Source organism: Streptomyces sp. NPDC002032 (genome assembly GCF_042890765.1).
In the GTDB taxonomy this organism is placed as follows: Bacteria; Actinomycetota; Actinomycetes; order Streptomycetales; family Streptomycetaceae; genus Streptomyces.
Genome location: NZ_JBIASM010000003.1, coordinates 218,636 through 275,698, shown reverse-complemented (window position 1 = coordinate 275,698; position 57,063 = coordinate 218,636). Strand labels below are relative to the sequence as shown.

At 73.7% G+C, this 57,063-nt stretch carries 45 protein-coding genes (2 of these 45 only partly in view); 18 read left to right on the top strand and 27 right to left on the bottom strand.

The window, feature by feature from the left end:
• From ACFYYT_RS09360 to ACFYYT_RS09350, 3 genes are all read left to right on the top strand, one after another.
• On the top strand, window positions 1-404 hold the 3' portion of the coding sequence (locus tag ACFYYT_RS09360) for a hypothetical protein (RefSeq protein ID WP_351816547.1). It extends 346 nt beyond the left edge of the window; the window shows 404 of its 750 coding nt (coding positions 347-750); its start codon lies beyond the left edge, outside the window; it ends in the stop codon at window positions 402-404.
• 136 nt (window positions 405-540) lie between these two features.
• The gene (locus ACFYYT_RS09355) at window positions 541-909 is read left to right on the top strand and encodes a globin (RefSeq protein WP_385323101.1); all 369 of its coding nucleotides are present in this window, start codon (window positions 541-543) and stop codon (window positions 907-909) included.
• Between the two features lie 59 nt (window positions 910-968).
• Window positions 969-2,036 carry a methyltransferase domain-containing protein gene (locus ACFYYT_RS09350; RefSeq protein ID WP_351816553.1) on the top strand — a complete coding sequence of 356 codons (1,068 nt, stop codon included), beginning with the start codon at window positions 969-971 and terminating at the stop codon, window positions 2,034-2,036.
• Here the strand turns inward: ACFYYT_RS09350 and ACFYYT_RS09345 are convergent.
• The 14 genes from ACFYYT_RS09345 to ACFYYT_RS09280 form a co-directional block, all read right to left on the bottom strand.
• On the bottom strand, window positions 2,033-3,139 hold the full coding sequence (locus tag ACFYYT_RS09345) for an FHA domain-containing protein (RefSeq protein ID WP_351816779.1): 1,107 nt from the start codon (window positions 3,137-3,139) through the stop codon (window positions 2,033-2,035). The two genes, ACFYYT_RS09350 and ACFYYT_RS09345, sit on opposite strands and share 4 nt — an antisense overlap.
• Window positions 3,140-3,184: 45 nt before the next feature.
• Window positions 3,185-4,504, bottom strand: a complete 1,320-nt coding sequence (locus ACFYYT_RS09340; protein WP_351816555.1) for a VWA domain-containing protein — start codon at window positions 4,502-4,504, stop codon at window positions 3,185-3,187.
• Between the two features lie 63 nt (window positions 4,505-4,567).
• Window positions 4,568-6,265 carry a protein phosphatase 2C domain-containing protein gene (locus ACFYYT_RS09335; RefSeq protein ID WP_351816558.1) on the bottom strand — a complete coding sequence of 566 codons (1,698 nt, stop codon included), beginning with the start codon at window positions 6,263-6,265 and terminating at the stop codon, window positions 4,568-4,570.
• A 3-nt stretch (window positions 6,266-6,268) separates the two neighbouring features.
• Window positions 6,269-9,052 (bottom strand): tetratricopeptide repeat protein, encoded by a 2,784-nt coding sequence (locus ACFYYT_RS09330; protein ID WP_388607578.1) that lies wholly within the window; start codon window positions 9,050-9,052, stop codon window positions 6,269-6,271.
• A gap of 5 nt (window positions 9,053-9,057) precedes the next feature.
• Window positions 9,058-10,335, bottom strand: coding sequence for a hypothetical protein (locus ACFYYT_RS09325; protein ID WP_351816784.1), 1,278 nt, complete (start codon window positions 10,333-10,335; stop codon window positions 9,058-9,060).
• Between the two features lie 55 nt (window positions 10,336-10,390).
• Window positions 10,391-11,383: a glutamate ABC transporter substrate-binding protein gene (locus ACFYYT_RS09320; protein WP_351816561.1), complete on the bottom strand. Its 993-nt coding sequence runs from the start codon at window positions 11,381-11,383 to the stop codon at window positions 10,391-10,393.
• A 5-nt stretch (window positions 11,384-11,388) separates the two neighbouring features.
• Window positions 11,389-12,804 (bottom strand): hypothetical protein, encoded by a 1,416-nt coding sequence (locus tag ACFYYT_RS09315; protein ID WP_351816564.1) that lies wholly within the window; start codon window positions 12,802-12,804, stop codon window positions 11,389-11,391.
• A gap of 305 nt (window positions 12,805-13,109) precedes the next feature.
• A complete protein-coding gene (locus ACFYYT_RS09310; RefSeq protein WP_351816566.1) occupies window positions 13,110-14,105 on the bottom strand; it encodes a BadF/BadG/BcrA/BcrD ATPase family protein in 996 nt (331 codons plus the stop codon).
• Complete coding sequence (locus ACFYYT_RS09305; RefSeq protein WP_351816571.1) at window positions 14,096-15,361, bottom strand: 6-phospho-beta-glucosidase; 1,266 nt, start codon at window positions 15,359-15,361, stop codon at window positions 14,096-14,098. Before ACFYYT_RS09305 ends, ACFYYT_RS09310 begins: the two co-directional genes overlap by 10 nt.
• A gap of 6 nt (window positions 15,362-15,367) precedes the next feature.
• The gene (locus ACFYYT_RS09300) at window positions 15,368-16,261 is read right to left on the bottom strand and encodes a carbohydrate ABC transporter permease (protein ID WP_351816787.1); all 894 of its coding nucleotides are present in this window, start codon (window positions 16,259-16,261) and stop codon (window positions 15,368-15,370) included.
• Window position 16,262: 1 nt separating this feature from the next.
• Entirely contained in the window at window positions 16,263-17,249 is a 987-nt protein-coding gene (locus ACFYYT_RS09295; RefSeq protein WP_351816574.1) for a sugar ABC transporter permease, read from the bottom strand.
• A gap of 6 nt (window positions 17,250-17,255) precedes the next feature.
• Complete coding sequence (locus ACFYYT_RS09290) at window positions 17,256-18,590, bottom strand: ABC transporter substrate-binding protein (RefSeq protein ID WP_351816577.1); 1,335 nt, start codon at window positions 18,588-18,590, stop codon at window positions 17,256-17,258.
• Between the two features lie 104 nt (window positions 18,591-18,694).
• A complete protein-coding gene (locus ACFYYT_RS09285; protein ID WP_351816579.1) occupies window positions 18,695-19,921 on the bottom strand; it encodes an ROK family transcriptional regulator in 1,227 nt (408 codons plus the stop codon).
• A gap of 175 nt (window positions 19,922-20,096) precedes the next feature.
• Window positions 20,097-21,167: a mechanosensitive ion channel family protein gene (locus ACFYYT_RS09280; RefSeq protein ID WP_388607297.1), complete on the bottom strand. Its 1,071-nt coding sequence runs from the start codon at window positions 21,165-21,167 to the stop codon at window positions 20,097-20,099.
• A 263-nt stretch (window positions 21,168-21,430) separates the two neighbouring features.
• On the opposite strand from ACFYYT_RS09280, the gene ACFYYT_RS09275 reads away from it, so the two are divergent.
• Entirely contained in the window at window positions 21,431-21,967 is a 537-nt protein-coding gene (locus ACFYYT_RS09275) for an HNH endonuclease (protein ID WP_351816585.1), read from the top strand.
• 36 nt (window positions 21,968-22,003) lie between these two features.
• On the opposite strand, the gene ACFYYT_RS09270 is transcribed toward ACFYYT_RS09275, so the two are convergent.
• Complete coding sequence (locus tag ACFYYT_RS09270) at window positions 22,004-24,994, bottom strand: beta-N-acetylglucosaminidase domain-containing protein (RefSeq protein ID WP_351816588.1); 2,991 nt, start codon at window positions 24,992-24,994, stop codon at window positions 22,004-22,006.
• A 197-nt stretch (window positions 24,995-25,191) separates the two neighbouring features.
• On the opposite strand from ACFYYT_RS09270, the gene ACFYYT_RS09265 reads away from it, so the two are divergent.
• The 3 genes from ACFYYT_RS09265 to ACFYYT_RS09255 are packed head-to-tail and all read left to right on the top strand — an operon-like array spanning window position 25,192 to window position 27,825.
• Window positions 25,192-25,506, top strand: coding sequence for a hypothetical protein (locus tag ACFYYT_RS09265; protein WP_351816591.1), 315 nt, complete (start codon window positions 25,192-25,194; stop codon window positions 25,504-25,506).
• A gap of 40 nt (window positions 25,507-25,546) precedes the next feature.
• Entirely contained in the window at window positions 25,547-27,574 is a 2,028-nt protein-coding gene (locus tag ACFYYT_RS09260) for a 4-alpha-glucanotransferase (RefSeq protein WP_351816594.1), read from the top strand.
• A gap of 20 nt (window positions 27,575-27,594) precedes the next feature.
• Window positions 27,595-27,825 (top strand): hypothetical protein, encoded by a 231-nt coding sequence (locus tag ACFYYT_RS09255; protein WP_351816597.1) that lies wholly within the window; start codon window positions 27,595-27,597, stop codon window positions 27,823-27,825.
• Between the two features lie 132 nt (window positions 27,826-27,957).
• On the opposite strand, the gene ACFYYT_RS09250 is transcribed toward ACFYYT_RS09255, so the two are convergent.
• Window positions 27,958-28,470: a MarR family transcriptional regulator gene (locus ACFYYT_RS09250; protein ID WP_351816600.1), complete on the bottom strand. Its 513-nt coding sequence runs from the start codon at window positions 28,468-28,470 to the stop codon at window positions 27,958-27,960.
• Between the two features lie 131 nt (window positions 28,471-28,601).
• Here ACFYYT_RS09250 and ACFYYT_RS09245 point away from each other — a divergent pair, with 131 nt between their 5' ends.
• Genes ACFYYT_RS09245 through ACFYYT_RS09235 form a run of 3 tightly spaced genes read left to right on the top strand, consistent with a single transcriptional unit; the run spans window position 28,602 to window position 31,470 of the window.
• A complete protein-coding gene (locus tag ACFYYT_RS09245) occupies window positions 28,602-29,555 on the top strand; it encodes an EamA family transporter (protein WP_351816603.1) in 954 nt (317 codons plus the stop codon).
• 42 nt (window positions 29,556-29,597) lie between these two features.
• Window positions 29,598-30,554, top strand: coding sequence for a DMT family transporter (locus ACFYYT_RS09240; protein ID WP_388607290.1), 957 nt, complete (start codon window positions 29,598-29,600; stop codon window positions 30,552-30,554).
• A 10-nt stretch (window positions 30,555-30,564) separates the two neighbouring features.
• On the top strand, window positions 30,565-31,470 hold the full coding sequence (locus ACFYYT_RS09235) for a LysR family transcriptional regulator (RefSeq protein WP_351816606.1): 906 nt from the start codon (window positions 30,565-30,567) through the stop codon (window positions 31,468-31,470).
• Between the two features lie 243 nt (window positions 31,471-31,713).
• Here ACFYYT_RS09235 and pepN (ACFYYT_RS09230) read toward each other — a convergent pair whose 3' ends face one another.
• Window positions 31,714-34,290 carry an aminopeptidase N gene (gene pepN / locus ACFYYT_RS09230; RefSeq protein WP_351816609.1) on the bottom strand — a complete coding sequence of 859 codons (2,577 nt, stop codon included), beginning with the start codon at window positions 34,288-34,290 and terminating at the stop codon, window positions 31,714-31,716.
• A gap of 161 nt (window positions 34,291-34,451) precedes the next feature.
• Window positions 34,452-35,483 carry an aspartate-semialdehyde dehydrogenase gene (locus ACFYYT_RS09225; protein ID WP_351816612.1) on the bottom strand — a complete coding sequence of 344 codons (1,032 nt, stop codon included), beginning with the start codon at window positions 35,481-35,483 and terminating at the stop codon, window positions 34,452-34,454.
• A gap of 260 nt (window positions 35,484-35,743) precedes the next feature.
• On the opposite strand from ACFYYT_RS09225, the gene ACFYYT_RS09220 reads away from it, so the two are divergent.
• A complete protein-coding gene (locus ACFYYT_RS09220) occupies window positions 35,744-37,252 on the top strand; it encodes a M28 family metallopeptidase (protein ID WP_351816615.1) in 1,509 nt (502 codons plus the stop codon).
• Window positions 37,253-37,368: 116 nt separating this feature from the next.
• On the opposite strand, the gene ACFYYT_RS09215 is transcribed toward ACFYYT_RS09220, so the two are convergent.
• Both ACFYYT_RS09215 and ACFYYT_RS09210 read right to left on the bottom strand, forming a co-directional pair.
• Complete coding sequence (locus ACFYYT_RS09215; RefSeq protein ID WP_351816618.1) at window positions 37,369-40,704, bottom strand: S8 family serine peptidase; 3,336 nt, start codon at window positions 40,702-40,704, stop codon at window positions 37,369-37,371.
• Between the two features lie 274 nt (window positions 40,705-40,978).
• A complete protein-coding gene (locus ACFYYT_RS09210) occupies window positions 40,979-41,545 on the bottom strand; it encodes a CGNR zinc finger domain-containing protein (protein WP_351816793.1) in 567 nt (188 codons plus the stop codon).
• A 149-nt stretch (window positions 41,546-41,694) separates the two neighbouring features.
• On the opposite strand from ACFYYT_RS09210, the gene ACFYYT_RS09205 reads away from it, so the two are divergent.
• Window positions 41,695-42,153: a VOC family protein gene (locus tag ACFYYT_RS09205; RefSeq protein WP_351816620.1), complete on the top strand. Its 459-nt coding sequence runs from the start codon at window positions 41,695-41,697 to the stop codon at window positions 42,151-42,153.
• Between the two features lie 23 nt (window positions 42,154-42,176).
• Window positions 42,177-43,076 (top strand): pyridoxamine 5'-phosphate oxidase family protein, encoded by a 900-nt coding sequence (locus ACFYYT_RS09200; protein WP_351816623.1) that lies wholly within the window; start codon window positions 42,177-42,179, stop codon window positions 43,074-43,076.
• Here the strand turns inward: ACFYYT_RS09200 and ACFYYT_RS09195 are convergent.
• Together ACFYYT_RS09195 and pepN (ACFYYT_RS09190) are read right to left on the bottom strand one after the other, a co-directional pair.
• Window positions 43,052-44,011: a hypothetical protein gene (locus ACFYYT_RS09195; RefSeq protein ID WP_351816626.1), complete on the bottom strand. Its 960-nt coding sequence runs from the start codon at window positions 44,009-44,011 to the stop codon at window positions 43,052-43,054. The genes ACFYYT_RS09200 and ACFYYT_RS09195 overlap by 25 nt on opposite strands.
• Window positions 44,012-44,226: 215 nt before the next feature.
• Window positions 44,227-46,773 carry an aminopeptidase N gene (gene pepN, locus ACFYYT_RS09190; protein ID WP_351816628.1) on the bottom strand — a complete coding sequence of 849 codons (2,547 nt, stop codon included), beginning with the start codon at window positions 46,771-46,773 and terminating at the stop codon, window positions 44,227-44,229.
• Window positions 46,774-46,900: 127 nt separating this feature from the next.
• On the opposite strand from pepN (ACFYYT_RS09190), the gene ACFYYT_RS09185 reads away from it, so the two are divergent.
• Complete coding sequence (locus tag ACFYYT_RS09185; RefSeq protein ID WP_351816631.1) at window positions 46,901-47,548, top strand: DsbA family protein; 648 nt, start codon at window positions 46,901-46,903, stop codon at window positions 47,546-47,548.
• 124 nt (window positions 47,549-47,672) lie between these two features.
• On the opposite strand, the gene ACFYYT_RS09180 is transcribed toward ACFYYT_RS09185, so the two are convergent.
• Window positions 47,673-48,329 (bottom strand): superoxide dismutase, encoded by a 657-nt coding sequence (locus ACFYYT_RS09180; RefSeq protein ID WP_351816634.1) that lies wholly within the window; start codon window positions 48,327-48,329, stop codon window positions 47,673-47,675.
• A 204-nt stretch (window positions 48,330-48,533) separates the two neighbouring features.
• Window positions 48,534-49,946: an amino acid permease gene (locus ACFYYT_RS09175; protein WP_351816637.1), complete on the bottom strand. Its 1,413-nt coding sequence runs from the start codon at window positions 49,944-49,946 to the stop codon at window positions 48,534-48,536.
• Between the two features lie 195 nt (window positions 49,947-50,141).
• Between ACFYYT_RS09175 and ACFYYT_RS09170 the strand changes: the two genes are divergently transcribed.
• Window positions 50,142-50,924 (top strand): SDR family oxidoreductase, encoded by a 783-nt coding sequence (locus ACFYYT_RS09170; protein WP_351816640.1) that lies wholly within the window; start codon window positions 50,142-50,144, stop codon window positions 50,922-50,924.
• 78 nt (window positions 50,925-51,002) lie between these two features.
• On the opposite strand, the gene ACFYYT_RS09165 is transcribed toward ACFYYT_RS09170, so the two are convergent.
• On the bottom strand, window positions 51,003-52,412 hold the full coding sequence (locus tag ACFYYT_RS09165) for an amino acid permease (RefSeq protein WP_351816642.1): 1,410 nt from the start codon (window positions 52,410-52,412) through the stop codon (window positions 51,003-51,005).
• A gap of 283 nt (window positions 52,413-52,695) precedes the next feature.
• Here ACFYYT_RS09165 and ACFYYT_RS09160 point away from each other — a divergent pair, with 283 nt between their 5' ends.
• The gene (locus tag ACFYYT_RS09160) at window positions 52,696-53,280 is read left to right on the top strand and encodes a biotin transporter BioY (protein ID WP_351816645.1); all 585 of its coding nucleotides are present in this window, start codon (window positions 52,696-52,698) and stop codon (window positions 53,278-53,280) included.
• A 76-nt stretch (window positions 53,281-53,356) separates the two neighbouring features.
• On the opposite strand, the gene ACFYYT_RS09155 is transcribed toward ACFYYT_RS09160, so the two are convergent.
• Window positions 53,357-54,823, bottom strand: a complete 1,467-nt coding sequence (locus tag ACFYYT_RS09155; RefSeq protein WP_351816648.1) for an amino acid permease — start codon at window positions 54,821-54,823, stop codon at window positions 53,357-53,359.
• Window positions 54,824-55,041: 218 nt separating this feature from the next.
• Between ACFYYT_RS09155 and ACFYYT_RS09150 the strand changes: the two genes are divergently transcribed.
• Both ACFYYT_RS09150 and ACFYYT_RS09145 read left to right on the top strand, forming a co-directional pair.
• Window positions 55,042-55,530 carry a ribose-5-phosphate isomerase gene (locus tag ACFYYT_RS09150; RefSeq protein WP_351816651.1) on the top strand — a complete coding sequence of 163 codons (489 nt, stop codon included), beginning with the start codon at window positions 55,042-55,044 and terminating at the stop codon, window positions 55,528-55,530.
• Between the two features lie 90 nt (window positions 55,531-55,620).
• Window positions 55,621-56,427: a DNA-formamidopyrimidine glycosylase family protein gene (locus ACFYYT_RS09145; protein WP_351816654.1), complete on the top strand. Its 807-nt coding sequence runs from the start codon at window positions 55,621-55,623 to the stop codon at window positions 56,425-56,427.
• 54 nt (window positions 56,428-56,481) lie between these two features.
• On the opposite strand, the gene ACFYYT_RS09140 is transcribed toward ACFYYT_RS09145, so the two are convergent.
• Window positions 56,482-57,063, bottom strand: partial view of a GNAT family N-acetyltransferase gene (locus ACFYYT_RS09140; RefSeq protein WP_351816657.1) — the 3' portion only. The gene runs 654 nt beyond the window's last position; only the last 582 of its 1,236 coding nucleotides appear in the window; the start codon falls outside the window, past its right edge; its stop codon occupies window positions 56,482-56,484.

Below are 57,063 nucleotides of genomic sequence, written 5' to 3'. Positions count from 1 at the left end.
GGCTGCCCGCCCCCGAGGCGGTACGGGCGGCCGTGGCCGCGGCCGTCGCCGAGTTCCGGGCCCGTGACGAGGCGCTGCCCGCGCAGCACCGCACCCGCTCCGAGCGGGACCGCATCGGCCGCGAGATCTGGTCGCGCACGCTGGGCGACACCGAACTTCCGCTGCGGGCCGTGCACGCCGCGCAGTCCCTGGGCTTCCTGCGCCCGGTACGGTCCCCCGTCCCGGTGGGCGCCCCCGTCCCGGCCGGCGTCACCGGGGCCGGGCCCGGCCCCGCCGCCCCCGCTCCCGTGGCGCTGTTCGCCTCCGGCGGCTGGCTGCGGCTGAGCACCCCGTACGGATCCGTCGCCACCCGGCGCCCCGGCGGCGCGGCCGGACTCGGTGCCTTCCAGGTGCGGCCGGTCTGAGCCCCGGCCGGTCCCGGTCCGAGCCCCGGCCGGTCCGGGGTGCGGCTGGACGGCGGGTCCTAGGACCGGGGTCCTCCGTCCGGGCGTCTGAGACGATGGTCGGGTGAATGACGATCCCCAGAGCACGGTGCAGGAGATGACCTTCTACGAGCAGGTGGGCGGCGAGGAGACCTTCCGCCGTCTGGTCCACCGCTTCTACCAGGGGGTCGCCGGAGATCCGCTGCTGCGTCCGATGTACCCCGAGGAGGACCTCGGGCCCGCCGAGGAGCGGTTCACGCTGTTCCTGATCCAGTACTGGGGCGGCCCGACGACGTACAGCGACAACCGCGGCCACCCCCGCCTGCGGATGCGGCACGCGCCCTTCCAGGTGGACGCCGCCGCCCATGACGCCTGGCTGGCGCACATGCGGGTCGCGCTGGACGAGCTGGGCCTGGCGCCGGAGCACGAAGCACAGCTGTGGCGCTACCTGACCTACGCCGCCGCCTCCATGATCAACACGGCCTGACCGCCGGGTCCCGGGCACGCGCGGTCGCACCCCGGGGCTGCCCGCAGCACAGTGGAGTCATGGGCAAGGGCGGCAGGGGCGGCACGGGCGCTCACGCGTCAGGCACTCCACGCGATCCCCGCACTCCGGGCACCGCACCCGACGGGACCGCGGCGCCACGGGACCTGCGGGAGATCGCGCACGCCGCGCAGGTCCGCGAGCTCACCGCCGCCGGGGTGCTGGAGGACCCGCAGTGGCGGGCCGCCTTCGCGGCCGTCCCCCGGCACGTGTTCGTGCCGTACTTCTGGACCGGGCGCGGAGCCGGGCACGAGCGGCTCTGGGGCGAGGACCCCGACCCCGTCCGGCGGGCCCGCTGGCTGCGCGGCGTCTACACCGACGCCCCGCTCGCGACCCGGCTGCGCGACGGCGAGCTGGTCTCCTCCAGCAGTCAGCCCTCCCTGATGGCGAAGATGCTGGAGTGCCTGGAGGTGCGCGACGGGGACAACGTGCTGGAGATCGGCGCGGGCACCGGCTACAACGCGGCGCTGCTCTGCCACCGCCTCGGCGAGGACCTCGTCACCACCGTGGACCTGGACGAGGAGATCACCGAGTCGGCGCGGGCCCACCTGGCCCTGCTCGGCTACCGCCCGGCCGTGGTCACCGGGGACGGGGCGCGCGGCTGCCCCGCCCGCGCCCCCTTCGACCGGATCCTGGTGACCTGCACCCTGCCGCTGGTCCCGCACGCCTGGCTCGGCCAGTGCCGGCCGGGGGCACGGATCCTGGCCCCCCTGTCGACCGGGCTGATCGCGCTCACGGTCCGGGACGCCGATTTCGCGGAGGGCCGCTTCCTGCACACCTCCGCCTACTTCGTCCCGCTGCGCGGTGCCGGAGCCTCGGCGGTGCCCGCCGGGGCGACGGGGCTGCTGCACGGGGTCCCGTACGAGCTGGTGGAGAACGAGCGCTTCCAGTTCCTGCTGATCCTGACGGCGGGCGTGCTGCACGCCCGGGAGGCGCTGGACCTGTGGCGGCGCGAGGACCGGCCAGCGCGCGAGCGGTTCGGCGTCACCGTCACCGCCGAGGGGCAGTGGTCCTGGCTCGACGATCCCCAGGGGCCCTACGTGTGGCCCCTGGGGGAGCGGACGGCCTAGCCGAGGCGGACGGTGATGGTGGTCCAGGCCCCCACGTGGACCCGGTCGCCGTCGGCGAGCGGGACCGGGACGTAGGGCTGGATCGGCTCCTCGCCGCCGTTGATGGTGGTGCCGTTGGTGGAGTTCTGGTCCACCACGGCCCAGCTGCCGTCGGGCTGCTGCACCAGTACCGCGTGCTGGTGCGAGACGCCCGGGTCCTCCGGGGGCACCGACAGGTCGACGTCCGGGGACTCGCCCGTCGAGGCGCGGCGGCGGCCGATGGTGATCTGGCCGCCGGAGAGCGGAAGGTGCTGCTCCGGTGAGTACGCGGGCAGGTTGAGCGCGGCGGCCTCGGGGCCGCTGCGCTGCATCATCGCCATGAAGTACGAGCGGTCCGGGCCGATCGTCGCCGACCAGGAGGCGCTGCCGTGCTGGGGCGTCGGGGGCGTCGGGGGCGTCTGCGGCGTCTGGGGTGCCGGGGGCGCCTGCGGCGGGAAGGGCTCGTGCATCGGGGGCTGCTGCACCGGCTGCGGCTGCTGGTACTCGTGCTGCGGCGGAGGCTGCTGCTGGTAGTGCGGCTGCTGGTACTCCTGCTGGTACTCCTGCTGGTACTCCTGCTGCACGGGCTGCGGCTGCGCCGGCTGCGGCGGCTGCGGCGGCTGCGGATCGCGGGAGGGCGGCGGCAGCAGCCAGTCGTCCTCGCGCTGGAGCGGCTCGGCCGGGCGGTTGACCCGCGAGGGCCGTGATCCCTGGTACTCGAAGTGGTCCTGGGAGAACACCGGCTGCGGCGGAGCCGGCGGCGGCGGCAGCGGGGGAGCGCCCGCACCCGTACCCGTACCGGCGCCGGGGCCCGAGTCCGGGGCCGGCGCGTACGAGGAGGTCGCGCTGCGCGTCAGGAAGTTGTACCGGCACTCCTCGCAGAAGGGCGCCATCGCCTCGCGCGGGGTGCGGCACTGCGGGCACAGCTCGGCCTGGGCGGTCGGCTCACCGGTGGTGGGAGGGTAGCCGTAGCCGTAGGAGGGCGCCGCGGGGGCGCCCGTAGGGGCGGCGGCAGCCATGCGGTGGCCACAGACCTCGCACCAGTCGTCGGAGGCGGACTGGTGCCCGTTCGGGCAGGTCGGCATCGCGGCGCTTCCCCCTTCTCCCTGCGTCATGGCGTCAGGTTGGTCTCAGGTCTTCTTCACTCGGACGGTCTGGGTGGAACGCGTTTCGAGGGTCATCTCGTCGGCATCGGTGACCTTCGCTTTCAGCCGCACAGTACCCGCGACCGCATCCACGACGTCCACCACCTTCGCCAGAAGTCTGGCAGTGTCGGCGTTCCCGGAGACGCTCGCCAGCTGTACCGCACGGCCCAGTTTGGCCGTGGCGCCGTCGACATCACCCAGTTTGCGGGCTTCCAGGCCCTGTTGGATAGCCTGCGCGAGCTCCGCCTGTCCCGTGTAGTGCGCCACCTGCGGGCTGATGGCGGTCGAGGCGGCCAGGTCGTCGGTCCACACGGCCCGCACCAGCCCCTGCGCGAGCGGCGGCCGCGGCTCACCGGCGGGTCCGGGCAGCACGAGCGAGGCCCGCGCCGCCAGCATCTCCTGGCCGACGGAGGCACCCGGCACCCGTACGCACACGTGGTACTCGCGGGACTCGTCGCCCCAGGAGCCGGTCGGGTAGTCGCCCGCCCGGGGGCCCGCCTCGCTGCGCCGGCCCGTGAGGTCGTGGAGGGCGGGGGAGACCTGCTTGACGTACTGGACCTCCGCCCCGACCGGGGTCCACAGCCGCAGCGCGACGTCCGCGACCTCCTTGCCCATGACGTTCTCCATCATGCGCGTGAAGTCCTCGGCGAGGTGGGCCGGATCGGCGACGATGTCGGCGGAACCGAGCAGCGCGCCCGCGATGCCGGTCACCTCCTTCACCTCCCAGTCGGTGCCCACCCCGCGGGCGTCGCAGGTGAAGCGGCCGGCGCAGGCGTCGAGGGTGGCGCGCAGCACGGCCGGCTCCTCGTGCTCGTTGCGGCCGTCGGTGAGCAGGATGCCGTGCCGGATCGCGGCGGACGAGCCGCGCAGCAGGCCGTCGGCGAGCCGCAGCCAGGTGCCGATGGCGGTGCCCCCGCCGGCGGTCAGGGCGCGCAGGGCCTCCTTGGCCTGCGCCCGGGTGGCCGGGCCGGCGGTGGCGAGGCGGCCCTGGCCGGGGTAGACCTCCTTCGCCACGTGGGTGCCGGCGACCACGGCGAAGGCGGTGCCGTCGCGCAGGGTGTCGATCGCGGCGGCGGTGGCCTCCCGGGCCCCGCGCATCTTGTCCGGCGGGTACTCCATGGAGCCGGAGCAGTCGACCATGATCACGACGGCCGCGTCCCGGCCGAGGGAACGGGTGGCGGCCGCCCCGCCGGTGGAGGTGACCGTCACGATGGCGTGCACGTCCCGCCCGCCCTCGGGAAGGAACTCGTTCTGGTACACCTCCACGCTGAAGCGCGGGGCGCTCGGCTTGGCGAAGTTCGCCATCTGCTGGACTCCTCGGAGCTGGCTGGCTGACTGGCTGGGCGGGCGGCTGGGCGGCCGGGCGGGTCAGACCTCGGGGCGCGGTTCCGCTTCGGCTCCCGCGTCCGGTTCCGCTTCCCCGCCCGGCGCCGCTCCCGTTCCGGCCTCCGGCGCCGCGGCCGGCGCCGGCGCGGTGTCCGGTTCCGGGCTGAAGGGAACGATGGCGACGGTGACGTTGTCGTGGCCGCCCCCGTCGAGGGCGTGCCCGACCAGCACCTGCGCGCTGTGCAGCGGACGGTCGGCGGCGTCCGCGGGCAGCACCCGGGCCATGTCCTGCGCCGACTCGGCGTAGTTCCACAGACCGTCGGTGCAGACCACGACCACCCCGGGGTGGTCCGGCCGGAAGCTGGCCGTGTGCGGGTCGAGGTCGTAGGCGTCGGCGCCGAGCCAGCCGGTGATGGCGTGGGCCCGGACGTCGGCGTACGCCTCGGCCTCGCCCATCAGCCCGGCCGCGACCATCTGGGCCGCCCACGAATCGTCCTCGGTGAGCCGGCGGGACAGCGCGGCGCGGTCGTCGGGGACCCAGTAGGCGCGGCTGTCGCCGACCCAGCCGATGGTCAGGACACCGCCGCTGACGACGGCGCCGACCAGGGTGCAGGCCGGGGCGTTCTGCGCGCCCGGGGTCGGCGGCGCGAGGGCGTTGACGGCGTCGGCCGCCGCGAGGATCGCCCCGTGCATGGCCTCCGCCGGATGGGCGCCGCGCGGGAGGGCATCGAGCAGCGCCTCGTTGGCGGCGCCGGCGGCGGCCGCCGACGCCTCGTCGGGGCGGCTCGCGGAGGAGACGCCGTCGCAGACGATGGCCACGGTGGCGGCGGAACCGTCGGGCAGCGCGGTGGCCGCCACGGCGAAGGAGTCCTCGTTGCGGTGGTGGCGCAGGCCGCGGTCGCTGACGGCGGCGACGCTGCAGAGCTCCTCCTCCAGGTGGTCGCGCTCGCGGGGCTGCGCGTGCCCGCAGTGCTCGCAGTACCCGTCGGTGTCCACGTGCCCGGCGCGGCAGGCCACACAGGTCCTGCCGCCGTCGCCCTGCGCGGGGGAGCCGTACGGGTCCTCGGGCGCGGCGGGCTCCTGCGAGGCGGCGGGCTCCTGGGGCGCGGCGGGCTCCTGCGGCGCGGCGGCGTACGGCTCCTCGTGCCCGGCCGGGCCCCAGGGGGCGCCGGCCTCGCCGGGGAGGTCGTGGCGGACGGGTTCGCGGCCGTACGGGGTCTCGTGCCCGGCATCGGCGGAGCCGCGGGGAGCGGCCGGGCCCGGCAGGCCGGAGACGTCCCCGGGCAGCGTCGGCGCGTGTTCGGCCGTGCTCCCCCAGCCGGGCGCGGGCACTGCGGAGCCGCCGTACCCGCCCGTGGCGCCGCCCACGGAGGCGCCTTGCGGCGCGGCGTCCGGGCCGGAGAACCCGGAGTGCGCGCCGGTGCCCCCGGCCGGGACCGCGTGCGCGGGCGCCGGGGCCGGGGCCGGGATCAGGGCGTCGGGCCGGCCGGCCGGGGCGGCGGAGCCGGCGCCGCGCGCGGCCGGGTCGGCCGGGGCGAGGACGTACGACCCGGTGGCGTCCGGTTCTCCCGGGGCCCGGGTTCCGGAGCCGCCCGCCGCCGGGGTGACGGGGAGGGTCGGTGTGGGGTCCGGTTCGGGGGGAGGGGAGGACAGGGCGTATCCGCACACGCCGCAGAAACGGTCACCCTCTTCCAGGGGCTCCTTGCAGCTGGGGCAGCCCGACAGCCGATGCATCGACATCACTCACACCCACGTCCGGGGACGGAAACGGTTTGCCCGCTCCACCAGTTCGATCCTCTCCTCGCCCCGCTGCGCCAGCCGAGCGAGGACGCGGTACGAGCGCTCCAGGCCGAAGCGCAGCCCCCGCTCGTCCAGTTGACTGCCGAGCAGCGAGGTCCGGCCGGGGTCGGCACCCCGGCTACCCGACAGTACCCAGTCCAGGGCCGCGGCCAGTACCTCCGCCGTCAGCCGCTCCTGCCGCTCCGGGTCCAGCCCGAACCGCCGCAGCGCCTCGACCTGGTCGGACGCGGCCCCCAGATCGGCCGGCAGGGCCTCCTGCGGGGAGCGGTCGCGCAGGCGTGCCCGTACGGCCGCCACCCGTGCGGCGGTGTAGTGGATGGAGGCCTCCGGCACGGACTCCAGGGTCCGCACCGCCGCGTCCCGGTCCCCGGAGGCCAGTTGGACCCGGGCCAGCCCGAAGGCCGCGCTGACGAACCCCGGATCGGTGGCCCAGACGAGCCGGTAGTACTCGGCGGCGTTGTCCAGCTGGCCCAGCACCTCCGCGCACAGCCCGAGGGCCAGCTTCGGGGCGGGCTCGCCGGGGAAGGCGTCGTAGACGGCGTCGAAGGACAGGGCCGCTATCTCGTCGTCCCCGGTGGCCAGCGAGGCGATCCCGCGGGCCCACACCACCCGCCAGTCGTCCGGGTGCCGGGCTTCCAGCTCGGCGAGGTCCGCGCCCGCGACGGCCAGTTCGCCCAGTTCGAGCCGGGCGCGCAGCTCCCGCAGCCGCAGTTCCACGGAGTCGGCCGGAGCCGAGCCGAGCGCGCCCAGCAGGTCGGCCGGGGCGGAGGCGAGGAGTCCGGCGAGGAAGCCGGCGTTGGGGTCGGCCGGGTCCACCAGCGGCACCGGCAGGGACAGCGCCGTGTCGTGCGCGTCGAGCGGCGCCAGCCCGGGCGCGGTGGGGGGAGGGGCCGGGACGGCTGTCGGCAGCGGGGCCGGGAGAGCGGCCGGGAGCGGCGTGGTGACGGCCGGGGCCGGGGCCGGGGTCGCGCGCCGGGGTCCGGGCAGCGCGGCGCCCGCGAGATGCGTGGCGGTGGTGCCGAGCGAGGGTGCCCCCGGGGCCGTGCCCGAAGCCGGACCCGCCGCCGCGACCGGAGCCGGAGCCGACGCCGACGACGCCGGGGCCGCCGCGACCGGAGCCGGAGGCAGGGCCATGGCCGTCGCCGCCACCGCCTCGGGCGCCACCGCCGCCGGAGCCGCCCGCCGCCCCCACATCCGTCGCGGGACCTCCCGTACGCCCAGCCGGGACGCCCCCGTCCCCGGCACGTCCGCGTACAACCGGGTGTCCGGAACCCGCAGTTCCGGCCCGAACAGCGTCGACGGCTGCGGCCGCGGCCGGCCCGTCTGGAGCGCGACCACCTCCCGCAGCACACCCGTCAGCTGGTCCGCCATCTCCTGCGCGGAGGCGAACCGCCGCCCGGGATCCGGGTCGGTCGCCCGTACGAGCAGCCGGTAGAAGGACTCGTAGCGGCCGAAGACCTCGATGTGCTCCGGATCCGGCAGCGAGTCCACGAACACGTTCGTGTAGCCCTGGAAGTCGAAGGTCAGCACGGCCAGCGTGCGGGCCACCGTGTACAGGTCCGAGGCCACCGAGGGCCCCAGCTCCGCCACCTCGGGCGCCTGGTAGCCCACCGTGCCGTAGATGGCCGACTCGTCGTCGTCCATCCGCCGGACCGCGCCCATGTCGATCAGCTTCAGCTGGTCCTGCTGCTGGATCGCGTTGTCGACCTTGAAGTCGCAGTACAGGAGGTTGCGGCTGTGCAGGTGCCCGAGGGCCTCCAGCGCCTCGATCCCGTACGCGCACGCCTGCTCCACCGGCAGCGGATCGCGCCGCCCGTCCGGCCGGCGCCGCTCGTTGGCGATCTCCTTCAGCGATTTGCCGCCCACGTACTCCATGACGATGTAGCCGTCGAGCGAACCCGTCCGCTGGTCCAGGTGCTCCACGAAGTTGTAGATCCGCACGATGTTGGAGTGCTCGATCTCCGCCAGGAAGCGCCGCTCGGAGATCGCCGCCTCCATCGCGTCCTGGTCACCGGTGTCCAGCAGGCCCTTGAGGACCACCCACCGGCTGGCCACCGCCTTGTCCACGGCCAGGTAGACCCAGCCGAGCCCGCCGTGCGCCAGGCAGCCCGCCACCTCGTACTGGCCGTGCACCACGTCACCGGCGCGCAGCTTCGGCACGAAGGAGTACGGGTGCCCGCACTTGGTGCAGAACCCTTCCGTCCGGCCCGGCCGCTCGCCCCGGGCGCGGCCCACCGGGGCCCCGCAGTCCGAGCGCGAGCAGAACCGCTTGCGCTCCGGCACCTCCGGATTGGCCAGCACCGCCGCCGAAGGATCCGGACGCGGCACCTCCGGCATGGTGACCAACCCGGCGCCCAGCCTGCTGCGGCCCGCCGAGGGCACGGAGGAACCCGAACTGCGCACCGACACCGAGCGGGTGGAGGCGGCGCCGCCCGACAGCGACCGCGACAGCCGCCCCGACACCGAACGGCGCGAGGAGGAGGACCGGGAGGAGCGCGAGGACCGCGCCGAAGCCGAGGAGCGGCCCGAACCGCGCGAGCCCGCCGAACCCCGGGAGTCCCCGTGCCGGGCCGCGCTCGTCATCCCCGTCGGCGGCGACTGCAGTTCCTCCGCGCCGGCCGCGACCGCGCCGACCGGCGCGAGCCCGCAGGTGTCGCAGTAGAGCTCCCCGCCGCCCATGTCCTCGTACGATCCCGGGCAGCCGGGACGCACGCACGGCGTTCCGATCAGGCTCACGCGTCCTCCTCCCCCGGCCCCTGGGGCCGGTGGTGATCCGGCAGGGGCTGCTGCCTCGGTACCAGTGTCTCCGCCGTCGCCCGCTGGTAGCGCACCACGGCCTGCTCGGCGGCCCGCAGGTCGCAGGGCGCGCTCCACAGCATCCGCCGGGCCGTGTCGTAGCGCTCGACCAGCAGTGGGTCCTGCGCCATGCCGTGCCGGGCCGCCTTCGCCTTGTACGCGTCCAGCCGGCCGCGCAGCTCCGCCCGGACGGCCAGCGGCGCCGTCACCGCGGTCAACGATTCACGGGCCCGCCGGAGTTCCTCCTCGGCCCGGTCCTCCAGCGCGTCCAGCAGCGGGGACAGCCGGTGCCACTGCGAGCGCCGCCGGTACTCGGCCGCCGCCGCCAGCTGCTCCTGGAGTGCCGTCGGCGGCCCGCTGACGGCGGGCACCTCCGACGCCGCGATCTTGGCCAGCACCTCGATGCGCGCCGTCCGCGCCTCCGCCAGGGTCCGGTCGGCCCGCGAAAGCACGTCGCGCAGGGCGATCAGCCGCGCCTCGGCGTCCTGCCGGACCGTCAGCACCGCCTCCACCTCGCGGCGTACGTCGTCCAGCGCGCGGGCGGCCCGGTCGTAGCGGCCGGTGTCCGGACGGCCGCCGCCCGGGGCGGAACTCCCCGCCACCGCCACCCAGAAGTGCAGCGGATCCGCGATCACCTCCGCCCGCAGCGCGGCCAGCTCGGCGGTGATCTCCTCCAGGTCGTCCCCCGACGGGTGCTCGCCCGGCCGCACCCCCACCGAGTGCGCCAACGCGCGCGTGCGGTGCAGCTCGGCGCCGAGCAGGTCGATCCGGGCGGGCAGCGCCGACCAGACCGCGTCCGCCGCGACGACCACGTCCAGCGAGCCCGCGTACAGCTCGTTCATCCGGGCCACCAGCTCGGCCAGCGAGAACCGCTCCGCGAGGCCGGCCCCCTCCACCCCGGCCCCCGCGATCACCACGCCGGGACCGCGCAGCCGCTCGGTCAGCTCGGCCAGTTCCTCCCGGGTCGGCCAGCGGCGCCGCTCGCGGATCTCCCGGGCGGCGGCGAGCGCCCCGCTGTAGGCGTCGAAGTACGTCCACAGCCGGCTGATCGCCGCGTCGGCGGCGGCCCAGCGCTCCTTGGTGACCCCGCTCAGCGCGGCCCCTTCCAGCAGCCGCCGGCCGGCGTGGTCCTGGAGCGCGAGCAGCGAGGTCTCCACGGCCTCGTGCTCGGCGCCCAGCCGCGCCAGCGCGCGGTCGACCTCGTCCCGGTCCATCACGGCCGGGCCCGCCCCCGGAAGGCTCGCGTACGGATTCCGATCGCTCACCGGCTCAGCCGTTCCGGTACTTGGGCGCGGGCGGCACCGCCTGGGCGGGCAGCACATTCTGGAAGTGCTTGCGGTAGGAGACGGACCAGGGGCTCTGCTCGCCGCCCGCCCGGTAGTCCTCCAGCACCTTGTTCACCCGGCGCACCAGGTCGGTGGCGTCCTTGTTCATGGCCACCCCGTAGAACTCGCGGGTGAAGGGCGCCCCGACCAGCTGCACCGAGGGGTCCTGCGCCGCCTGGCCGGCGGCGAGGGCGTTGTCGGTGATGATCCCGTCGACCTCGCCCAGCTGGAGCCGCACCAGGCAGTCCAGCTGGTTGGGCACCGAGACCGGCACCGAACCGTACGACTTCGCCTTGAGCGCGGCCTCCGCGGTGGAGCCGGCGGCCGTGCAGATCCGGCGGCCCTCCAGCGAGGCGTCGTACCCGGTGATGCGCGAGCCCTTCGGGGCCAGCACCTGCTGTCCGGCCTCGAAGTAGGCGGTGGAGAACGCGACGTCCTCCAGCCGCTTGCAGTTGACCGTCATCGTCCGCACGACGATGTCGACACGGCCCTCCTGGAGCGCCGGGATCCGCTGGCTGGTGGGAATGGCCCGGTAGATGACCAGGTCCTCCCGCCCCAGGATGTCCTTCGCTATGGCCTTGACCAGGTCGATGTCGAAGCCGTCCAGATGGCCGTCCGGATTGCGGTATCCCCACTTGAAGCTGTTCTGGTCCACGCCCGCCACGAGTTTGCCCGCCTTGCGGATCCGCTCGATCGTCGGGCCGTCCAGCCCGGACGGGGACAGGCTCGCCTCCGGCTCCTGGCAGGTGTCGGCGGGGGCGAAGGGCGCGGCCGCCACCCCGGCGGGCTCTGCGGCCGCCCTGCCGTGCCCGGGGCCGGGAGAGGTCCCGGCCAGCGGCAGCAGCACCGCGGCGGCCGTCACCGCGCAGGCGGCCGCCATCGCGCTCACCCCGCCCCAGCCGCGCAGCCGTCCCGTCCGTGTCCGCCGTATCCGCATCGCATTCACCTGTACTCCGAAAGCCTGCGGCCGATGCCGAGGAGAGCGGCGGCCGCGCCGACGACCGCCAGCGCCGCCGCGCCCGTCACCAGCCCGTCCAGCGCCCCGAGCCCGCCCCGGGCAGCCCGGGTGAACTGGCTCTGCTCGTGCGCCACGGCCCGCTCCAGGGAGGCGTCCACCGTGTCGAACGAGGCCCCGCTGCTGTCCTTGTGCTGTTCGTCCCCGATGACCTGGGGAAGGGCGAGCTCGTAGTCGCCCTTGATGTCGCTCTCCCGGGCCGCCGCGTGCCGCTGCTTCCACTGCGCCACGCCGGCCACGGCCTGCGTCACCGGCTCCCGGCCGCTCGCGTCGTCGGCCAGCCGCAGCGCCCGCGCCAGCCCCTCGTCGAGCTGCTTCATGTCCCGCGCGTAGTCCACGTCGTACTTGTCGGACTTCTTGTCCTCGGCCAGTACGGCGCCCCGCGCGATCAGCGTCAGGTTCTCGTTGGCGCGGGCCTGGAGGGACGCGATCCGCGCGTCGTTGAGCACCTTGAGCGACTCCTGCCCGTGGGCCCGGGCCTCGCCCAGCCCCGCGCGGGCGACCGAGTGGCCCACCGTCAGCCACAGCAGCACCACGGCCGCGGCGGCCGTCGCGGCCAGCAGCCCGTGGTTGAACACCCGGTTCGTGTGCAGGTAGTTGCGCCGCTGCGCCCACACCAGGGCGGCCAGGGCGAGCAGCCCCGCGCCCGAGGCGGCCAGCGGCCAGGACCGGGCCGCGTCGTAGTCGGCGTAGAGCCGGCCGGTCTCCGCCTCGTACAGGCGCTGGGCGGCGGGCAGCAGCACCGTGCTCATCTGCTCGTTGGCGTAGCGCAGGTACGCGCCGCCGAGCGGCAGCCCCTGCCGGTTCGTGGCGCGGGCCTGCTCGATGAGGCCCGTGTAGCGGGGCAGTTGCTCGCCGAGGAGGGCGATCTCCTTGCGGGATTCGCCGCCGGCGCCGGTGTTGGCCGCCGCGCTCACCAGCAGCCGGGAGGCGTTCGCGATGTCCTTCTCGTAGCGCCGGCGGACCTCGCGGGGCTCCTGGGCGCCGGCGAGGAACCCGCTGGAAGAGGCCGTGTCGGCGTCCGCGAGGGAACGGTAGATGCTCGCCGCGTCCGCGCTCAGCGGCTGGCTGCGCCCCACCACGTCGTCCGCGGCGGTGACCCGGCCGGAGATCTCCCACACCGCGACCGCGCCGAACAGGACGACCAGGGCGGCGAGCACCGCCCCGATGATTCGCAGCCGGCCCGGCTCGGTCGTGGCGGCGGCGCGCAGCCGCTCCACGCCCTCCGCCCAGGCGGTGCTCCGCCCCGGCGGCGGCGCCGCCGCACCCGGACCCGGACCCGGATCCGGCCCGGCGGGCGGCGCGGAGGCACCGCCCCCGGACGCGCGTGTCGTGATGGCCACCGTGACCTCCCCCTCGGTCCCTCTGCTCGCAGCAGTATGGCCGTAGTGCCGCCCCACCACAGCACCCGGAGCCCGATCTTGGGCGATCCTCCCTGCCTCCCGCCCCCGCGGCCCCGCTTCCCCTTCACCGTCAATACGCGGCACGGCCCGCCACGGTTCCCGGCGCGGCCCCGCCCGGCGGAGGTTCACCCGATGGTGGGCCGGTGCGGTGCGGTGCGGTGCGGTGCGGTGCGGTGCGGTGCGGTGCGGTGCGGTGCGGTGCGGTGCGGTGCCGGCCGGGGCCGGGGCCGGCCCGCGGGCCGCGCTCAGCCGAAGTGGGCGCGGAGCTTCGCGTGGGCCCCGGCGGGCGCGCCGAGGGCGTCCAGGCCCAGCAGGGCGGCGCCCAGGACGGGCGGAGCCGTGACCACCGAGGGGCGGGCCAGGGGGGCCCGGGCGGCGAGGAGTTCGGCGATCCGGTCGTTGAGCCCCGGATGGCGGGCCGCGAGGACGCTGCCGCCCAGCAGGACCGGTGCCTCCCGCTCCAGCAGCCCCAGCCGCTCCAGTGCCACCGAGGCCATGGCCACCACCTCCGCGGCCTGCCGCTCCACGAGCGCCGAGGCCACCGGATCGCCCCCGGCGGCCACCGCGAACAGCACCGGCACCAGCTCGTGCACCCGCCGCCGGGGCACCGCGCCCAGGTGCAGGGCCTCGATCAGCGCGGCCATCGAAGCCAGCCCGAAGTGCCCGGGCAGGGCCGCGGCCAGCCGGGTGGGGCCGCCCCGCCCGTCCTCGGCCCGGGCCGCCCACCACAGGGACTCCTCCGCGAGGCCGCCCCCGCCGCCCCAGTCGCCGGAGATCATCCCGAGCGCCGGGAAGCGGGCGGTCCGCCCGTCGGGCAGCATGCCGACGCAGTTGATGCCCGCCCCGCACACCACCGCGACCCCGAGCGGCGGCCCGCAGCCCTCCAGCCCGGCCCGCAGGATCGCGAAGGTGTCGTTGCGCACCTCGGTCGCCGTGCCCCAGCCGCGCGCCCCGACCGCCTCGGCGAGCTGCCGTTCCTCCACCGGCAGGTCGGCATTGGCCAGGCAGGCCGAGACCCGGTCCGCGTACGGGGCGCCGGGCGGCAGGCCGGCGGCCTCGGCGGCCTCCGCGACGGCCAGCGCGAGCACGTCGACGGCCGCCTCGATCCCGGTGCGGGGCGGCTGGAAGCCCCCCGAACGGCCGGTGCCGAGGACCGAGCCGTCGGCGGCGATCAGCGCGACGTCCGTCTTGCTGTTGCCGGCGTCGACGGCGAGGACGGCCGCGGGGCGGTTCACGCCCATGGCAGGTGCTCCTTGTTGTGCGCGAGCAGCCGGTCGGTCAGTCCCTCGGCGCGCTCGAACTGGCCGACCAGCGGATGCGCGAGGAGCGCCCGGAAGACCCGCTCGCGCCCGCCGCGCAGCGCGGCGTCGAGGGCCAGGTCCTCGTACGCGCTGACGTGCGCGACCAGCCCCGCGTGGAGGGGGTCCAGCGGCGGCACGGGCAGCGGCACCGGCCCGGCGCCGTCGACGCGGGCCTGGACCTCGATGACGGCGTCGTCGGGGAGGAAGGGCAGGGTGCCGTCGTTGCGGGTGTTGACGACCTGTACGGACCCGCCGCCGTCGCCGAGCAGGGCCCCGGCCAGGTCGACGGCGGCCTCCGAGTAGAAGGCCCCGCCGCGCTTGGCGAGCAGCGCGGGCTTCTCGTCGAGCGCGGGATCGGCGTACAGGGCGAGGAGTTCGCGCTCCATCGCGGCGACCTCGGCGGCCCGCGAGGGCTTCTCGCCGAGCTCCCGGACCACCTCGTCGTGGGCGTAGAAGTAGCGCAGGTAGTACGAGGGCACCACGCCGAGCCGGTCGAGCACGGCGCGCGGCATGCGCAGGTCGGCGGCGACGGCCGCGCCGTGCTCGGCCAGCAGCCGGGGCAGGGCGTCGGGACCGTCGGGGCCGCCGAGGCGCACGGCCGTCTCCCAGGTCAGGTGGTTGAGGCCGACGTGGCCGAGGTGGATCTCGGCGGGGGCCACGTCGAGCAGCGCCGCGAACTTGCGCTGGAAGCCGATGGCGACGTTGCACAGCCCGACGGCCTTGTGCCCGGCCCGGAGCAGGGCCCGGGTGACGATCCCGACGGGGTTGGTGAAGTCGATGATCCAGGCGTCGGGGGCGGCCCGCCGGACCCGGTCGGCGATGTCGAGGACGACGGGGACGGTGCGCAGGGCCTTCGCCAGTCCGCCGGCGCCGGTGGTCTCCTGGCCGACGCAGCCGCATTCCAGCGGCCAGGTCTCGTCCTGGAGCCGGGCGGCCTGTCCGCCGACGCGCAGCTGGAGCAGGACGGCGTCGGCACCGGCCACGCCGGCGTCGAGGTCGGCGGTGGTGGTGATCAGGCCGGGGTGGCCCTGCCGGGCGAAGATCCGGCGGGCGAGGGCGCCGATGAGCTCCAGCCGTTCGGTGGCGGGGTCGACGAGGACGAGTTCGGTGATCGGGAGGGTGTCGCGCAGCCGTGCGAAGCCGTCGATCAGTTCGGGCGTGTAGGTGGAACCGCCGCCCACCACTGCGAGTTTCATCGGGGCCTAGCCTTTCACTCCGGTCAGGGTGACGCCTTCGACGAACGCCTTCTGGGCGAAGAAGAAGAGGACGATCACGGGGGCCATGACGAGCACGGTCGCCGCCATGGTGAGGTTCCAGTTGGTGTGGTGCGCGCCCTTGAAGGACTCCAGTCCGTAGCTGAGGGTCCAGGCCGCCGGGTTGTCGGAGGCGTAGATCTGCGGGCCGAAGTAGTCGTTCCAGGCGGAGAAGAACTGGAACAGGGCCACGGCGGCGATGCCGGGCCTGGCCATGGGCAGGACCACGCGCAGCAGGGTGCGCAGCTCGCCGCAGCCGTCGACCTTGGCGGCGTCGAGGTACTCGTCGGGGATGGTCAGCAGGAACTGGCGCAGCAGGAAGATGGAGAAGGCGTCGCCGAAGGCCATCGGGATGATCAGCGGCCACAGGGTGCCGGACAGGTCGAGCTGCTTGGCCCAGAAGAGGTACATGGGGATGACCACCACCTGCGGCGGCAGCATCATCATGGCGATCACCAGCAGCAGGGACAGCCGCCGGCCGCGGAAGCGGAACTTGGCGAGGGCGTAGGCGACGGGCACGGAGGAGACCACGGTCAGCAGGGTCCCGAGGCCCGCGTACAGCAGGGTGTTGCGCCACCAGGTGAGGAAGCCGGGGGTGTTCCAGACCTTGGCGTAGTTGTCCCACTCCCAGGTGCGGGGCCACAGGTCGCGGGTGAGCGCCTGCTGGTCGCTCATCAGGGAGGTGAGGAAGAGGAAGACGAAGGGCAGGACGAAGAACAGGGCGGCGGCCACGCCGAGGGAGTGGACGGCGACCCAGTGCAGGACGGCGCCGCGGGTGCGGGCGGCCCGGGCCCGGCCGGCGGGGGCGGTCCGCGTCGCGGGGCGCTGCTCGGTCAGGGTCATCTCAGTCACCGGATCCGATCAGTCCGCCACGGCGGCGCATCAGGAGCGCGGTGAAGGCCATGGAGAGGGCGAACAGCACCAGGGCGATGACGCAGGCGGAGCCGTAGTCGAAGCGCTGGAAGCCGACGTTGTAGACGAGCTGGGGAAGGGTGAGGGTGGACTTGTCGGGGTAGCCGGGTTCGAACTGCTGGCCCGAGCCGCCGATGACCCCGGCGGCGGTCTTTCCGGCGACGAGCGGCTCCGTGTAGTACTGCATGGCCTGGATGACCCCGGTGACCACGGCGAACAGGATGATCGGGGAGATGTTCGGCAGGGTGATGTGCCGGAACCGGGCCCAGGCCCCGGCCCCGTCCAGTTCGGCGGCCTCGTACTGCTCCTTGGGTACGTCGAGCAGCGCGGCCATGAAGATGACCATCAGGTCGCCGACGCCCCACAGGGCGAGGGCGGTGAGCGCGGGCTTGGACCAGCCGGCGTCGGTGAACCAGCCGGGCGTGGGCAGCCCCACGGAGTCGAGCAGGGTGTTGGCGGGGCCGGTGCCGGGGTTGAGGAGGAAGACGAAGGCGAGGGTGGCGGCCACCGGCGGGGCCAGGTGGGGCAGGTAGAACAGGGTCCGGAAGAGCCCGGCACCGGTCTTGATCCGGGTGACCAGCAGGCCGACGCCGAGGCCGAAGACGACCCGGCAGCTGACCATGACCGCGACGAGCCACAGGGTGTTGCGCATCGCGGGCCAGAACAGCGGATAGTCGGTGAAGACGTAACTCCAGTTGTCCAGGCCGTTGGGGGCGGGGGCCCGGAAGCCGTCGTACTTGGTGAAGGAGAAGTACACGGTGGACAGCAGCGGATAGGCGAAGAAGACGGCGAAGCCGATCAGCCAGGGTGACATGAAGGCCGCGGTCCGCAGGGCGGACCGGCGGCGCTTGGCCCGCAGTGCGGGGGCGGTGGCGGGCGCGGGCGCGGTGGCGGTGGCGGTGGCGGTAGTGGTGGTCATCCCGGGCTACTTGGCCTTCGCGATGTCCGTGTCGATCTGCCGGTCGGTGGCGGCGAGACCGGCGGAGAGGTCGGGGACGCCGCCCTTCTCGGTGCGGTACGCGAGGTCCTGGAAGGTGAGCTGGTAGGTGCCGCCGTCGGCCTGGGCCGGGGTGGTGTTGGACTTGGGGTGGCGCGCGATGTCGATGAACGTCTTGAACTCGGGGGTGACCTGGAGGTCCGGGGAGTCCAGGGCGGCCAGGGTGGAGGGCACGTTGTGGATGGCGTTGGCGAAGGAGACCACCGCCCCGGTGTCGGTGGTCATGTACTTCACCAGCTCCCAGGCGGCGTTCTGCTTGCGGCTCGCCGAGGAGATCCCCATGACGGTGCCGGAGACGTAGCCCTTGCCGTAGTCGCCCGCCTGGTCGTCGGGGACGGGCAGCGGGGCGGTGCCGATCTCGAAGCCGACCCCGGCCTCCTTGGCCATGGCGGCCCGCCACTCCCCGTCGACCTGCATGGCGACCAGGCCCTTGTGGAAGGGGTGTTCGGCGCTCCACTCGTCCCCGAAGCCGGCCCGGAACTTCTCCAGCTTCTCGTAGCCGCCGAGCTTGGCCACAAGGTCCTTCTGCGCGGTCAGCATCTTCGCGAAGGCCGGGTCGTTCGCCAGGTTCGAGCTGCCGTCGGCGCCGAAGTAGGTGGGGCTCCACTGGGCGGCCAGGCGCATGGGGGTGGTCTCGTAGCCGTGGAAGGTGGGCATGACGCCCAGCTGGGAGTACGAGTCCCCGTCGGTCTTGGTCAGCGCCTGCGCGTCCGCGACGAACTGGCTCCAGGTCCTGGGGGGTTCGGTGATCCCGGCGGCGGCGAAGGCGGTCTTGTTGTAGACCAGGCCGTAGGAGTCGCTCAGCAGCGGGAGCGTGCACTGGTTGCCCTTGTACTGGGTGTACTCCAGCAGGGTCTTGAGGAAGACCTTCTCCTTGTCGACCCCGGACTTGCGCAGGAAGGGGTTGAGGTCGGTGAAGGCGCCGGAGTTGCAGAACTTGCCGACGCTGTCGGTGGTGAAGGAGGAGACGACGTCGGGGGCCTTGTCGCCGCCCGCGCGCAGCGCCTGGTTGATCTTGTCGTCGGTCATGTTGCCGGTGATGTTGACCTTGATGTTCGGATGGGCCGCGCGGAACCGGGCGACGTTCTCCTCGATCGCCTTGACCTCGCCCGGGGCGGACCAGCCGTGCCAGAAGTTGAGGGTGACGTCCGCCTTCGGATCGTCGGCGGAGCCGTCGGCGCTGGGGCCCGTACACGCCGTGGCGAGCAGGGAGAGGGCGGCCAGGGTGGTGGCCGCGGCGGTCAGGCGTCCGGTTCTGGGCATGGCGGTGCTCGCTCTCTGGGGGAGGAACTTCCGGGGAGGTGCCAGGGAACTGCGGAGGGGCTGCGGAGGGGACTGCGGGGAGGGGGGAACCGCGGGGGAGGGGGTCAGCGGGAGGTGTCGAAGACTTCTTCGCGGGTGTCGGCGAGGGCGCTCTCCAGGGCGCCGCGCAGGACGGGCCGTTCGAGCACCTCGCCGGCGACGAGCCGGGGCCGCGAGGGGGCCAGTTCGGCGAGTTCGGTTTCCAGCAGGGCGCGCAGCGGTTCGCCGCCCGCGCCGATCACGGCGCCGGACAGGACCACGACCTCCGGGTCGAGCACGGCCACCAGCGAGGCGAGGCCGGTCGCGAGGAGGGTGGCGTACGACTGGAGGAAGGCCCGGTACGGGTCCCCGGGCGCGGTGGCGGCCCGGCGCAGCAGGGCGACGGCGGCGGCCACCTGCGGCCCGTGCGGGGCGGCGTCGGCGGTGGCGGCGTCCTGCGGCGGCACCTCGATGCCGCATTCGCGGGCGAGCCGGGGCAGCACCTGGGCGCCGGCCAGCTCCTGGTAGCCGCCCGAGTTGACCCGGGTGACCTGCCGGACGAGGGGGTGGCCGGGTACGGGCAGGAACCCCACCTCGCCCGCGCCGCCGGTCCAGCCGCGGTGCAGGCGGCCGCCGAGCACCAGGGCGGCGCCGAGGCCCTCCTCGTTCCAGAGCAGGACGAAGTCCTCGTGGCCGCGGGCCGCCCCGAGGCGCTGCTCGGCGACGGCGGCGAGGTTCACGTCGTTCTCGTACTCCACCGGCACGGGCAGGGCCGCGGCCAGTTCGTCGAGCAGGGTGGGGGAGTGCCAGCCGGGGAGGTGGCTGGCGTAGCGCAGCCGGCCGGTCTGCGGGTCGAAGGCGCCCGGGGTGCCGACCACGACGCGGTGCAGGTCGCCGCGGCGCAGTCCGGCGGCCGCGGCGGCCCCATCCAGGGCGGTGGTGACCTGTCCGACGGCGTCGGCGCCCTCGGTGTAGGGGAGCGTGAAGCGGCCGGTCACGGTGCCGGTGAGGTCGGCGACGGCGGCGTGGACGCCTTCCGGGGTCACGTCGAGCCCGCCGACGTGGGCGGCGCCGGCGTTGAGGGCGTACAGCTGGGCGCTGGGGCCGGGGCGGCCGTCGTCGGTGCCGGTGGCCACGACCAGCCCGGCGGCTTCCAGCCGGGCGAGCAGCTGGGAGGCGGTGGGCTTCGAGAGGCCGGTCAGGTGCCCGATCCGGGTCCGGGACAGCGGGCCGTGCGCGAGCAGCAGCTCCAGGGCGGCGCGGTCGTTCATGGCGCGCAACAGGCTGGGCGTTCCGGGCGTGGCGGCGGGCATGGGGTGCTTCTCCCTCACCGAGGTGAACTGTTAGGTAAGTTTCCTATCAGCTGGTGAGCCGTGTCAATGGTCACGTCGTCCGCCCACGCCGGGTCCGCTTGCTCTCTCCCCCACAACGCGGACCGCCCCGCCGGCAGGACCGGCGGGGCGGTGCGGGGGCCCGGGGGGCCGGGGACTACTTGGAGATCCGGGGGCCGCCGGGCGAGGCGGGCGGCGGTATCGGGGTGGTGGCCATGGACTGCGGGGACGTCGGGTTGGCCAGCGCCGAGGGCGCGGCGACGGAGGCGGACGGGTCCGGGACCTCCTCCGGCTCGGCGGCGTCCGGCAGGCCGCCGATGATCCGGATGCCCGCCGCGTCGAAGGCCTCCTTGATCCGCCAGCGCAGCTCGCGCTCGACCGCGAACTGCTGCCCCGGCATGGTCTTCGCCGACACCTTCACGGTCATGGAGGCCAGCAGCACCTCGTCCAGGCCCAGCACCTCCACCGGGCCCCAGAGCCGCTCGTCCCACGGGGACTCCTTCGCCAGGCCCTCCGCCACCTGCTGGACCACCTCGCGGATGTGCGTGAGGTTCTCCGTCGGCTTGACCTGCACGGTCACGCCCGCGGTCGCCCAGCCCTGGCTCAGGTTGCCGATCCGCTTGATCTCGCCGTTGCGGACGTACCAGATCTCGCCGTTGTCGCCGCGCAGCTTCGTCACGCGCAGCCCGACCTCGATCACCTCGCCGGAGGCCACCCCGGCGTCGATCTTGTCGCCGACGCCGTACTGGTCCTCCATGATCATGAACACACCGGAGAGGAAGTCCGTCACCAGGTTGCGGGCACCGAAACCGATCGCCACGCCCGCGACGCCGGCACTCGCCAGGAGCGGGGCCAGGTCGATCTTCAGCGCGGCCAGCACCATCAGCGCCGCCGTACCGAGGATCAGGAACGAGGCCACCGAGCGCAGGACGGACCCGATCGCCTCGGAACGCTGGCGGCGCCGCTCGGCATTGACCAGCAGCCCGCCCAGCGCGGTGCCCTCGACGGCCTCGGCGCTGGTGTTCATCCGGCTTATGAGCTTGGTGAGGGCCTTGCGGACCGCGGACCGCAGCAGGGCCGCGATCACCACGATCAGCAGGATCCGCAGGCCGATGCTCAGCCAGGTGGCCCAGTTCTCCTCGATGAAGCTCGCGGCGTTGGTCACGCTCTGGGTGGCGTCGTCGGTGGTGTTCGCTGCCAACGGGAGCAGGGTGGCGGGCGAGGGCACGGCGGGAAACCTCCAGGCGTAGCGGTCTGCCCGCGGGACAGGACGTGCGGGGCAGACACACCACACTAACGGGGCACACGCCCGACCCCGTTGCCGTGTTCGAGGGAGAGACCGGACTCACCTGGGGAGGAACGGGGTGTGGTTGAAAACACCTCGGACCCGTTACGGGCGCGTGGTGGCGCTTCGACCAGCCGTAAGGGGAGACTGGAAAGCAGATCGTCCCGGCGCGAGCCACGCGCCGCCGGCGTACAAGGAGGCAGTCCGTGCCGCACGTCCTGGTCCTCAACGCGTCGTACGAGCCCCTCGGCGTCGTACCGCTCCGTCGCGCGCTCGTCCTCGTCCTGGAGAACAAAGCGGTCTCCCTGGAGGAATCCGGCGCCTTCCTGCACAGCGCGACGAGAGCCGTCCCCGCTCCCAGCGTGGTCCGGCTCAAGCGCTTCGTGCGGGTCCCCTACCGGGGGCCCGTTCCGCTCACCCGCCGCGCGCTCTTCGCCCGCGACGGCGGCCGCTGCATGTACTGCGGGGCCGTCGCCACCAGCGTCGACCACGTCATCCCGCGCAGCCGGGGCGGCCAGCACCGGTGGGACAACGTCGTCGCCGCCTGCCGCCGCTGCAACCACGTCAAGGCCGACCGGCACCTGCTGGAGCTGGGCTGGCGGCTGCGCCACCAGCCCGCCCCGCCGTCCGGTCTGGCCTGGCGGATCATCGGCACGGGCCACCGCGACCCCCGCTGGATGCCCTACCTCCAGCCGTACGGTGCCGACGACGCGCTGGAGCGGATCGGAGCGGCCGCGTCGTAGGGGCGGCGCGGCGGGGACCGATCCCGGAGAACGGACCTACGGGGCCACCGCGAAGGCCGAAGCCGACCACAGGCTGCAGCCGAACCGGGTCGCCCGGCGGTCGCACGTGACGCGCAGGAACCGGGTGTCCGGGGCGTCCAGCCGGACGCTGTCCACACCGCCCCGTGAGGTCACGGCGACGGCCGGGCGCCAGTGCGTGCCGTCCGCCGACGTCTCGACCCGGTACGCGGAGGGGTACGCCTCCTGCCAGTGCAGGGTCAGCAGGCCGACCCGGGCCGGCGTCGCCAGCTCGGCCCGCCACCACGCCCCGTCCACCGCCGGAGAGGACCAGCGGGTGGCGTCGGAGCCGTCCACCGCCGCCGACGCCGGGAAGCGCGGGTCCTCGTCCGCCGAGGAGGTGGCGCGGGCGGCGCGCAGCAGGTCCGGGCCGCCGGTGCGCGGCACCGCCCGCACGGTGAGGTGCCGGGTCTCCCCGGCGAAGCCGAGGACGAGGTCCTGGTTCCCGGCCGGGGTGCCCGCCGCGACGCTCACCTCCAACGGCACCGCCACCCGCGCCCCGCGCGCCACCACCACCTCCCGCGGGGCCCGTACGAGCACCCCGGGCGGCGCGGTCACCGTCAGGGGGCCGCGCACCTCGGCCGGGCCCGGGGCGGACAGTTCCACCGGCACGGTGCGCGGGGCGCCGCCGCTCTCGATGTCGGCCGGCGCCGCGTCGCCCGGCTCGAAGCGCACCCGCGGCCCGTCCGCGAACCACGGCACCACCGCGCGGACCTCCGGGTCGGCGCCCGTCCACGACAGCCGCACCGCGTCCGCGCGCACCCCGGCCGCCTCGGCCTGGGTCCAGCCGGACGCGGCCGCCTCGCCGATCCGCCGCCAGCCCTCGCCCGGCACGTGCGCCTCCACCACCGCGCCGTGCGAGCGCGGGCCCAGCGGAGCGGTCATCACGGTGACCGCCGCGAGGGTGCGCGGGGCGTCCAGCCGGACGGTCCACGCGCCGGGTTCGCTGTCCACGCTGCCCTCCCGGCGGGCCGCGCCCGTCCACGCGTCGGACTCCTCGGCGGCCCGCTTCAGGAAGGGGTCGAGCACCGAGGTGTCCACCCGGGCCGCGTCCTTGAGGGCGAGCGCGTCCCGGTCCCGCTCCAGCTCCCGGGAGGCCTGCCAGGCGGCCGCGCCGTCGCCCCGGGCCTCGGCCCGCAGCAGGTCCACCGCCCGCTCGCCCGCGGCCCCGTACCGGGAGAGCCGCTCCAGCCAGGGGCCCGCCTCGGCGGCGAGGGAGGGCAGCCGGGCGGGGGCCTCGCGCAGCACGGTGAAGGCGGCCCGCAGCCGCTCCCCGGCCTTCGGGTCCCCGGCCGCGCGGGCCCGCCAGAACTCCTCCACCAGCGGCTTCAGATAGGCGGACTCCTCCAGCTTGAGCCCCGAGGAGGCGGAGTTGCCGGCCAGCGCGGCCAGGGCCTCCCGGGTGCGCCGGTCGGGGCCCGCCAGTTCGCGCACGGCCGCCGCCCAGGACTCCCCGGCCCGGTAGCCGCGCGGGTTCCAGGCGTAGTCCGCGGCCGTGAACACCGGTATCCGCGACAGGGTGCCCTGCGCCATCGCGTTGGCCAGCACCCCGGCCGAGCCGCCGGCCACCGCCGGGTCGCGCCCGGCGTAGGGGCCGAGGAAGATGCGGCCCGGGTCCCAGTCGTTGACCGGGTAGTTGTCCATGGTGACCAGGGGGTGCCCGAGCGCGGAGCGGGCCCCGGCCAGCTCCTTGCCGGTGATGGTGCGCGGGACCACGCCCACGCCCGTCCAGGCCACCTCCACCCGGGGATCCAGGGCCCCGGCCAGGGCCGTGCGGTAGGCGGTGGCGCCGTCCTGGAAGTACTCGGTCGGCAGCAGCGACAGCGGCGCCGCCCCCGGGTGCCGGGCGGCCAGGTGCGCCGCCAGCTCGCCCGCGACCTCCGCGTGCGCCTTCGCGGCCGCCGCCGGACCCGTCCCGTACCGGACCCGGTCGGCCCGGCAGCCCCACTCCGTGTAGCTGACGTCCTGGAACTGCAGCTGGAACGCCCGGAAGCCCAGCTCCCACATGGCGTCGACCTTGCGCAGCAGCGCCGCCCGGTCGTCCGCCGAGGCCAGGCACATGGACTGGCCGGGGGAGACCGCCCAGCCGAGCACCACCCGGTTGGCCCGGGCCCGCTCGGCGAGCGCCCGGAACTCCTCCCGGTCCCCGGCCGGGTACTCCTCGCGCCAGCCGGTCGTGCGGTACGGGTCGTCACCGGGGGCCAGCAGCAGCCGGTTCTGCTTGGTGCGGCCGAGGAAGTCGAGCTGGGCCAGGCGCTGCTCGCGCGACCAGGGCTGCCCGTAGAAGCCCTCGGTGACCCCGCGCACGGGCGCGATCGGCCAGTCCCGCACCAGCATCCCGGGGACCTTCCCGGGGGTGGCCGCGAGCAGCTGACGCAGCGTCTGCGCGGCGTGGAACAGCCCGTCCTCCCCGACGCCGGCCAGCGCGACCGTGTCCCGGCCGCCGGTGCGCCCCACGGCCAGCCGGTAGCCGCCGTCGGGCAGGTCCCCGGCCGGGGCCGCCCCGAGCGAGCGCAGCGCGGCCTCGGCGTCCGGGCCCTGGAGGCGTACGACGAGGCCCCGTTCGGGCAGCGCCGCCCCGGGGGCCCGCTCGTCCAGGGTCCGTACGCCCGCCGTGCGCAGCGCGGTGCGCACCGCCTCGACGGCGTACGGGTCCGCGCCGGCGGGGACCACCAGTACGGCCTGCGCGCCCACGGACAACTCCCGCCCCGGATCGGCGACCGCCGACTGCGGCCGGGGCCACACGGCGGGCCCCTCGGCGGCGGTTCGCACGGGATCGGAGGCCGGGTCGAGCAACGGTACGGGCACGGGGGCCGCCGGGGCGGCCGGTCCGGCGTCGGAGCGCGGCGCTCCGGAGGTGTTCGGGGTCCCGGTGGAGCCCGCCGGGGCCGACGCGACGGCTCCGCCCAGCAGGCTCCCGATCACCGCGACCGCCGCCGCGGTGCTCCGCTTCCTGCCCCTGAGCTGCACGGAGCCTCCCCGTCCCGAGTCTTCCCCGCGCCTGCGAGCGAGCCAGAGCCCACCACCCGTACGGCCGGCGTGTCAATCGGCGCGGGTGATCTGACCGGGATCGGCCCGAATGCGGTGCCGCCGACTGGGTATGGCTGCGGTGTTCCCCGGGGGTGTTGCATGGCGCGTCCGACGGACCCCCACCGAGGAGTGCTCCCATGAACGCCCGCACCGCGTCCACCGAAGCCCGGACCGAAGCCGGGGCCGAAGCCCGGACCGAATCCCGACCCGCCGCACCCGGCCACGCCCGCCCGCCCGCCGCCGCCCGGACCGCCCCGCGCGGCACCGCCCCCGTCCACGCCCCGCTCGCCCACCTGCCCGCCCCGTCCGGGCCGGCGGACGGCCCCCTCACCAGTGAGCCCCCGCCGGCCGGCGCCGCGTTCGCGCCGCTGACCAGCGAACCGCCGCTGCTGGAGGAGACCCCGCTGACGAGCGAGCCGACCACCCCCGCCCCGTCCGCGGCGGCCCGCTAGAGCGCCCGCCCGGCCCGCCCGACCCACACAAGGGAGCTCCATGGACGACCTCGCCCGGCTCGCGGCCCTGCACGGCGTCGCCACCGCCTACCAGCCCGCCGAGGACGTCACGGTGGAGGTCCCGAGGGACACGGTGCGCACCGTCCTCGGCGTCCTCGGCGTGCCCGTCGACGACCCCGGCGGCGCCGACGCGGCCGGGCGGGAGCGGGCCGGGCGGCTGCTGCCGCCGACCGTGGTGCAGTGGCGCGGCGAGGCCCTCCCGCAGGCGCTGGCCGCGCTGCCGCCCGGGACCCGGCTGCGGGTGGCCCCGGAGGGCGGGGCGCCCGGGCGGGACTGGGACGCCGCCCTGCCCCTCGGGGTGCACCGGCTCACCGCCGAGGCCCCCGACGGGCGCGCCGCCGGGGCCACCCTGATCGTGGCCCCGGAGCGGGCCCCGGCCGCCCCCGAGCGGGCCCACGGGCTGCTGGTCCAGCTGTACTCGCTGCTCTCGGAGCGCTCCTGGGGCATGGGCGACCTCGGGGACCTGGCGGAGCTGGCCCGCTGGGCGGCCCGCACCCACGGCGCCGGGTTCGTCCAGGTCAACCCGCTGCACGCGGCCGTGCCGGGCACGCCGACCGACCCGTCCCCGTACCGTCCCGCCTCGCGCCGCTTCCCGGACCCGGTGCACCTGCGGATCGAGGACGTCCCCGAGTACGCGCACTGCCCCGAGCGGGCCGCCCTCGACGAACTGGCCGAGCGGGGCGGGCAACTGCGCCGGGAGGTGCTGGAGAAGGGCGCCCTGATCGACCGGGACGCCGTCTGGGACCTCAAGCGTGCCGCCCTGGAACTGCTCTACGCCGTTCCGCGTTCCGCCGTACGGCAGGCCGCCTACGAGGAGTTCCGCGCCGGGCAGGGCGAGCCGCTGGAGCGGCACGCCGCCTGGTGCGCCGCCGTGGCCGGGGCGGGCGGGGCCGGAGCGGGCGGGGCCGAGGCGGGCAAGGCCGGCGCGGGCCCGGCCGCAAGCGCCGACTTCCACGCCTGGCTGGTGTGGCTGACGGACGAGCAGCTGACGGCCGCCCAGCGCGGCGCCCGCGAGGCCGGGATGGCGGTCGGGATCGTGCACGACCTCGCCGTCGGCGTGCACCCCGAGGGCTCGGACGCCGTGACCGGCCCCTTCCACGCCCGGCACATCTCGGTGGGCGCCCCGCCGGACGCCTTCAACGCCCGCGGCCAGGACTGGGGGCTGCCGCCCTGGCGGCCCGACGCCCTGGAGGAGTCCGCGTACGAGCCCTTCCGGGCCCTGCTGCGCGGGGTGTTCCGGTACGCGGGCGCGGTGCGCGTCGACCACGTCATGGGCCTGTTCCGGCTCTGGTGGATCCCCGAGGGCGCCCCGCCAGCGGAGGGCACGTACGTCTCCTACGACGGCGAGGCGATGCTGGCCGTGCTGGTGCTGGAGGCCCACCGGGCCGGGGCGCTGGTGGTCGGCGAGGACCTCGGGACGGTGGAGCCGCGGGTGCGCCGCGAACTGGCCCGGCGCGGGATCCTCGGCACCTCCGTGCTGTGGTTCGAGCGGGACTGGTCCGGCGACGGCGATCCGCTGCCCGCCGGGGCCTGGCGGGCCGACTGCCTGGCCACCGCGACCACGCACGACCTGCCGCCCACGGCGGCCAAGCTGGCCGGGGCCCACGTCGAACTGCGCGACCGGCTCGGCCTGCTGACCCGTCCGCTGGAGCGGGAGCGGGCCGAGGACGCCGCCGACACCGCGCAGTGGCTGCGGGTGCTGGACGGGCTCGGCCTGGAGACCAAGGGGGAGGAGGCCGCGGTCCGGGCCCTGTACGCCTTCCTGCTGCGCACGCCCGCCCGGCTGGTCGGGGTGTGGCTGCCGGACGCGGTGGGCGACCGGCGGCCGCAGAACCTGCCGGGCACCTGGGACCAGTACCCCAACTGGCGCCTGCCGGTCGCCGACGCGTCGGGCCGGCCGCTGACCCTGGAGGCGCTCATGGCCTCGCCCCGGGCGAACGCCCTGCTGAGCGCGGTGCGGGAGGGCGGCGGGACCCGTACGGCACCCCCGGGCGCGCGCCCGCTTTAGGTGTTCGCTACGTTTGCACCGTGGACAAGAAGAACGCTCTGCGCGCCGGCGCCGTCACGGCCGGATCGACGCTGATGATGCTGCTGATGACGTCTCCCGCCCTCGCGCTCACCCGCGACGACGGTGATGACCCGGGTCCGGGCCTGAGCATTGGCGAGACGCTCGGGCTGTACGTGGCCGCGCCGATCGTGCTGTTCCTGGTGATCGCGGGTCTCGTGATCGTCGGCGACAAGTCGCGCAAGCAGCAGTAACACCAGGACGGACGTGGCCCGGCCCCTCGGGGCGGCGCCGCTCCCGACGGCTTCCGGGGCGCCGGAGGTCCGCGCGTCCGGCTCCGGCCGGCCGCGGGACCTCCGGCGCCCCGTCGTGTCCGGCGCCAGGTCTTAGGGGACGTTCGCCAGCAGCTTGCGCAGCAGGCCCGTCAGGAGCTCCGCCTCCTCGGCGTCGAGCCCCTGGAGGACCCCCGCCTGCACCTCCAGCCCCGCTCCGACGGCCTCGTCGATGAGCGCGAGCCCACGTTCGGTGATGGTCACCTGGAGGCCGCGCCGGTCGTGCGGGTCGGGGCTGCGGGTGAGCAGCCCCGCCTTCTCCAGCTTGTCCAGGCGCCCGGTCATGCCGCCGGTGGTGAGCATGAGCGTGGCCGAGAGCTGGCGCGGGGAGAGCGTGTACGGGGCCCCCGAGCGGCGCAGCGTCGCGACGACGTCGAACTCCCCTGTGGTGATCCCATAGCGGTTGTAGGTCCGCTCCATGGCGTCCCCCATCGCCTTGGCGATCCGGTAGATGCGGCCGAAGACGGCCATGGGGGCGGTGTCCAGGTCCGGTCTCACCGCGTACCACTGCCCGGTGATCGCGTCGACGGCGTCCTTGCTGGCTTCCCTGCTGCTGACCCGGTTCATGTCCGAAGTATCCAAGTTCCGCTTCCTCGTGCGCAAGTAGCTTGCGGAAAAGTAGCTTAGTAGTAAGCTACTTACGAGCGACCTAGTTGGGCGGCAGTGGGCCCCCGGTCGCCGTCTGCCGAGGAGTCGCCGTGAACCGCGTCACCACCATCGCCCTGACCGCACTCGCCCCGATCTCGTGGGGCTCGACCTACGCCGTGGCCAGCGAGCTGCTGCCACCCGACCGGCCGCTCTTCACCGGGGCCATGCGCGCCCTGCCCGCCGGACTCCTGCTCATAGCCCTGTCCCGGACCCTCCCCAAGGGCGCCTGGTGGTGGAAGTCCGCCGTGCTCGGCACCCTGAACATCGGGGCCTTCTTCCCCCTCCTCTTCCTCGCCGCCTACCGGCTGCCCGGTGGCGTGGCCGCCGTGCTCGGCTCCGCGGGCCCGCTGTTCGTCGTCGGGCTCGCCGCCCTCGTCCTCGGGGAGCGGGCCAGGCTGCGCACGGTGCTCGCCGCCGTCGCCGCCGCCCTCGGCGTGAGCATGGTGGTGCTGACCGCCGACGCGAAGCTCGACCTCGTCGGCATCCTCGCCGGGATCCTCTCCTCCGCCTGCATGGGCGCCGGCACCGTGATGACCAAGCGCTGGGGACGCCCCGAGGGGGTCGGCCCGCTGGCCGTGACCGGCTGGCAGCTTACCGCCGGCGGCCTGGTCATCATCCCGATCGCCGCCCTCGTCGAGGGCATGCCGCCCGCCCTCGACGGCAAGGCCTTCCTCGGCTACGGCTACATGATGCTGATCAACACCGGGGCCGCGTACGTCCTCTGGTTCCGCGGCATCGGCAAGCTCTCGGCCACCTCCGTCACCCTGCTGGGCCCGCTGTCCCCGCTCACCGCCGCCGTCATCGGCTGGGCCGCCCTCGGGCAGTCGCTCGGCCCGGTCCAGCTGGTCGGCATGGCGGTCGCCTTCGGAGCCACCGTCTTCGGACAGCTTCCCGGGCGCGCGGCCCGGGCGGCGGCCGCCCCCGCAGCGGGAACGTTCAGTTCTCCTGAAAAGACCGATCGAAATGTTTCGATGGACCTGACCGATACCGGGGTGCGACGGTAGGACCGCCTACTTCAGACCGACGCCCGAGGGGGAGACGCGCAGGTGGCCGTCACGGACCGCACCCGTACCGTTCAGCAGGACCAGCAGGACCGGCAGGACCAGCAGCCCGGCACCGGACAGGGCGGGAAGACCGCCGCCGGCATCGGCGTCCTCCTCGCCCTGCTCGCGACGGTCGTCTGGTCCGGAAGCTTCGTGGCCACCCGCGGCATGGCCGGGTCCGTACCACCCGTCCAGGCCGTCTTCTGGCGCTGGATCATCGCCGCCGTCGCGGTAGCCCCCTTCGCCGCCCGCCAGGCCTGGCAGCAGCGGGCCCTGCTCCGCCGGCACCTCGGCTACGTCAGCCTCGCCACCCTGTTCGGCGTCACCCTCTACAACACCCTCGTCCACCAGGCCGGACTGACCACCTCGGCCTCCAACATGGGCATGATCATGGCGGCTTCGCCGGTCATCATGGCCCTCTACGCCCGTCTCGGCGGCGAACGGCTCGGCCTCCGGCGCACCTTCGGGATGCTGCTCGCCGCCTTCGGGGTCCTGCTGCTGGTCGGTCACGGCTCGCTCGGCTTCGACTTCAGCGCCGGCGACCTGTGGATGTTCGGGGCCGCGCTCTCCTTCGCCAGCTACAGCGCCCTCCTCAAGCGCAAGCCCGCCGAGATCGGCGGACTCGCCTTCCTGATCACCACCTTCGTGCTCGGCGCGCTGATGCTCGCCCCCGCGTACGCGGTCTCCGTCGCCGTCCAGGGCGGCTTCGAGGTCCGCCCCGGGACCGTCGGGCCGCTGCTCTACGTCGGCGTGTTCTCCTCCGCCGTCGCCTTCTTCGCCTGGAACAAGGCCGTCTCGGTCATCGGAGCGGCCCGCGCGGGCGTCGTCTACTACCTCCAGCCCGTGTGCGTGGCGGGGCTGGGGCTGCTGCTCCTGGGGGAGCGGACCGGCCCGGCCGAGCTGCTGAGCATGGCGCTGATCCTGGGCGGGGTCGGGCTGGCGAGTGCCGCGCGGCGGTAGGTTCGACGGCGTGATCGACTGGGACATCAAGAAGCTGCGGATCCTGCGGACCCTGGCCCACCGGGGCACGGTGACCGCCACGGCCGAGGCGCTGCACATGACGCCCTCGGCCGTTTCGCAGCAACTGACCAACCTCGCCCGGCAGCTGGGGGTCCAGCTGCTGGAGGCGCAGGGGCGCCGGGTCCGGCTGACCGACGCCGCCCACCTCGTCCTGCGGCACGCCGAATCCGTCTTCGCGCAGCTGGAGCGGGCCGACGCCGAACTCACCGGGTACCTGGCAGGGGAGGCGGGGGAGGTGCGGATCGGGGCCTTCTCCACCGCCGTGCCCGTGCTCGTCGTCCCCGCCGTCGCCGCCCTGCGCGGCAGCCACCCCGGCATCGAGGTCCGGGTCCGGGAGACGGAGGCCGCCGAGTCCTACGAGCTGCTCTCCGCCGGGGTCGTCGACCTCGCGCTGTCGCTGGCCGCGCACGCCCCGGTCGCCGGTGACCCCCGCTTCACCCGGGTCACCCTGCTGGAGGACCCGCTGGACGTGGCCCTGCCGCCGGGCCATCCGCTGGCGGGGGCGCGGGCCGTACGCCTGGCCGACCTGGCCGGGGAGCGGTGGATCTACGGGGGCAGCGGGCCCTGGTCGGAGATCACCCGCAGCGCGTGCGAGGCGGCGGGGTTCGTTCCGGAGCAGGCGCATTCGGCGTCCGGCTGGACCGCGATCCTGGCGATGGTGGAGGCGGGGATGGGGGTCGCGCTGGTGCCGCGCATGGTGTCGGGGCGGGCGGAGGGGGTCGCGGTGCGGGCCCTTCCGTACGACCGGCCCACGCGGCACGTGACGGCCGCGTTGCGCCGGGGGTCGGAGGCCGCGCCGGCGCTCTCGCGCGTGCTGGGCGCCCTGCGCTCCGTCGCCGGGCCGGGCCCCGCCTGACGCGGGCCGCCCGCGGGTGCGGGTGCGGTGCCGCTGCGCGGGGCCGTCCCCTACCCGCCCTTCCACCGTTCCCGCCTCGGACGCCGGCGCGGCTCACTGACTACACGGCGCTCCGCGCCCGCGCCTCAAACGCCGGCGGGGCTGGAAGATCCCGCCGCGCCCGCGCCTCAAGTGCCGGTGGCACTTGAGGCGCGGGCGCGGGGCCCCGCCGGCCCTCGGTGGGGTGGGCGGGGCCGGGTGGGGTCAGGCGCGGGCGGCGGCGGCGTCGGCGGCCTGGGCCTTCAGGGCGCGCTCGACGCCGGCCCGGGACTCCGAGACCAGACGCCGCAGGCCGGCGTTCGGCTCCGCCGAGGCCAGCCACGCGTCCGTCGCGTCCAGCGTCTCCTGCGAGACCTGGAGCGACGGGTACAGCCCCACCGCGATCTGCTGCGCGATCTCGTGGCTCCGCGTCTCCCAGATCTCCTTGACCACCGCGAAGTACTTCTGCGCGTACGGCGCGAGCAGCTCCCGCTGGTCGATCTGGACGAAACCGCCGATGACGGCCTCCTGCACCGCGTTCGGCAGGTCAGCCGACTCGATCACCGACGCCCACGTCTCGGCCTTGGCCTCGGCCGTCGGGCGCGCGGCCCGCGCGGTCGCCGCGTGCCGCTCGCCGGCCGCCGTCGCGTCCCGCTCCAGCTCCGCCGCGATCGCCGGCTCACCCGCCGCACCGGTCGCCACCAGGCGCTCCAGGAACGCCCACCGCAGCTCCGTGTCCACGACCAGGCCCTCGACCGTCTCCGAGCCGTCCAGCAGCGCCGCCAGGTGGCGCAGCTGCTCCTCGGTGCGGGCGGTCGCCGCGAAGGCCCGCGCCCACGCCAGCTGGTGGTCGCTGCCCGGTGCGGCCGTCCGCAGGTGCTCCAGCGTGGCCTCCGTCCAGGTCGCCAGGCCCTGCTCCCGCCACGCCGGGTCCGCGTACAGGTCCACGGCCAGCTTCGCCTGCCGCTGGAGGGACTGCACGACCCCGATGTCGGACTCCTTGCCGATGCCCGAGAGGACCAGCGCCAGGTAGTCGCGGGTGGCCAGCTCGCCGTCCCGCGTCATGTCCCAGGCGGAGGCCCAGCACAGCGCGCGCGGCAGGGACTCCGTGAAGTCGCCCAGGTGCGCGGTGACGTTGGCCAGCGAGACCTCGTCCAGGCGGACCTTCGCGTACGACAGGTCGTCGTCGTTGAGGAGCACGACCGCCGGACGGGTCCGGCCGGTCAGCTCCGGCACCGCCGTCAGCTCACCGTCGATGTCCAGCTCGATCCGGTCCGTGCGGACCAGCTTGCCGTCGACGAGTTCGTAGAGGCCGATCGCGATGCGGTGCGGACGCAGCACCGGCTCGCCCTTGGCGCCCGCCGGCAGGGCCGGGGCCTCCTGGCGGACCGCGAAGGAGGCGATGGTGCCGTCCTCGGCGTGCTCGATCTCCGGGCGCAGGACGTTGATGCCGGCCGTCTCCAGCCACGCCTTCGACCAGGCGGTCAGGTCGCGGCCGGAGGTCTCCTCCAGCGCGCCCAGCAGGTCCGACAGGCGGGTGTTGCCGAACGCGTGGGCCTTGAAGTAGGCCTGCACGCCCTTGAAGAAGGACTCCTGGCCCACGTACGCGACGAGCTGCTTGAGCACCGAGGCGCCCTTGGCGTACGTGATCCCGTCGAAGTTGACCAGGACGTCGTCCAGGTCACGGATGTCCGCCATGATCGGGTGCGTGGAGGGCAGCTGGTCCTGCCGGTACGCCCAGGTCTTCATGGAGTTGGCGAACGTGGTCCACGCGTGCGGCCACTTCGAGCCCTCCGCGTACGCCTGGCAGGCGATGGAGGTGTACGTCGCGAACGACTCGTTCAGCCACAGGTCGTTCCACCACTCCATGGTGACCAGGTCGCCGAACCACATGTGCGCCAGCTCGTGGAGGATCGTCTCCGCGCGCACCTCGTACGCCGCGTCCGTCACCTTGGAACGGAAGACGTACTGGTCGCGGATGGTGACCGCGCCCGCGTTCTCCATCGCGCCCGCGTTGAACTCCGGCACGAAGAGCTGGTCGTACTTCGCGAACGGGTAGTCGTACGCGAACTTCTCCTGGAACCAGTCGAAGCCCTGCCGGGTCACGTCGAAGATCGCGTCCGCGTCCAGGAACTCGGCGAGCGAGGGGCGGCAGTAGATGCCGAGCGGGACGGACTGGCCGTCCTTGCCCTCGTACGAGCTGTGGACGGCGTGGTACGGGCCGACGATCAGCGCGGTGATGTACGAGGAGATCCGCGGGGTCGGCTCGAAGGCCCACACCCGGTCCTTCGGCTCCGGCGTGGGAGAGTTCGAGATGACCGTCCAGCCCTCGGGGGCCGTCACGGTGAACCGGAACGTCGCCTTCAGGTCGGGCTGCTCGAAGCTGGCGAAGACCCGCCGCGCGTCCGGCACCTCGAACTGGGTGTACAGGTAGGCCTGCTGGTCGACCGGGTCGACGAAGCGGTGCAGGCCCTCACCGCTGTTGGTGTACGCGCAGTCCGCGACGACGCGGAGCTCGTTGGCCCCGGCGGCGAGGTGCGCCAGCGCGATGCGGGAGTCGCGGAAGACGGCGGCGACGTCCAGCGCCTTGCCGTTCAGGACCACCTCGTGGACGGCCGGCGCGACCAGGTCGATGAAGGTCTCGGCGCCGGCCTCGGCCGACTGGAAGCGCACGGTGGTGACGGACGGGAACGTGCCGCCCTCCTGCGCACCGCTGAGATCCAGTTCGACCTCGTACGAGTCGACAGTGAGCAGCTTCGCCCGCTGCTGAGCCTCTTCACGGGTGAGATTCGTGCCAGGCACGCGGTCATCTCCTTCGATGGTGACGTTGCCCGGCCATCCTTCCACGGGGGCGGCGTCCCCGCGCCGGCCTCATCCACGGGCGAACACGCCCGCCCCCAAAACGCCCGGGGGGCGGCACCGCGGCCTGCGGTACCGCCCCCCGGGGACGCGTGCGTGCGGGATCAGCCCTGGCGCAGTTCCTCGGCCACGAGCTCCGCGATCTGCACGGCGTTCAGCGCCGCGCCCTTGCGCAGGTTGTCGTTGGACAGGAAGAGCGCGAGGCCGTTCTCGGCGGTCTCGTCCACCCGGATGCGGCCCACGTACGAGGCGTCGCGGCCGGCGGCCTGGAGCGGGGTCGGGATCTCGGAGAGCTCGACGCCGGGGGCGTCCGCCAGCAGCTCGTAGGCGCGCTCGACGCTCAGCGGACGCGCGAAGCGGGCGTTCACCTGGAGCGAGTGGCCCGAGAAGACGGGGACGCGCACGCAGGTGCCGGAGACCTTGAGCTCCGGGAGCTCCAGGATCTTGCGGGACTCGTTGCGGAGCTTCTGCTCCTCGTCGGTCTCGAAGGAGCCGTCGTCGACGATGGAGCCCGCGAGCGGGAGCACGTTGAAGGCGATGGGGCGCTTGTAGACGCCCGGCTCGGGGAAGTCGACGGCCGCGCCGTCGTGGACCAGCCCGGTGGCACCCTCGGCGACGGCCTTGACCTGGCCGTCGAGCTCGGCGACGCCGGCCAGGCCGGAGCCGGAGACGGCCTGGTAGGTGGTGGCGATCAGCGCGGTCAGACCGGCCTCGTCGTGCAGCGGGCGCAGCACCGGCATCGCGGCCATGGTGGTGCAGTTCGGGTTCGCGATGATGCCCTTGGGGCGGTTCTTGATCGCGTGCGGGTTGACCTCGGAGACGACCAGCGGGACCTCGGGGTCCTTGCGCCAGGCGGAGGAGTTGTCGATCACGACGGCGCCCTGGGAGGCGACCTTCTCGGCGAGGGCCTTGGAGGTGGCGCCGCCCGCGGAGAAGAGCACGATGTCCAGGCCGGTGTAGTCGGCGGCGGAGGCGTCCTCGATGGTGATCTCGCGGCCCTCCCACTCCACCGTCGTGCCCGCCGAGCGGGCCGAGGCGAACAGCCGCAGCTCGTCCACCGGGAACTTGCGCTCGGCCAGGATGCCGCGCATGACTCCGCCGACCTGTCCGGTGGCTCCGACGATTCCGACCCTCACGGTGACTCCTCATTGGTACGTGGGCGCGTGCGCGCGTGGGGCCATCATGCGTTCGACCCCACGAGGCTTGTCCAATCCATTGTCCGAGGTACGGACGGTGTCCCCGGTGTGAACCCGCGTGACGAGTCCGTGACGGGCGTGTTGCGGGGCCCCCGAACTGCCGTTTTGGCAGCTCACGGCCCGTTAGCGTCCGTTCTGTCGTGCCCGCTATCCGGACGCGGCGTACCAGAGACCGAACCGCTCACCTCGGGGAGAACACCGTGCGGGACATCCGCCACCGCCGCCGGTCGATACCGGCCCTCGCCGCCCTCGCGGCCGTCGCCGTCGCCGCGCCCGTCCTGATCGCCGCCGCCCCGGCGTCGGCCCACGGCAACGACCGCGCCGGGCGCGCCGGGGCCAGGCTGGCCGCGGAACTGACCGAGGAGGTCAGCGCCCGCGGGGCCTACCGCCACCTGGCGAAGTTCCAGCAGATCGCCGACGCCAACGGCGGCAACCGCGCCGCGGGCAGCCCGGGCCACGCCGCCTCGGCCGCCTACGTCCACGACACCCTGGTGAAGGCCGGGTACGACGTCTCGTACCAGGACTTCGACATCTACGAGGCGCACACGAAGACGGAGCGGACCACCGTCCTCGCGGGTGTCGACGGCGCGCCGCGCGAGCTGGCCACCGCCGCCTTCACCTTCACCGCCTCGACCCCGCAGGGCGGCCTCGCCGCCCCGCTCGCCCTCGCCCGGGTCGACGAGACGCCCGGCTGCACGGCCGACGACTACGCGAGCGGCACCTTCACCGGCAAGATCGCCCTGGTCAAGCGGGGCTCCTGCACCTTCGTGGAGAAGCAGCGGGCCGCCGCCGCGGCGGGGGCGGTCGGCGTGATCGTCTACAACCACAGCGGCACCACCCCGGTCCGCGGCGGGTTCTCCTCCCCGGCCGAGGGGGTCATCCCGAGCGCGGGCATCACCCTGGCCGACGGCGAGGCGCTGGCCGCCGCCGCCGCGAAGGGCGAGGTGAAGGTGCGCCTGGACCTGGACCAGGAGCACGTGAAGAAGACCACCCGCAATGTGATCGCGCAGACGAAGGGCGGCCGTGCCGACCGGGTGGTGGCCCTCGGCTCCCACCTGGACTCGGTCCCCGAGGGCCCGGGCATCAACGACAACGGTTCGGGCTCGGCCGGTCTGCTGGAGGTGGCCCTCAAGCTGGCGGACGAGGGCGCGAACAAGAAGGGCACAGGGATCGCGAACAAGGTCCGCTTCGCCTGGTGGTCGGCGGAGGAGCTGGGCCTGCTGGGCTCCGAGCACTACGTCGCGCAGCTGTCCGAGCAGCAGAAGAAGGACATCGCGCTCTACCTGAACTTCGACATGATCGCCTCGCCGAACCCGGTCCAGTTCGTCTACGACGGCGACGACTCGGACAAGTCCGGCGAGGGCGCGGGCCCGGCCGGCTCGGCGCAGATCGAGGCGCTGATCAACGGCTTCCTCGACAAGAAGCACAAGCCGCATGAGGGCAGCGACTTCGACGGCCGCTCCGACTACGGCCCGTTCATCGCGAACGGCATCCCGGCGGGCGGCACCTTCACCGGCGCCGAGGGCATCAAGACCGCCGAGCAGGCCAAGCGCTACGGGGGCACGGCCGGGGCCCCGTACGACCCGAACTACCACGGGGCGGGCGACACCCTGAAGAACCTCGACCTGAAGGCCTTCGACACCAACCTGGACGTCATCGCCCACGCGGTGGGCACCTACGCGCAGGACCTGAGCTCGATCGGCAGGTGAACCGGAGACGGCCCGAGGGGGGGCCGGGGGGACGGCGAAGGGGCGGGCGCCCGATGCGGGCGCCCGCCCCTCCGTCATGCCGTCACGCTCTCATGCCCCCGAGGGAGCCGAGGGAGTTACGGGAGGACCTTCTCGATCTGGACGCTGCCGAGACCGGCGGCGGTGCCGCGGGCGTTGAGCAGCTGGACCTGGCCGAAGAACTGACGGCCCTCGGGGGCCGCGCTGGAGACCAGGACGTTCGCCGAGACGTTCGCCGAGGCGCCGTTGGCGAGGTTCACCTTGGCGTTCTCGTCGACCTGGACGGAGCCCAGGGCGGCCGAGAAGTACACGTCGCGGTAGTCGTACGTGGTGGACCCGGACGGGATCGCGTAGCCGATCACCTTGATGGTGTAGGTACCGGCGGCGGGCTTGTTCAGGGTCACGGCCTCCTCGGAGTCGCCGTCGGCGGAGCTGCCGACCTTGACGCCGTCCTTGTAGACCTCGAGGTCGAGGTCCGCCGCGGTGTCGGAGGGCTTGCCGATGGCGACGTCGAGGCGGGAGACGCCCTCGCCGACGGTGACCTCGGTGGTCTGGGTCTCACCGGCCGCGATGGTCGGCTTGGCGACCTTGGCGGAGCCGAGCGGGCCGCCCTGGAGCGTGCCGCCGGAGATGGCCGCGGCGTCGTTCTTGACGGTCCACTGGACCGGCGCCGGGGTGCCCTGCTTGACCTCGGGGAGGACCTTGACGGCCGGGTCGAAACCGGCGCCGAGGACCGCGACGTCCAGCTTGAACGGGTTGTCGAGCAGCGGCGACGTACGGCGCGACTCGACCTCGATCTCCCAGACGCCCGGCTGCGGGTCGGCGTACGAGCGCAGGTCGGGGCGGCAGGCGTTCGCCGGGTTGTCGTAGTTCGGGTAGCACTGGGTGGTCGCGCTGTCCTCGACGCCCGTGCCGTACGGGTGGATCGAGATGAAGCGGGTCTGGCTGCCCGGGTTCAGACCGCCGAGGGCGACCTCAAGGGTCTTGGCACCCTGCGGGACGGTCACGAAGTAGGACTTGTGGCTGTTGCGCTGCACGGACGAGGTGTCCGACAGCGTGAACGACGGCTTCGCCAGAGGGGCGGAGGCGATGACCGTGGCCAGCACCTGCTTGTCGATGCCCTCGGTGGACGGGTCGTCGAGCTGGAGGATGCCGCTGTGCACGCCGGCCGACTTGACGTTGGCCTCGACCTTGATGGTGACGGGCTTGTTCAGCGGCAGGGTGACGTAGTCGTAGCCGCCGACGACCTTGAAGGTGCCGTCGTTGTTGCGCCAGCTCAGGTTGTGCCGGGTGCCGTACTTCACGCCCGTGGTGCGGGTGACGACGACGTCGTAGACCTTCTTCTGGCCGACCTTCAGGCCGCCCTCGCGGTCGTACAGGCCGGTGCCGAAGCCCGGGGTCTTCAGGAACTGGTCGAGCGCGGTGTCGACCGGGGCCTTGACGGTGAACTCTTCGGCCTTCGCGCCGCGCTGGATGGACTCCCACGCGTCGACGACGTTGATGAGACCGGCACCCTGTGCGTGCGCCGGGACATCGTTGATCTTCTTCGCGGTGCTGGTCAGCGCCACGCGCAGGCTCGCCGGGGTGAGCGCGAGCTTCTGCTGCTTGGCGGCCGAGATCAGCAGGGCGCTGGCGCCCGTCGCCTGCGGCGAGGACATCGAGGTGCCCTGGAGCATCGAGTAGCCGGCCGGCAGGGCGTAGCCCGCCTCCTTGACCGGGCTGCCGGGCAGCCAGGTCTGGGTGGTGTTGATCGCCGCGCCGGGGGCGGTGATGGTCGGCGTGAACCCGCCGTCCTCACGCGGACCGCGCGAGGAGAAGGGGAACATGTTGTACTGCTTGGTCACGCCGGAGCCGTAGTTGGAGGCCCAGGTCTCCTTGGAGACCGCCGCACCCACGGAGATGACCTTGTCGGCGAGGCCGGGGTCACCGATGGTGTTGACGCCCGGACCCTCGTTGCCCGCCGAGATGACGAGCTGGACCCCGTAGGTGTCGATGAGGTTCTTGTACAGCTCCGAACGGGCGTTGTTGCCGTCGTTCAGCGCCGGGAGACCGCCGATGGACATGTTGACGATGTCCACGCCGCGGTTGACGACGAGGTCGATCATGCCCTCGGTCAGCGCGATGTTGGTGCAGCCGCCGGACCAGGAGCAGGCGCGCGAGGAGACGATCTTGGCGCCGGGCGCCTCGCCGTTCATCTTGCCGCCGAAGAGGCTGTTCGCGGCCGTGATGCCGGCGACGTGCGTGCCGTGCTCCGACTCGATGATGCCGATGTTGACGAAGTCGGCCTTCTTGCCCACCCAGTCCCCGCCGAAGGGGTCCATGGGGACGTCCTTGCGGATCTGGATCACGAACGGGATGCGCTCGACGACGTCGGTCGCCGGGTTGTCCGTGCCGAAGTAGCCGACCTGGTAGCCGTCCTTGTACGGCTTCATCGGCTCGTTGTTGGTGAAGTCGCCGTCCTGGTCGGTGTCGACGCGGACGGTGCCGGCCACCGGGTCGTACAGCATGCCGAACTTGTCGGTGGTGTCGCCGTCGCGGTTGACGTCGCCCTTCATGTCACCGGTGGCGGTGATCGACTCGCTGAAACGGCTCCACTGGTAGGAGCCCTCGGGGGCCTTCCAGCTCTGGCCGCCCGCGCTGAAGGCGCCGCCGGTGGAGGTGACGGGGGTGACCTGGGGGCGCCAGGTGGCGTCGTTGTCCAGGATCGGGTCGGTCGCGGTGACCCAGTCGACGATCTTGCGCTCGCCGGTGGTGGTCTTCTGCAGGGCCGGGTGCGCGACGTCGACGCCCGAGTCCAGGATGCCGATGGTCACGCCGCGGCCGTCGGCCTGCGGGTTCTTCTGGACGAAGTCCACCGCGCCGGTCTCGAAGGACGGGTTGTACGGGTTCTTCGCCGGCGTGTCCTTGCCCGGGCCCGGGTAGGTCTCGGCGGCGGTCTTCTTGGCCGCGCCGGAGTCCTTGCCCGCGTCGGGACGCGGGTCCGGGAGCTGGATCTCGTGCCGCAGGTCCATGCCGTGGACGGAGTCGAGCTTCCCGGCCGCCTTCAGCGCGGCCTCGGCCTTGTCGGTCGGCAGGGTCGCGCGGACGTAGCCGAGCTTGTCGTACGTCTGGCCCACCGAGGCGCCCTGGACCGCGTCGAGCTGGTCCGCGACCTGCTTGGTCTGGCCGGGGGCGGTGGCGACCATGACGGTGACGGTGGCGTCACCCTTGGCCTTGGCCTCCTGGAGGAGTTCGGCGTCGGCCGAACCCAGCTTCTGGTCGGCGGACTTGACGGCCGGGTGGGTGCCCGGCGCGTCGGGGGCCGCAGCCGCGAAGGCGGGTACGGCGCCGGTGGCGCAGAGGGCGGCCACCAGGCCCGCGGCCGCGGCGACGCGGGCCGCGCGCCGCGCGCCGGGTATGGGCCCGGTGGTGGAGCTGGGCGAGTCGAGGGTCATCAGCATCCCTGGCTAAGTGAAAGATACGGTCCGGATTTCGGTGCCGGATGACCGGTCAGCTTTGCGCAAGTGACAGCTGTTTGGGGAGGGTTGTCATTGACCGAGACCTGACATGGCGGACTCTCGCCACTGTGGACCAGCCGCCAGCGCGGACATGCCCGGGCAAGCCGGGGCGACTCGCCTGCATGTGCGAGTTGATTTATCGATTTTGCAGCCTCACGGCGAAGTCATCCGGGACGTCCGTCTCGTGTCCGGTGTGACAGATTCCGACCGTTCAGCGCTCGCGCGTGCGCGCGTAGTGGCGCGAGGCCTTGGCGCGGTTGCCGCAGGCGGCCATGGAGCACCAGCGCCGGGTCCCGTTGCGCGAGGTGTCGTGGAAGTGCAGGACGCAGCTCTCCGAGGCGCACTTGCGGATCCGGCCGGGGGTCCCGGTCAGCAGGTCCAGGTAGTCGCGGGCGGCCGTCCAGGCCGGCCCCCAGGCGGGGTCCGCGAACTCGGCGCGCTCGCCCGGGCCTTCGGCGGTGAGGGTGGCCCGGATCCGGCCGTGGTCCAGTACGGCGTCGATCAGGGCGCGGGCGCCCTCGTCGGCGGGGTCGGCGACGGCGCGGGCCAGGGACTCGCGCGCGGTCAGCAGGTGGACGAGGGTCGCGGCGTCGGCGCGGAAGCGGCCGGCCAGGCCCGCGCTCTCCAGCCAGACGGCGAGCCCTTCCAGCCGGGTCAGCCCGTGGGCGCCGGCGAAGAGGTCGGCCGGTTGGCCGTCCTCGTTCCAGCGGGTGTTCAGCAGGTCGAGGCAGACCGGCTCCCCGGTCAGCGGACGCGGGTCCGGCGTCCGTTCCGTCATGTCCGCCTCCGTCATGTCCGCCTCCTCGCGTCGCTAACCCCTCAAGAGTACGTGACCGGTTGACGAGCGCCCCCCTAACCCCTAATCTCGAATTAGAAGGTTAGAAACCGGGCCGCGGCGGCTCGGACCTCTCGGGGAAGGGACCCTCCATGACCACCGCCATCAGCACGCTCCGCACCGGACACGTCGGCCTGAACGTCACCGACCTGGACCGGTCGCTGGCCTTCTACCGCCAGACCCTCGGCTTCGAGCTGCTCGGCGAGGGCGAGGCGAAGGGCAGCCGGCACGCCTTCCTCGGGCAGGACGGCGAGCTGGTCCTGACCCTCTGGGAGCAGGCCGGGGACCGGTTCGACCCGGGCGCGGCCGGACTGCACCACCTCGCCTTCACCGCCGGGGCCATCGAGGAGGTCGAGGCGTACGAGCAGCGGCTGCGGGGGCTGGGCGTCGACTTCGCCCACGAGGGGATCGTGGCCCACGGCGAGGGCGCCGTCTCGGGCGGGATCTTCTTCCACGACCCGGACGGCACCCGCCTGGAGATCTCCGTGCCCACCGGGGCCAAGGGGGCCCCCGTTCCGACGGAGTCGGCGCCGACCTGCGGGTTCTTCTAGGAGATCAGAGAGCGGGAGTGGTCATGGAGCGCTACCACCGGGGATCGATCGCCGTCCAGGAACGGGTGGGCGTACGGGGGCCCGCCGAGCACGTGGGCCGCTCGATCGGCAGTGACATCCGAGGGGTCGCGGCGGACTTCCTCGCCCAGCAGCCCCACCTCGTCGTCGGCGCCGCGGACGGGGACGGCCGCGTGTGGGCCTCGCTGCTCACCGGGCCGCCCGGCTTCGTACGGGCGGACGGGCCCGGCCGGATCACCGTCACGGGCGGCCTTCCGGCGGGGGATCCGCTGGCCGGGGCGCTGGCCACCGCCGGGACCCGGGTGGGGACCATCGCCCTCGACCCGCGCACCCGGCGCCGGATGCGGCTGGACGGCGGGCTGGCCGTGACGCCCGGCGGGTTCGCGGTGGAGGCCGAGCGGGTGTTCTCCAACTGCCCGAAGTACCTCCAGAAGCGCGGGCCGGTGGAGCTGGTGGCCGAAGGGCCCGGGGTGCTGTGGCACGGGACGTCGCTCACCGCCGGCGCGGCGTCGGCCGTCCGCGCCGCCGACACGTTCTTCATCGCCACCACCGCCGGGGAGCACGGGGTGGAGGCCAGCCACCGGGGCGGCATGCCGGGCTTCGTGGAGGTGGTCTCCGCCACCGAGTTGGTGTGGCCTGACTACGCGGGCAACGCCATGTTCCTGACCCTGGGCAATCTGGCCCTCGACGGGCGGGCCGGGCTGCTCTTCCCCGACTGGGAGGGCGGCGGCCTGCTCCAGATCGGCGGACGGGCCCGGACCGAGTTCGGGGACGGCGGGGAGCGGCGGGTGCGGTTCACGGTGGAGGCGGTGGTGGAGAGCCTGCATCCGGGGCGGTTGCGCTGGAGCGCCCCGGAGTACTCCCCGGCCAACCCGCCGGTTCACCGGGGGAGCACGACCAGGTAGGCGGCGGGCTCCAGGTCGGCCGACGCCGTCAGGGCGGTCCGGACGACCGCGGCCTGCTGCTCGGGCCAGTCGCGCAGCTTGCGCGGGGTCAGGTGCAGGACGGTCACCCCGAGGCGCTCCAGGGTCTCCCGCTTGCGGACCGCCTCGGCGAAGTCCTCGTCCTCCCCCTGGCGGGGGGCCCGGGTGTCGATCTCGATGGCCACGGCCTGCTCGGGCCAGTAGGCGTCGACCCCGCCCAGGTGCGGGCCGCCGGGCAGGCGCAGGTCCACGTTCCAGACGGGCTCGGGGAGTTCGTAGCCCCGTACGAGCTGGTACAGCCGGTCCTCCGCGATGGCCCGCCCCTCGGCGAGGAGGGATTCCACGGCGTCCACCACGTGCGGCCGGTTCAGCAGCCGGGCCACGGTCAGCTCCCGTACGACGGCGGCCGGTTCGCAGTGTCCGGCCCGGACGGCCTCGCTCAGCAGGCGGCGTACGGTGCCCGCGTCGGAGAGCCCGGCTACGGCGTCGGCGACGGCCCGCGCCACCGGGGCCACGGGCAGGCCCGTCACCTCCACGGGGCGGGGCGGGGTGTGGGCGCGGACGATCCGGACGTCGCCGGTGGAGCGCAGGCGCCGGGTGTGCGGCACGAGGACGTCGATGTGCGGGAGGCCGAGCAGGGCCGGGGCGGCGGAGAACCGGTAGAGCGCGAGCGCCGCCAGGCCGGTGATCATGACCTCGCCGCCGCGCCGGCCCGCGTACAGCAGGGCGGCGTGCAGCCGCTCCTCGCTCGTCGCGGGGCCGGAGTGGAGCAGGAACACCCCCGGCAGCACCTGCTGCCAGGGCCGGCCGGCGGCCTCGGCGGCGCTCACGCCGTGCTCGCGGAGCTGGGCCAGGCTCAGCACGCGGGGGCGGCTGGCGGTGAGGTGGGTGAGGGGGAGGGGTGCGTTCTGGTTCATGACGCGGTGATTCCCTCAGGCCATGGCCTTGCTAACGCCTGTTACACGTTCGTCGACAAATCCGGACAAGACAGGGCTAAAGTACGGGCGTTCGACTGCCGATGGAGCGCCCGCCTCCCGCCTGCCCCCCGCCCGCCCCGCACTCCGCCTCCCGGGCCCCGACGCGCACGGGCGGGGGCCGGAGAACTCCGGCCCCCGCCCGTGTCAGGACCGGGTCAGACCGCGTCGCGCGCCTGGGCGCGCAGGGCGCGGGCCAGGTCGTCGCGCGACTCCAGGACCAGCCGCCGCAGCGCGGGCGCCGCGGCCGGGTGCCCGGTCAGCCAGGCGTCGGTCGCCGCGACCGTGTCCTCGCCGTCCTGGAGCATCGGGTACAGCCCCTTCACCACATGGATGCCGATCTGGATCGACCGCTGCTCCCAGACCCGCTCCAGCACCTCGAAGTAGCGTCCGGCGTACGGGGCGAGCAGGTCGCGCCGCGAGGGCTGCTGCATCCCGTCGATGGTGGCCTCGACCAGCGCGTTCGACAGCGCGTCCGACTCGACCACCACCGCCCACGCCTGGTCCTTGACCGCCGCCGACGGCCGCGCCGCCAGGCACCGCACCTGGTGCCGCTTGCCCGAGGCGGTGTCGTCGCGCGCGAGTTCCGCGCCGAGGACGGCCTCGTCCACCGCCCCGTGCGCCGCCAGCGGCAGCAGGAAGTCCCAGCGCAGCTCCTGGTCGACGTCGAGCCCGTCGATCCGCGCCGTCCCGTCCAGCAGGCCCAGCAGCAGCTGGAAGTCGCCCTCGGTCGCCGCGCTCGCCGCGAAGAAGCGGGCCCAGGTCAGCTGGTGCTCCGAGCCCGGCTCGGCCAGCCGCAGCTCGTGCAGCGCGCCCGCCGCCAGCTCCCGGCCGGCGCCCTCGCGCCGCCCGGGCGCCGAGTAGTGGGTGACCGCGCTCAGCGCCTGTCCGTGCAGCATCTGGAGCACGCCGACGTCGCTCTCGCGGCCCGCGTGCGTGAGGAACAGCGACAGGAAGTCCCGGGCCGGCATCAGCCCGTCCCGCGTCAGGTTCCACAGCGCCGACCAGCACAGCGCGCGGGCCAGCGGGTCCGTGATCCCGCCCAGGTGGCCGCGCAGGGTCGCCAGTGAGGCCTCGTCGAAGCGGACCTTGCAGTAGGTGAGGTCGTCGTCGTTGACCAGCACCAGGTCGGGCCGGTCCTGCCCGGCGAGCTCCGCGACCGCCGTGCGTGCCCCGGCCACGTCGGCCTCGGCCCGCGCGTAGCGCACCAGCTCGCCCGCCTCGACCCGGTACAGGCCCACCGCGATCCGGTGCGGGCGGAGCTCGTCGCCCTCCTGGAGGACGGCCAGCTCGGTGATGCGGCCGTCGGCGTCGGTGGTGAGCACCGGCGTCAGGGCGTTCACGCCGGCCGTCTGGAGCCAGGCCCGCGACCACTGGGCCATGTCCCGCCCGGAGACCTCCGCGAGCACCGACAGCAGGTCGTCGAGCGTGGTGTTCCCGTACGCGTGGGCCTTGAAGTAGCGCCGCGCTCCCTCCAGGAACGCCTCCCGCCCCACGTAGGCCACCAGCTGCTTGAGGACCGCGGCGCCCTTGGCGTACGTGATGCCGTCGAAGTTCAGCTTGGCGTCCTCCAGGTCACGGATGTCGGCCGTGACCGGGTGGGTGGAGGGCAGCTGGTCGGCCCGGTAGGCCCAGGCCTTGCGGCTGTTGGCGAAGGTGACCCACGCCTGGTCGAAGCGGGTGGCCTCGACGAGTCCGAAGGAGCCCATGAAGTCCGCGAAGGACTCCTTCAGCCACAGGTCGTCCCACCACTTCATGGTGACCAGGTCGCCGAACCACATGTGCGCCATCTCATGCAGGATGACGTTCGCGCGCCGCTCGTAGGAGGCCTGCGTGACCTTCCCGCGGAAGATGTACTCCTCGCGGAAGGTCACCATCCCCGGGTTCTCCATCGCGCCCAGGTTGTACTCCGGCACGAAGGCCTGGTCGTACTTCCCGAAGGGGTACGGGAAGTCGAAGATCTCGTGGAAGAGGTCGAAGCCCTGCTTGGTGACCAGGAAGACGTCGTCCGCGTCGAAGTACTTCGCCAGCCCCTTGCGGCACATGGCACCGAGCGGGATCGTCAGGTCCCCGCGGGTGTAGGTGTCCGTCACGTAGTGGTAGGGCCCCGCGACCACGCAGGTGATGTACGTGGAGATGGGCGCGGTCTCGGCGAAGCGCCGGGTGGGCCCCTCGGCGGACTCCTCCACGCCGTTGCTCCACACCCGCCAGTCCTCGGGCGCGGTGACCTCGAAGCGGTAGGGGGCCTTCAGGTCGGGCTGCTCGAAGTTCGCGTACACCCGCCGGGCGTCCGCCGGCTCGTACTGGGTGTAGAGGTAGACCTCGCCGTCCTCCGGGTCCACGAAGCGGTGCATGCCCTCGCCGGTCCGGCTGTACGCGCAGTTCGCGTCCACGACGAGGACGTTCTCGGCGGCGAGCCCGTCCAGGGCGATCCGGGCCCCGTCGAAGGCGGTGGCCGGGTCGAGGGCGCGGCCGTTGAGGGTGACGGAGTTCACGGAGGGGGCGATCAGGTCCGCGAAGGAGGAAGCGCCCGGCGTCGTGGCCCGGAAGCGGATGGTGGTCACCGAACGGAAGGTCCGGGGGCCCTCGGCCGGTTCGGCCTCGTCCACCGCGGACCTCAGATCGAGGGCCACCTCGTATCCGTCGACGGACAGCAGCTCCGCCCGTTCGCGGGCCTCGTCGCGGGACAGGTTCTCACCGGGCACGTGCACTCCTTCGTGCGTGATCGCGTTCTTCGGTTCGAATCCTCCCACGGGGGAATGCGCCCGGGCCGGGCCCGGTTGCCCAGGGGGATGGCTGAAGAGCAACGCCTTGGCTGACATGAGGAGAGACATGGCCGACACGCAGGTGCGCGAGAAGACCCCCGTCGACTTCTGGTTCGACCCCCTGTGCCCCTGGGCCTGGATGACCTCCCGCTGGGTGCTGGAGGTGGAGAAGCTCCGCGACATCGAGGTGCGCTGGCACGTGATGAGCCTGGGCGTGCTCAACGAGAACAAGCTCGACGAGCTGCCCGAGGCCTACCGCGAGATGCTCGGCCCCCAGGCCTGGATCCCCGTGCGCGTCGTGACCGCCGCCGAGCAGAAGTTCGGCAAGGAGGTCACCGGCAAGCTGTACACCGCGCTGGGCACCCGCATCCACAACGAGGGCCGCGGCAACACCCCCGAGGTGATCGCCGAGGCGCTGGCCGAGGTCGGCCTGCCGGCGGAGCTCGCCAGGTTCGGGACCTCCGACACCTTCGACGCCGAGCTGCGCGCCTCCCACAACGACGGCATCGAGCGCGTCGGCCAGGAGGTCGGCACCCCGGTGATCTCCGTGCCCGGCGCCGACGGCGAGCAGGTGGCCTTCTTCGGCCCGGTCGTCACCCCGGCCCCGCGCGGCGAGGCCGCCGCCCGGCTGTGGGACGGCACCCTGCTCGTCGCCTCCACCCCGGGCTTCTTCGAGCTCAAGCGGACCCGTACCCAGGGTCCGTCCTTCGAGTAGTCCGGCACCGCACGGCATGCGGAAGACCCCCGTGAGTCACGTCCTCACGGGGGTCTTCCGTTGGGAACGCCCGCACGCGAAGGCTGAGAAGACGATCACGAGGCGGGCGGCTCTGCGGCTGCGGTCAGCCCTTGGCGGGGATCAGCAGCGGGGTGTTGGCCTTGGCGTCGGCGTAGCGCCGGGCGACGTTCTGCCAGTTGACGACGTTCCACATGGCCTCGATGAAGTCCACCTTCTGGTTCTTGTACTGAAGGTAGAAGGCGTGCTCCCAGGCGTCGAAGACGAGGACCGGCACGGAGGCCTGGCCGACGTTGCCCTGGTGGTCGTAGATCTGCTCGACGATCAGACGGCCGCTGATGGGCTCGTACGCGAGCACGCCCCAGCCGGAGCCCTGCGTCGCGGAGGACGCGAAGGTCAGCTGCTTGCGGAACTTCTGGAACGAACCGAAGGACTCGGTGATGGCGTCCGCGAGGTCGCCCAGGCCGTCGGCCGCGGTCGGCTCGCCGCCGCCCTCGCCGGTCTTCGGGCTGGCCATGTTGTGCCAGTAGATGCTGTGCAGGATGTGGCCGGAGAGGTGGAACGCGAGGTTCTTCTCCAGGCCGTTGAGGGCGCCCCAGTTCTCCTTGTCGCGCGCCTCCTCCAGCTGCTCCAGCGTGGTGTTGGCGCCCGCGACGTAGGCCGCGTGGTGCTTGTCGTGGTGCAGCTCGATGATCTGCGGGTTGATCACCGGCTCCAGCGCCGCGTAGTCGTAAGGAAGCTCAGGAAGCGTGTAGATGGCCATGCGTGTATCCGGTCCCCTCGGCGTGCCAATCGCTTATTGCAATTAATGCGCAACTGCACGCTAGCAGTATCTATTCCGGCTCACGAGTAAGGGTCACCTCTCTTGTGGCGGACCCCGAAAACGCCGGAGGCCGGGCCCGCGCGCTCGCGCGGACCCGGCCTCCGACAGGCCGTCCGGTGGGGGTGTGGCACCGGACGGACACCCCTAGGGAGCGACCTCGCGGGCGGCCGCCCGGCGCTGCATGACGTACCCGGTCACGGCCAGGGTCACGGTCAGCCCGCCGGTGAACAGCACCTGCACCCGGGTGTCCTCGCCGAGGGCCATCAGGACCAGTACCCCGGCGACACCGGCCAGTGCCACCCAGGTCAGGTACGGGAAGCCCCACATCTTCACGACCAGCTTCTCGGGCGCCTCGCGCTCCAGCCGCCGGCGCAGCACGAACTGGGAGACCGCGATGAAGCCCCAGACGATGAGGATGACCCCGCCGACCATGTTCAGCAGCCAGGCGAACAGGGTGTCCGGGTACCAGTACGAGAGCAGCACGGTGACGAACCCGAAGCCGCAGGAGGCCAGCACCGCCCGGCGCGGCACGCCGCCGGCGGCCTTGCCCAGCACCTTGGGGCCCTGGCCCCGGGCGACGAGGGAGTGGGCCATGCGGGAGGAGCCGTAGATGTTGGCGTTCATCGCGGAGAGCAGGGCGATCAGGATGACCACGTTCATGATCTCGCCGGCGGCCGGGATGCCCAGGTGGTCCAGGGTGGCGGCGTACGGGCCCTCGCCGGTGACCGCCGGGTCGTTCCACGGCAGCAGGGTCACGATGACCAGCATCGAGCCGACGTAGACGATCGCGATCCGCCACATGGTGGTCTTCACGGCCCGGGCGACGCCCTTGACCGGGTCGTCCGACTCGGCGGCCGCGATGGTCACCGTCTCCAGCCCGCCGTACGCGACGACCGAGGCGAGCAGGCCGACCAGCAGGCCGTCGACGCCGTTGGGCAGGAAGCCCCCGTCGTGGACGAGGTTCGCGGCGCCGGGGGAGGAGGTGCCGGGCAGCAGGCCCAGGACGGCGAGCGTGCCCAGGCCCAGGAAGAGGGCGATGGCGCCAATCTTCAGGGCGGCGAACCAGAACTCGAACTCGCCGAAGCGGGAGACGGCGCCCAGGTTGCTGCCGCAGAAGAGCGCCATGAAGGCCAGCACCCACATCCACGAGGGCGTGCCCGGGAACCAGCCCGTCATGATGTGCGCCGCGCCGATCGCCTCGATGGCCACGCCCACGCACAGCAGCGTCCAGAACATCCAGCCCGCCGTGAAACCGGCCCACGGGCCGATCGCCCGGTCGGCGTGCACCGAGAAGGAGCCCGAGGCGGGGTTGGCGGCGGACATCTCGCCGAGCATCCGCATCACGAACATCACCAGCAGCCCGGAGGCGGCGTACGCGAGCACGATCGAGGGCCCCGCCGCCGCGATCCCGGCGCCCGAGCCCACGAAGAGGCCCGCGCCGATGACCCCGCCGAGGGCGATCATCGAGAGGTGGCGCTGCTTGAGGCCGTTGCCGAGCGGGGAGCCGGCGGGGGCCTGCGGCGGTTCGGGGGGCGCGAGGGTGCTGCTGTGGCTCATGGGGGTGTGCCTGTCCGGTGTGCGGGGGTGGTGCGGGGCCCGCTGGTGCGGGGTCCCCAGTGTGCCGAGCGTCCGCTCACCGGACGTTTTCTGTCCGATATCCGGACAGGGGGTTCACGGATGGTGATCACGTCCGTACGCTCGCCGCACGCCCGGGCCGACCGCGCCCGACGCCGCGCCGAGAGGGGCCCCACCATGGACCGGACCGTGACAGCACTGCGCAGCACCGGCCGGGGCGTCCTCGTCACCGGCGCCTCCCGGGGCATCGGCCGCGCCGTCGCGGCCGCGTTCGCCCGGCAGGGGGACCGGGTCGCCGTGCACTGCTCCACCCGCGGGGCCGACGCCGAGGAGACCCTCGCCGCGCTGGCGGGGGAGGGCCACACCCTGATCGCCGCGGACCTCGCGGACCCGGTCCGCACCGCGGAACTGGCCGCCGCGGCCGACGAGGCGCTGGGCGGGGTGGACGTCCTCGTCAACAACGCCGCCGTGATGGTCGCCCACCCCCTGGCGGACACCTCGTACGAGGACTGGCAGCGGGCCTGGCGGCGCACCGCCGACGTGAACCTCTTCGGCGCCGCCAACCTCAGCCACTGCGTGGCCCGCCGCATGATCGACGCGGGCCGCGAGGGCCGCATCGTCAACGTCGGCTCCCGCGGCGCGTTCCGGGGCGAACCCGACCACCCCGCCTACGGCGCCACCAAGGCCGCGCTCCACGCGCTCGGCCAGTCCCTCGCCGTCTCCCTCGCCCCCCACGGCATCGCCGTGGCCTCCGTCGCCCCCGGATTCGTCGCCACCGAACGGGTCGCAGGCCGCCTGGAGGGACCCGAGGGCGGGGCGATCCGCGCGCAGAGCCCCTTCGGCCGGGTCGCGGACCCGGCGGAGATCGCCTCCGCCGTGCTCTACCTGGCCTCCCCGGGGGCGGTCTGGAGCTCCGGCACCGTCCTCGACGTCAACGGGGCCTCCTACCTGCGCACCTGACACGGCGAGGACCCCCGTGCCACGGCACGGGGGTCCCATCGGTCGGCCGGGCCGGCCGTACGGCCGGCCCGGAGCCGGCTACCCGGCCGCCCCGGCCCGGCGCGCGCGGATCTCGCGCGCCCACGCCACCAGCAGCACCGCCGCCGCCGCACCCGAGGACCACAGCAGCTGCGGCCGCGCCGAGTCGTCGAACAGCATCAGCACCAGCACCGCCGCCATCCCCAGCAGCGCCGCCCACGTCAGGTACGGGAACAGCCACATCCGCAGCGTCAGCCGCTCCGGCATCTCCCGCTCCAGGACCCGCCGCAGCCGCAGCTGCGAGACGGCGATCAGCGCCCACACGAACAGCAGCACCGCGCCGACCGCGTTCAGCATGTAGAGGAAGACCGTGTCCGGCCACAGCAGGTTCAGCACCACCGACACGAACCCGAAGGCCACCGAGGCGAACACCGCCCGGCGCGGCACCCCGCCGCCCGAGACCTTCAGCAGCGCCCGGGGCGCCTCGCCCCGCTCGGCCAGCGAGAAGACGATGCGCGAGGAGCCGTAGAGGTTCGCGTTCAGCGCCGACAGCAGCGCCACGAACACCACGATGTTCATGATCTGCCCGGCCGCCGGGATCCCGATCGAGTCCAGCACCGCGACGTACGGGCTCTGGCCCGGCTCCAGCGAGTCCCACGGCAGCAGGGTCACGATGACCAGCATCGAGCCCACGTAGAAGAAGAGGATGCGCCACACCGCGCTGCGCACCGCCCGGGCCACCGAGCGGGCCGGGTCGTCCGACTCGGCGGCCGCGATCGTGACGACCTCCAGGCCGCCGAAGGCGAAGATGACGGCGAGCATGCCGGCCACCACCCCGCCGAAGCCGGCCGGGAAGAAGCCGCCGTGGCCGGTCAGGTTGGCCATGCCCACGGGATCCGTGTCCGGGAGCACACCGAAGATCGCGAGGGTGCCCAGGATCAGGAACAGCACGATGGCCCCGACCTTGAGGGCCGCGAACCAGAACTCGAACTCGCCGAAGTTCCGCACCGCCGCCAGGTTGCTGACGGTGAAGACCACCATGAAGACCAGCACCCACACCCACTGGTCGACCGCCGGCAGCCAGCCGTTGGCGATCTTCGCGGCGCCGGTGGCCTCCACGGCGAGCACCACGACCAGCAGGAACCAGTAGAGCCAGCCCGCCGAGAACCCGGCCCAGCGCCCCAGGGCCTTCTCCGCGTACACGGAGAAGGAGCCGGAGGCCGGCATCGCGGCCGACATCTCGCCGAGCGCCCGCATCACCAGCATCGCGAGCACGCCCGCGAGCAGGTACGAGCAGATGATCGCCGGACCGGCGATGGTGATGCCGGCGCCGGAGCCCACGAAGAGGCCGGCGCCGATCACGCCGCCGAGGCCCAGCATGGTCAGGTGACGCTGCTTCAGGCTGTGGCTGAGGGGTTCCGGGGGCAGACCGCTCCCGGTGACGTTCGGATCGGGCAGTTGGTCGCGCATGAGGGGATGCTCGTACTCTCGGTCGGCCAAGCGGCGCTGGGGGCTGTACGGGGGATTGGCGGGAACCTACAGTCTGGCGGCAGGGGACCCGCGGGAGCAAAAAGGACGTGCGGTCGAATGTGGGGCGTGACGCGGATCACTTCGACTCGGGTGTGGGGCCGGGTCTTTGTCCGGTCTCCACCAAACCGGGCAGTACGGCTTTGTCCCGCCCGGCGGTGGGGCGGCGCCGCGGCCCGCACTAGCCTCACGGTGTCCTGTCGATCACCACCTCGCGGAGCCCCCGATGAGCACTGCTTCCGTCTCCTTCCGGCCCGGCGCCGTCCTCGCCGACCTGCTGCCCGCGAGCCGCGTCCGCGACATCGCGCTCGTCGTCGGCGGAGCCGCGCTCACCGGCCTCGCCGCGCAGCTCTCCGTGCCCGTTCCCGGCTCGCCCGTCCCGGTCACCGGCCAGACCTTCGCCGCCCTGCTGGTAGGCGCCGCCTTCGGCGCCCGCCGCGGCTTCCTCTCGCTCGCCCTGTACGCGCTCGTCGGCATGGCCGGCGTGCCGTGGTTCGCGGGCGGCACCTCCGGCGCGGGCGGGGCCTCCTTCGGCTACGTGCTCGGCATGCTGCTGGCCGCCACCGTCGTCGGCGCCCTCGCGCGGCGCGGCGCCGACCGCTCGGTGCTGCGTACCGCGGGCACCATGGTGCTGGGCTCGGCCGTGATCTACGCGGTGGGCGTGCCGTACCTCATGGCCGCCACCGGCATGTCCCTGAGCGCCGCAGTCGCCGCGGGCCTGGTCCCGTTCCTGATCGGCGACGCGCTCAAGGCCGCCCTCGCCATGGGCGCCCTGCCCGGCGCCTGGAAGCTGGCGGGCCGCCGGGGCTGAGCCCCCGGACCCGCCCCTGCGCACGGCAGCCCCGGACCGCGACCGCGGTCCGGGGCTGCCGCATGAGCGGGGGAGGCTACGCGGCGGCGTCCGCCGGGGCCTCGGCGTCCGCCGGAGCACCGGCCCTGCGGCGCAGCGCGGAGCGGACCACGCCGATCACCAGCACGACGGCGGCGACCAGCAGGGAGAGCAGCACCGTCTCGCGGTTGTCCTTGTCGTAGACCATGTAGCCCAGGACGAAGGTGATCATCGCGGCGGTGATCCAGGTCAGGTACGGGAAGAACCACATCTTCACCGTCACCTTCTCCGGCGCCTCGCGCATGAGGATCCCGCGCATCCGCAGCTGGGTGAAGCAGATGACCAGCCACACGAACAGCGCGATCGCACCCGAGGAGTTCAGCAGGAAGCTGAAGATCGTGTCGGGGTAGGCGTAGTTGAAGTAGACGGCGGCGAAGCCGAAGACGACGGAGCCCAGGATCGCGACGGCGGGCACGCCGCGCTTGGTGACCTTGGCGAAGGCCTTCGGCGCGTCGCCGCGCTCACCGAGCGAGAACGCCATGCGGGAGGCCGTGTAGAGGCCCGAGTTCAGGCAGGACAGCACGGCCGTCAGGACGATCACGTTCATGATCTGGCCGGCGTGCGCGATGCCGATCGAGTCCAGGGCGGCGACGTAGGAGCCCTTGTCGACGATCGACTTGTCGTTCCACGGCAGCAGCGTGAGCACGATGAAGATCGAACCCAGGTAGAAGATGCCGATGCGCCAGATCACCGAGTTGGTGGCCTTGGTGACGGCGCGGCGCGGGTCCTCGGACTCGCCCGCGGCCAGCGTGACGATCTCGCTGCCCATGAAGGAGAAGACGACCATCAGCACACCGGTCAGGACCGAGCCCCAGCCGTTCGGCATGAACCCGCCGGTGTCGGTGAGGTGTGCCAGCCCGGCGCCCGGGTTGTCCGAGCCCGGCAGCACGCCGAAGACGGCGAGCATGCCGACGATCACGAACGCGCCGATGGCGACGACCTTGATCCCGGCGAACCAGAACTCGAACTCGCCGTAGGAGGCCACCGAGCCGAGGTTGGTGGCGGTCAGGACGACCATGACGATCAGCGCCCAGCCCCACTGCGGGACGGCCGGTATCCAGCCTTCGAGGATCTTCGCCCCGGCGGTGGCCTCCACGGCCAGCACGACGACCCAGAAGAACCAGTAGAGCCAGCCGATGGAGAAACCGGCCCAGCGGCCGAGCGCGCGGTCGGCGTAGGCGGAGAAGGAGCCGGAGTTAGGGCTGGCGGCGGCCATCTCGCCCAGCATCCGCATCACGAAGACGACCAGCGCGCCGACGAGTGCGTACGAGAGCAGGATGGCCGGGCCGGTCTTGGCGATGCCGCCGCCGGAGCCGACGAACAGGCCGGCGCCGATGACGCCGCCAATGGCGATCATGGACAGGTGGCGGTTCTTGAGACCGGCCTTGAGACCGTCGGAGGGCTGGGGCGCACCGGGTTCACCAGTGGGGTCGCCTGCCGTCTGCAGGGTCGTCGTGGTGCTCATGGACGATTCCTTAGGTTCTCGGGTTTCGAGTTCCGGCATTCAAACCCGACATCCTCGAAGTACGGAAGACCCTGTTCCGATGGTTGCCCAAGGCCTACATCTCGGGACCAAGGTCCCGACCCCTCCCGTCTGGGTTCTTTGGGTTTACTTGAGGTTTAGAAGTGACATACACGACACCCTCTGCCGGTCCTCCAGCCCGCGCGTGCCACACTCGACCCATGCGCGTGTATCTCGGATCCGACCATGCCGGCTTTGAGCTCAAGAACCACCTGGTGGACTGGCTCAAGAACAACGGCCACGAGCCCGTCGACTGCGGGCCCCACATCTACGACGAGGTGGACGACTACCCGCCGTTCTGCCTGCGTGCCGCCGAGCGGACCGCAGCGGACGAAGGCAGCCTCGGCATCGTGATCGGCGGCTCCGGCAACGGCGAGCAGATCGCCGCCAACAAGGTCAAGGGCATCCGCGCCATCCTCGCGTGGAGCGTCCAGACCGCCGAACTGGGCCGCGAGCACAACAACGCCAACGTCATCTCCGTCGGCGGCCGCATGCACACCCAGGACGAGGTCGTCAGCTTCATCGACACCTTCCTGAAGACCCCGTACTCCGGCGCGGAGCGCCACACCCGCCGCATCGACATGCTCACCGCCTACGAGCAGACCGGCGAGCTCCCCCCGATCCCGGCCCACCACCCCCAGGACCAGTAGCCGGGCCCGGTAGCCAGGCCCAGCAGTACGCACCCGCGCCGCCGGACCCCGTCCGGCGGCGCGGGCACGCCCGGACGTAGGAGCAGTGCCGTGCCCGAAGGGCATACGATCCACCGCCTCGCCCAGGACCACACCGAGCGCTTCGCCGGCCGCCCGGTCCGGGTCAGCAGCCCCCAGGGCCGCTTCGCCGAGAGCGCCGCCCTGCTCGACGGGCGCGAGCTGGAGAGCGCCGAGGCCCACGGCAAACACCTCTTCCTGGAGCTCGGCGACGCCTGGATCCACATCCACCTCGGCCTCTTCGGCAAGCTCGGCTTCGGCACCGCCCCCGCCCCGCCCGCCACCGACACGGTCCGGCTGCGGCTGCTGAACGCCGCCCACTACGCCGACCTGCGCGGCCCCACCGCCTGCGCGCTGCTCGGCGAGGGCGAGAAGAAGGCGATACACGACCGGCTCGGCCCCGACCCGCTGCGCCCCGCCGACGACCCCGACCGGGCCTGGCGGCGGATTTCCCGCTCCCGCACCACCATCGCCGCCCTCCTCATGGACCAGAAGGTCGTCGCGGGCGTCGGCAACGTCTACCGCGCCGAGGTGCTCTTCCGGCACGGCATCGACCCCTACCGGGCGGGCAAGGACCTCACCCGCGCCGAATGGGACGCGATGTGGGCCGACCTGATCCTGCTCATGCGCGAGGGCGTACGGCTGAACCGCATCGACACCGTCCGCGACGAGCACCTCCCCGAGGCCATGGGCCGCCCGCCCCGGGTGGACGACCACGGCGGCGAGGTCTACGTCTACCGCCGGGCCCACCTGCCCTGCCACGTCTGCGGCGGCGAGATCCGCACCGCGGACCTCGCCGCCCGCAACCTCTTCTGGTGCCCGGCCTGCCAGCGGCGCTGAGCCCCTCCGGGGCGTGCGCCGGGCCTGAGCCGGGCCCGCCGGGCCCGCCGGGCCTCAGAAGCCGTGCGGCAGCCAGGGCGCGACGTCACCCGCGAAGGCCCGCGAGGCCCGCGACAGCGCGCCCGGGCGCAGCTCGCGCACCCGGCCCGCCGCGGCCAGCGAGGTCAGGGTGATCCCGCCCAGGTACGCCGAGCCCAGCTCGCGCACCGACAGCGCCAGGTCCGCCGCGTCCGCGGTCCGCACGCAACGCACCTCCCCGCCGGCCTGCGCCGTCAGCCGCCACCGTCCCGTGTTCCACGGACAGAACGCGTCCTCGACCTCCAGCACCACGTCCAGCGCGGCCGCGTACGTCCGGGCCTCCAGCGCCGCCGGCAGGTCCACCAGCCGCACGTGCAGCGCGTCGCGCTGCCGCGTCCGCATCCGCCGTACGTCGCTGGCCAGGTGCAGCAGCGCGTCGTCCGCGGGCCGCCCGTACGCCCGTACGCTCCAGGTCAGGTCGATCTCGAAGAGGTAGCGCCACAGCGCCGCGTACGCCGCCGGGTGCAGCGCGTCCACGTCCTCGACCTGCACCTTTCCGTCCGAGCCGCTCTGCTCCCAGTCCGGCTTGACCCGGTAGCGGGCGTACCCGGTGACCTC

Excerpts from the sequence above, each read along its gene's own strand:
- ACFYYT_RS09350 (WP_351816553.1), top strand. The coding sequence starts at position 969 with ATGGGCAAGGGCGGCAGGGGCGGCACGGGCGCTCACGCGTCAGGCACT.
- ACFYYT_RS09300 (WP_351816787.1), bottom strand. The coding sequence starts at position 16,261 with ATGACCCTGACCGAGCAGCGCCCCGCGACGCGGACCGCCCCCGCCGGC.
- ACFYYT_RS09290 (WP_351816577.1), bottom strand. The coding sequence starts at position 18,590 with ATGCCCAGAACCGGACGCCTGACCGCCGCGGCCACCACCCTGGCCGCC.
- ACFYYT_RS09155 (WP_351816648.1), bottom strand. The coding sequence starts at position 54,823 with ATGAGCACCACGACGACCCTGCAGACGGCAGGCGACCCCACTGGTGAA.
- ACFYYT_RS09265 (WP_351816591.1), top strand. The coding sequence starts at position 25,192 with ATGAACGCCCGCACCGCGTCCACCGAAGCCCGGACCGAAGCCGGGGCC.
- ACFYYT_RS09185 (WP_351816631.1), top strand. The coding sequence starts at position 46,901 with ATGGCCGACACGCAGGTGCGCGAGAAGACCCCCGTCGACTTCTGGTTC.
- ACFYYT_RS09295 (WP_351816574.1), bottom strand. The coding sequence starts at position 17,249 with ATGACCACCACTACCGCCACCGCCACCGCCACCGCGCCCGCGCCCGCC.
- ACFYYT_RS09285 (WP_351816579.1), bottom strand. The coding sequence starts at position 19,921 with ATGCCCGCCGCCACGCCCGGAACGCCCAGCCTGTTGCGCGCCATGAAC.
- ACFYYT_RS09200 (WP_351816623.1), top strand. The coding sequence starts at position 42,177 with ATGGAGCGCTACCACCGGGGATCGATCGCCGTCCAGGAACGGGTGGGC.
- ACFYYT_RS09250 (WP_351816600.1), bottom strand. The coding sequence starts at position 28,470 with ATGAACCGGGTCAGCAGCAGGGAAGCCAGCAAGGACGCCGTCGACGCG.
- ACFYYT_RS09215 (WP_351816618.1), bottom strand. The coding sequence starts at position 40,704 with ATGACCCTCGACTCGCCCAGCTCCACCACCGGGCCCATACCCGGCGCG.
- ACFYYT_RS09205 (WP_351816620.1), top strand. The coding sequence starts at position 41,695 with ATGACCACCGCCATCAGCACGCTCCGCACCGGACACGTCGGCCTGAAC.
- ACFYYT_RS09325 (WP_351816784.1), bottom strand. The coding sequence starts at position 10,335 with ATGGACCGGGACGAGGTCGACCGCGCGCTGGCGCGGCTGGGCGCCGAG.
- ACFYYT_RS09180 (WP_351816634.1), bottom strand. The coding sequence starts at position 48,329 with ATGGCCATCTACACGCTTCCTGAGCTTCCTTACGACTACGCGGCGCTG.
- ACFYYT_RS09170 (WP_351816640.1), top strand. The coding sequence starts at position 50,142 with ATGGACCGGACCGTGACAGCACTGCGCAGCACCGGCCGGGGCGTCCTC.
- ACFYYT_RS09305 (WP_351816571.1), bottom strand. The coding sequence starts at position 15,361 with ATGAAACTCGCAGTGGTGGGCGGCGGTTCCACCTACACGCCCGAACTG.
- ACFYYT_RS09160 (WP_351816645.1), top strand. The coding sequence starts at position 52,696 with ATGAGCACTGCTTCCGTCTCCTTCCGGCCCGGCGCCGTCCTCGCCGAC.
- ACFYYT_RS09335 (WP_351816558.1), bottom strand. The coding sequence starts at position 6,265 with ATGTCGATGCATCGGCTGTCGGGCTGCCCCAGCTGCAAGGAGCCCCTG.
- ACFYYT_RS09355 (WP_385323101.1), top strand. The coding sequence starts at position 541 with ATGACCTTCTACGAGCAGGTGGGCGGCGAGGAGACCTTCCGCCGTCTG.
- ACFYYT_RS09150 (WP_351816651.1), top strand. The coding sequence starts at position 55,042 with ATGCGCGTGTATCTCGGATCCGACCATGCCGGCTTTGAGCTCAAGAAC.
- ACFYYT_RS09310 (WP_351816566.1), bottom strand. The coding sequence starts at position 14,105 with ATGGGCGTGAACCGCCCCGCGGCCGTCCTCGCCGTCGACGCCGGCAAC.
- ACFYYT_RS09195 (WP_351816626.1), bottom strand. The coding sequence starts at position 44,011 with ATGAACCAGAACGCACCCCTCCCCCTCACCCACCTCACCGCCAGCCGC.
- ACFYYT_RS09320 (WP_351816561.1), bottom strand. The coding sequence starts at position 11,383 with ATGCGGATACGGCGGACACGGACGGGACGGCTGCGCGGCTGGGGCGGG.
- ACFYYT_RS09210 (WP_351816793.1), bottom strand. The coding sequence starts at position 41,545 with ATGACGGAACGGACGCCGGACCCGCGTCCGCTGACCGGGGAGCCGGTC.
- ACFYYT_RS09260 (WP_351816594.1), top strand. The coding sequence starts at position 25,547 with ATGGACGACCTCGCCCGGCTCGCGGCCCTGCACGGCGTCGCCACCGCC.
- ACFYYT_RS09340 (WP_351816555.1), bottom strand. The coding sequence starts at position 4,504 with ATGGCGAACTTCGCCAAGCCGAGCGCCCCGCGCTTCAGCGTGGAGGTG.
- ACFYYT_RS09165 (WP_351816642.1), bottom strand. The coding sequence starts at position 52,412 with ATGCGCGACCAACTGCCCGATCCGAACGTCACCGGGAGCGGTCTGCCC.
- ACFYYT_RS09345 (WP_351816779.1), bottom strand. The coding sequence starts at position 3,139 with ATGCCGACCTGCCCGAACGGGCACCAGTCCGCCTCCGACGACTGGTGC.
- ACFYYT_RS09175 (WP_351816637.1), bottom strand. The coding sequence starts at position 49,946 with ATGAGCCACAGCAGCACCCTCGCGCCCCCCGAACCGCCGCAGGCCCCC.